At 69.6% G+C, this 41,697-nt stretch carries 33 protein-coding genes and 4 tRNA genes; 3 read left to right on the top strand and 34 right to left on the bottom strand.

Translation table 11 applies throughout. The annotated features are described in order from the left end of the window. The 29 genes from VQ03_RS22055 to VQ03_RS22195 form a co-directional block, all read right to left on the bottom strand. The coding region (locus VQ03_RS22055; protein WP_053078698.1) for an adenylate/guanylate cyclase domain-containing protein at positions 1 to 1,637 on the bottom strand (1,637 nt) is incomplete at its 3' end. Positions 1,638 to 1,945: 308 nt separating this feature from the next. After that, positions 1,946 to 4,624, bottom strand: coding sequence for a pyruvate, phosphate dikinase (gene ppdK, locus VQ03_RS22060; protein ID WP_048453061.1), 2,679 nt, complete (start codon positions 4,622 to 4,624; stop codon positions 1,946 to 1,948). 174 nt (positions 4,625 to 4,798) lie between these two features. Beyond that, positions 4,799 to 5,500: an ABC transporter ATP-binding protein gene (locus VQ03_RS22065; protein WP_048453062.1), complete on the bottom strand. Its 702-nt coding sequence runs from the start codon at positions 5,498 to 5,500 to the stop codon at positions 4,799 to 4,801. A gap of 111 nt (positions 5,501 to 5,611) precedes the next feature. After that, positions 5,612 to 6,922 (bottom strand): lipoprotein-releasing ABC transporter permease subunit, encoded by a 1,311-nt coding sequence (locus VQ03_RS22070; RefSeq protein WP_048453063.1) that lies wholly within the window; start codon positions 6,920 to 6,922, stop codon positions 5,612 to 5,614. 4 nt (positions 6,923 to 6,926) lie between these two features. Then, positions 6,927 to 8,261: a proline--tRNA ligase gene (gene proS / locus VQ03_RS22075; RefSeq protein ID WP_048453064.1), complete on the bottom strand. Its 1,335-nt coding sequence runs from the start codon at positions 8,259 to 8,261 to the stop codon at positions 6,927 to 6,929. Between the two features lie 461 nt (positions 8,262 to 8,722). After that, entirely contained in the window at positions 8,723 to 9,061 is a 339-nt protein-coding gene (locus VQ03_RS22080) for a DUF1467 family protein (RefSeq protein WP_245292166.1), read from the bottom strand. Continuing rightward, a complete protein-coding gene (mce, locus tag VQ03_RS22085; protein WP_048453065.1) occupies positions 9,058 to 9,462 on the bottom strand; it encodes a methylmalonyl-CoA epimerase in 405 nt (134 codons plus the stop codon). The genes VQ03_RS22080 and mce overlap by 4 nt, the downstream gene beginning before the upstream one ends. Before the next feature lie 342 nt (positions 9,463 to 9,804). Further along, a complete protein-coding gene (locus VQ03_RS22090; protein WP_048453066.1) occupies positions 9,805 to 11,478 on the bottom strand; it encodes a ribonuclease J in 1,674 nt (557 codons plus the stop codon). 225 nt (positions 11,479 to 11,703) lie between these two features. Beyond that, positions 11,704 to 12,504, bottom strand: a complete 801-nt coding sequence (locus tag VQ03_RS22095) for a biotin--[acetyl-CoA-carboxylase] ligase (RefSeq protein ID WP_048453067.1) — start codon at positions 12,502 to 12,504, stop codon at positions 11,704 to 11,706. A 4-nt stretch (positions 12,505 to 12,508) separates the two neighbouring features. Continuing rightward, positions 12,509 to 13,954 carry an NADH-quinone oxidoreductase subunit NuoN gene (nuoN, locus tag VQ03_RS22100; RefSeq protein WP_048453068.1) on the bottom strand — a complete coding sequence of 482 codons (1,446 nt, stop codon included), beginning with the start codon at positions 13,952 to 13,954 and terminating at the stop codon, positions 12,509 to 12,511. A 10-nt stretch (positions 13,955 to 13,964) separates the two neighbouring features. Continuing rightward, on the bottom strand, positions 13,965 to 15,485 hold the full coding sequence (locus VQ03_RS22105; protein ID WP_048453069.1) for an NADH-quinone oxidoreductase subunit M: 1,521 nt from the start codon (positions 15,483 to 15,485) through the stop codon (positions 13,965 to 13,967). 22 nt (positions 15,486 to 15,507) lie between these two features. Next, positions 15,508 to 17,652: an NADH-quinone oxidoreductase subunit L gene (nuoL, locus tag VQ03_RS22110; protein ID WP_048453070.1), complete on the bottom strand. Its 2,145-nt coding sequence runs from the start codon at positions 17,650 to 17,652 to the stop codon at positions 15,508 to 15,510. A gap of 82 nt (positions 17,653 to 17,734) precedes the next feature. Next, on the bottom strand, positions 17,735 to 18,040 hold the full coding sequence (gene nuoK, locus VQ03_RS22115; protein WP_048425446.1) for an NADH-quinone oxidoreductase subunit NuoK: 306 nt from the start codon (positions 18,038 to 18,040) through the stop codon (positions 17,735 to 17,737). 125 nt (positions 18,041 to 18,165) lie between these two features. Next, positions 18,166 to 18,786: an NADH-quinone oxidoreductase subunit J gene (locus VQ03_RS22120; protein ID WP_048453071.1), complete on the bottom strand. Its 621-nt coding sequence runs from the start codon at positions 18,784 to 18,786 to the stop codon at positions 18,166 to 18,168. A gap of 189 nt (positions 18,787 to 18,975) precedes the next feature. Beyond that, entirely contained in the window at positions 18,976 to 19,464 is a 489-nt protein-coding gene (nuoI, locus tag VQ03_RS22125; RefSeq protein WP_048447551.1) for an NADH-quinone oxidoreductase subunit NuoI, read from the bottom strand. Between the two features lie 22 nt (positions 19,465 to 19,486). Continuing rightward, positions 19,487 to 20,509, bottom strand: coding sequence for an NADH-quinone oxidoreductase subunit NuoH (gene nuoH, locus VQ03_RS22130; protein WP_048453072.1), 1,023 nt, complete (start codon positions 20,507 to 20,509; stop codon positions 19,487 to 19,489). Positions 20,510 to 20,522: 13 nt separating this feature from the next. Beyond that, a complete protein-coding gene (nuoG, locus tag VQ03_RS22135) occupies positions 20,523 to 22,604 on the bottom strand; it encodes an NADH-quinone oxidoreductase subunit NuoG (RefSeq protein ID WP_048453073.1) in 2,082 nt (693 codons plus the stop codon). A 9-nt stretch (positions 22,605 to 22,613) separates the two neighbouring features. Next, a complete protein-coding gene (locus VQ03_RS22140; RefSeq protein WP_048453074.1) occupies positions 22,614 to 22,823 on the bottom strand; it encodes a hypothetical protein in 210 nt (69 codons plus the stop codon). Positions 22,824 to 22,828: 5 nt separating this feature from the next. Continuing rightward, positions 22,829 to 24,130, bottom strand: coding sequence for an NADH-quinone oxidoreductase subunit NuoF (gene nuoF, locus VQ03_RS22145; protein WP_048453075.1), 1,302 nt, complete (start codon positions 24,128 to 24,130; stop codon positions 22,829 to 22,831). Between the two features lie 50 nt (positions 24,131 to 24,180). After that, complete coding sequence (nuoE, locus tag VQ03_RS22150; RefSeq protein WP_048453076.1) at positions 24,181 to 25,290, bottom strand: NADH-quinone oxidoreductase subunit NuoE; 1,110 nt, start codon at positions 25,288 to 25,290, stop codon at positions 24,181 to 24,183. Between the two features lie 38 nt (positions 25,291 to 25,328). Further along, a complete protein-coding gene (locus tag VQ03_RS22155; protein WP_048453077.1) occupies positions 25,329 to 26,519 on the bottom strand; it encodes an NADH-quinone oxidoreductase subunit D in 1,191 nt (396 codons plus the stop codon). A 6-nt stretch (positions 26,520 to 26,525) separates the two neighbouring features. Then, complete coding sequence (locus tag VQ03_RS22160) at positions 26,526 to 27,188, bottom strand: NADH-quinone oxidoreductase subunit C (RefSeq protein ID WP_048453078.1); 663 nt, start codon at positions 27,186 to 27,188, stop codon at positions 26,526 to 26,528. A gap of 12 nt (positions 27,189 to 27,200) precedes the next feature. Continuing rightward, the gene (locus VQ03_RS22165) at positions 27,201 to 27,782 is read right to left on the bottom strand and encodes a NuoB/complex I 20 kDa subunit family protein (protein ID WP_048453079.1); all 582 of its coding nucleotides are present in this window, start codon (positions 27,780 to 27,782) and stop codon (positions 27,201 to 27,203) included. A gap of 62 nt (positions 27,783 to 27,844) precedes the next feature. Then, the gene (locus VQ03_RS22170; protein WP_048453080.1) at positions 27,845 to 28,210 is read right to left on the bottom strand and encodes an NADH-quinone oxidoreductase subunit A; all 366 of its coding nucleotides are present in this window, start codon (positions 28,208 to 28,210) and stop codon (positions 27,845 to 27,847) included. 316 nt (positions 28,211 to 28,526) lie between these two features. Then, the gene (locus VQ03_RS22175) at positions 28,527 to 29,081 is read right to left on the bottom strand and encodes a CAP domain-containing protein (RefSeq protein ID WP_083468152.1); all 555 of its coding nucleotides are present in this window, start codon (positions 29,079 to 29,081) and stop codon (positions 28,527 to 28,529) included. Positions 29,082 to 29,171: 90 nt separating this feature from the next. After that, on the bottom strand, positions 29,172 to 30,833 hold the full coding sequence (locus VQ03_RS22180; RefSeq protein WP_245292167.1) for a methyl-accepting chemotaxis protein: 1,662 nt from the start codon (positions 30,831 to 30,833) through the stop codon (positions 29,172 to 29,174). 157 nt (positions 30,834 to 30,990) lie between these two features. Then, a tRNA-Asp gene (locus VQ03_RS22185) sits at positions 30,991 to 31,067 on the bottom strand. A gap of 58 nt (positions 31,068 to 31,125) precedes the next feature. Continuing rightward, a tRNA-Asp gene (locus tag VQ03_RS22190) sits at positions 31,126 to 31,202 on the bottom strand. Between the two features lie 44 nt (positions 31,203 to 31,246). Then, a tRNA-Asp gene (locus VQ03_RS22195) sits at positions 31,247 to 31,323 on the bottom strand. Positions 31,324 to 31,558: 235 nt separating this feature from the next. Between VQ03_RS22195 and VQ03_RS22200 the strand changes: the two genes are divergently transcribed. After that, a tRNA-Val gene (locus VQ03_RS22200) sits at positions 31,559 to 31,634 on the top strand. 279 nt (positions 31,635 to 31,913) lie between these two features. Here the strand turns inward: VQ03_RS22200 and tpiA are convergent. Next, on the bottom strand, positions 31,914 to 32,675 hold the full coding sequence (tpiA, locus tag VQ03_RS22205; protein ID WP_048453081.1) for a triose-phosphate isomerase: 762 nt from the start codon (positions 32,673 to 32,675) through the stop codon (positions 31,914 to 31,916). Positions 32,676 to 32,838: 163 nt separating this feature from the next. On the opposite strand from tpiA, the gene VQ03_RS22210 reads away from it, so the two are divergent. Then, a complete protein-coding gene (locus VQ03_RS22210) occupies positions 32,839 to 34,743 on the top strand; it encodes a peptidylprolyl isomerase (protein ID WP_048453082.1) in 1,905 nt (634 codons plus the stop codon). A gap of 4 nt (positions 34,744 to 34,747) precedes the next feature. Next, on the top strand, positions 34,748 to 36,262 hold the full coding sequence (trpE, locus tag VQ03_RS22215) for an anthranilate synthase component I (RefSeq protein WP_048453083.1): 1,515 nt from the start codon (positions 34,748 to 34,750) through the stop codon (positions 36,260 to 36,262). 232 nt (positions 36,263 to 36,494) lie between these two features. Here the strand turns inward: trpE and VQ03_RS22220 are convergent, their stop codons facing one another. From VQ03_RS22220 to VQ03_RS22235, 4 genes are all read right to left on the bottom strand, one after another. Beyond that, the gene (locus tag VQ03_RS22220) at positions 36,495 to 36,698 is read right to left on the bottom strand and encodes a hypothetical protein (protein WP_048453084.1); all 204 of its coding nucleotides are present in this window, start codon (positions 36,696 to 36,698) and stop codon (positions 36,495 to 36,497) included. A gap of 196 nt (positions 36,699 to 36,894) precedes the next feature. After that, on the bottom strand, positions 36,895 to 37,383 hold the full coding sequence (locus tag VQ03_RS22225; RefSeq protein WP_048453085.1) for a GNAT family N-acetyltransferase: 489 nt from the start codon (positions 37,381 to 37,383) through the stop codon (positions 36,895 to 36,897). A 94-nt stretch (positions 37,384 to 37,477) separates the two neighbouring features. After that, positions 37,478 to 40,579, bottom strand: a complete 3,102-nt coding sequence (locus tag VQ03_RS22230; RefSeq protein WP_048453086.1) for an efflux RND transporter permease subunit — start codon at positions 40,577 to 40,579, stop codon at positions 37,478 to 37,480. Positions 40,580 to 40,621: 42 nt separating this feature from the next. Beyond that, positions 40,622 to 41,697: efflux RND transporter periplasmic adaptor subunit (locus tag VQ03_RS22235; protein ID WP_048453087.1), on the bottom strand; the 1,076-nt coding region annotated here is incomplete at its 5' end.

The following is a 41,697-nucleotide window of genomic DNA, read 5'->3' on the forward strand; positions in this document are numbered from 1 at the left end:
ACCCGAAGCCCGTCGAGGCCGATGCCGGCGCGCAGAGCGGCCTCGGCCGAGGCGACGAGCTGCATGTCGGCGGCCTTGGCGAGGGATTCGAGCCGGCTCGCCAGGTTCACCGCCGGGCCGATCACCGACATCCCCCGGCTCGCGCCGTAACCGAGACGGCCGAGCACGAGGGGGCCGGCATGCAGGCCCATCGCCATCCGGAGCGCTGCCGGCAGCTCGGCGGCGAGCTGGCGGTTGAGCTCGGACACCGCGCCGTCGACGCGGGCCGCGGCGATGAAGGCCGCCCGGCAGGCGGGGCCGATCCCGTCCGGATGGGTGAACAGGGCGAGCAGCCCGTCGCCCGCATAGCCGCCGATCCAGCCCCCCGCCGCCTCGATCTCGCGGCCGGCGGCCTCGAAGAAGCGGTTGAGGATGAAGACCACGTCGAAAGGCAGCTTGCGCTCGGAGAGCGGCGTGAAGCCGCGGATGTCGATGAACAGGATCGCGACCTCGCGCTCGATCCCGGCGACATCGGTGTTGGTGAGGTGCTTGTCCGCCGTTTCCGAGCGGCGTGGGTCGAGGATGCGCATCACGGCCACGTCGCCGCCGGGACGCGCCTGGCAGGCGAGGCGCACATTGCCCGGCGCGCCGATCGCCCGCAGGGCCGCCGCCTCCTGGAGCCCGGCCGCCGACAGGCTCTCCTCGCCGGCGACCACCAGCACCCGGCAGGTCGAGCAGCGCCCGCGCCCGCCGCAGACCGAGACGTGCGGCACCCGGTTCGCCCGGCTGATCTCGAGGAGCGTCGGCCCTTCCAGGCTCTTCACCGTCGGCCCGCCGACATAGGTGACGCTGAAGCGCCGGGCCCGCAGGGTCGCGGCCGCCCGCATCAGCACCACCCCGAGCGCCAGGGCGACGGCGGCGTAGATGATCCCCGTGACGGTGTCGCCCCAGGCCGCGACCGTCGTATCGACGGGCGGCACCTGCCAGCGCGCGTCGAGGTCGGGCGCGTCGAAGCGGCGCGCCAGCACCCTGTCCCGCTCCATGAGGCGGCCCTGCGTGACGATGCCGGCGAGCGCCGCGGCCGGCAGGCCGAAGGCCGGTACGGCGAGCAGCGGCGCCATTCGCCGGTAGAGCGGCGACAGGCGCAGCCAGGCATGCAGGCCGAGGCAGCCATGCAGCCAGACCACCAGCAGCAGGGCGGTCTGGTAGCCCATCCCGTCGGGCCAGATGCGGGCGATCACGTAGGCGTAGGTGGTCCGCGTGCCGTCCACCAGGTTGGTGATCCGCGTCCCCAGGACATGCGGCACCAGCAGGAACGGGATCGCGAAGCCGAGCAGCGTCTGCATCGCCTCCCAGGGCGGCATCCGGAGCGTCCGGCGCTCGGCGAGCCGCACCAGCGAGAAGGCGATGTGGGCGAGGAGCGCGAGGCCGAGGATCAGGCTGCCGGGGAGCGAGCGCGTGACCGCGACCCGCCAGCGGGCCACCTCCATCATCGTGTCGAGACCGACGAGGCCGAGCGCGTGGTTGGCGAAATGCGTGGCCGCGAAGGCGAAGAGGACCAGCCCCGAGACCAGGCGCAGGCGCTGTGCGACCGAGCCGCGCCACAGGCGGGCGCCGGCTTCCGGATCGGGACGGCCGGCGGGGGGCGGCTCGCGCATGGGGTCCTTCTCTCGGCTCGGGTTTCCCCTCTCCCCGCGGGCGGAGAAAGGCTTGAGCACCCTTGTCGGGTACTCAAGGAGCCCGAAGGGCGAGGGCGAGGGATGTTTCCGGAGAAGCCTCGTTCGGCACCGCCCCCTCACCGTCGGCTACCGCCTCGCCGTATACCCTGGACGGGGACACGGCCCTCTGCCCGCGAGAAGTCGGGCGTGCCCGGCTTCGTCTGTCGCTTGCAGATCCCGGGCGAGCCCGGGATCTGTCGAGGACGATGCACTCGGCCCGGGATGCGAACCTGCGGGCCTCGTGCCGATCACGCCTCGCCGCGGCCCTTCACCTTGAGCGCCGCCTGCGCCGCCGCCAGCCGCGCGATCGGCACGCGGAAGGGCGAGCAGGAGACGTAGTCGAGGCCGGTCTCCTGGCAGAAGGCGATCGAGGCCGGGTCGCCGCCATGCTCGCCGCAGATGCCGAGCTTCAGCTTGTCCCGCACCGCCCGGCCGCGCTCGGCGGCGAGGCGCACGAGTTCACCCACACCCTCCTGGTCGATCGACACAAACGGGTCGGAGGCCAGGATGCCGCGCTGGGTGTACGGGCCGAGGAAGCGCCCCGCATCGTCGCGGCTGATGCCGAGCGTGGTCTGGGTCAGGTCGTTGGTGCCGAAGGAGAAGAACTCCGCCGTCTGGGCGATGTCGCCGGCCCGCAAAGCCGCGCGCGGCAGCTCGATCATCGTGCCGACCTGGTACTCGACCGCGGTGCCGGTCTCGGAGGCCACGGCCTTGGCCATGGCGTCGATGCGGGCCTTCACCAGGTCGAACTCGGTGCGGGTGAAGACCAGCGGCACCATCACCTCGGCGATGATCGGCGTGCCGGTCTGCTTGGCGGCCTCGACGGCGGCCTCGAAGATGGCGCGGGCCTGCATCTCGGCGATCTCGGGGTAGAGGATCGCCAGCCGGCAGCCGCGGAAGCCGAGCATCGGGTTGAACTCGTGCAGCTCGTTCATCCGGCGCCGCACCTTGTCCTCCTGGACGCCGGTGGCGGCGGCGACCTCGCCGATCTCCTTGTCGGAATGCGGCAGGAACTCGTGCAGCGGCGGGTCGAGCAGGCGGATCGTCACCGGCAGGCCCGACATGATGGTGAACAGCTCGACGAAGTCCTGGCGCTGATACGGCAGGAGCTTGGCGAGCGCGGCGCGCCGCCCGTCCTCGTCATCCGCCAGGATCATCTCGCGCATCGCCACGATGCGCTCCTCCTGGAAGAACATGTGCTCGGTGCGGCACAGGCCGATACCCTCGGCGCCGTACTTGCGGGCGGTGCGGGCGTCGAGCGGGGTCTCGGCGTTGGTGCGGACCTTCATGGTGCGGACCTTGTCCGCCCATTCCATCAGCGCTGCGAAGTCGCCCGACAGCTCGGGCTCGATCATCTCGACCGCGCCCTGCATCACCTGGCCGTTCGAGCCGTCGATGGTGATGCGGTCGCCGGCCTTCAGCGTCACGCCGCCGACCGACAGGGTGCGGGCGGCGTAGTCGACGCGAATCGAGCCGGCGCCGGAGACGCAGGGCTTGCCCATGCCGCGGGCGACCACCGCCGCGTGCGAGGTCATGCCGCCGCGGGTCGTCAGGATTCCTTCCGCGGCATGCATGCCGTGGATGTCCTCCGGCGAGGTCTCGACGCGGACCAGGATGACCTTGCGCTCGGCCTTCTTGGCGGCCTCGGCCTCCTCGGAATTGAACACGATCTCGCCCGAGGCGGCGCCCGGCGAGGCCGGCAGGCCGGTGGCGATGACCTTGCGCTCGGCCTTCGGGTCGATGGTCGGGTGGAGCAGCTGGTCGAGGGAGGCGGGCTCGACGCGGCCGACCGCCTCCTCGTGGGTGATGAGACCTTCCGCCGCCAGCTCCACGGCGATGCGGAGCGCGGCCTTCGCCGTGCGCTTGCCGTTGCGGGTCTGCAGCATCCAGAGCTTCCCGGTCTCGACCGTGAACTCCATGTCCTGCATGTCGCGGTAATGGTTCTCGAGCAGGCCGTAGATCCGCACGAGTTCGGCATAGGCCTCCGGCATCGCCCGCTCCATCGACGGCTTGTCGGAGCCGGATTCGATGCGGGCGGCCTCGGTGATGTCCTGCGGCGTGCGGATGCCCGCCACCACGTCCTCACCCTGCGCGTTGATCAGGAACTCGCCGTAGAGCGCCTTCTCGCCGGTGGAGGGGTTGCGGGTGAAGGCGACGCCGGTGGCCGAGGTCTCGCCCATGTTGCCGAAGACCATGGCCTGGACGTTGACCGCGGTGCCCCAGCTCGCCGGGATGTTGTGCAACTCGCGGTACTTGTTGGCGCGCGGGTTCATCCACGAGCCGAACACCGCGCCGATCGCGCCCCAGAGCTGGGCCTGCGGGTCCTGCGGGAAGTCCTGGCCGAGCTCGCGCTTCACCAGCGCCTTGTACTCGCCGATCAGGTGCTTCCAGTCGGCCGCTCCGAGCTCGGTGTCGAGGCTCAGGCCCTTCTCGTCCTTGTAGCGCTCCAGCACCTCCTCGAAGGAATGGTGCTCCACGCCGAGCACCACGTTCGAGTACATGGTGATGAAGCGGCGGTAGCTGTCATAGGCGAAGCGCTCGTCGCCGGCGCCGCGGGCCAGGGCCTCGACGGTGGTGTCGTTGAGGCCGAGATTCAGCACCGTGTCCATCATGCCGGGCATCGAGGCCCGGGCGCCGGAGCGTACCGACACGAGCAGCGGCGACTCGGCATCCCCGAAGCGACGACCCGTCAGCTTGCCGACGGCTTCCAGGGCGGCCGCGACCTCGCCCTCCAGCTCCGGCGGGTATTGCCGGCCATGGTCGTAGTAATAGGTGCAGACCTCGGTGGTGATGGTGAAGCCCGGCGGCACCGGGAGACCGAGATTCGACATCTCGGCCAGGTTCGCGCCCTTGCCTCCGAGCAGGTCGCGCATCGCCGACTTGCCCTCGGCCTTGCCGTCGCCGAAGGTGTAGACCCACTTCGCCATGTCACTTGTCCGTTCGTAGCGGCTGCCGCCTGACGTTCCCGCCGGGTTGGACCATTCGCGACCCCAACGCAAGCTGAACGGCATCCCCGTCCAGAAGTCTTGATGCGGGAATGTAGGCTGCGGCAGCTCCCTCGCCCCGGCCCGGGTGCCCGTGGTGGGGCCGGCGACGGCCGGTCAGGCGAGCTGGACGATGAGCCCGTTCTGGATCGTCACCCGCCGGTCCATCCGGGCGGCCAGTTCCAGGTTGTGGGTGGCGATCAGCGCCGCGACGCCCGAGGCGCGCACCAGCGAGACCAGGATCGCGAAGACGTGGCCTGCCGTCTGCGGGTCGAGGTTGCCGGTCGGCTCGTCGGCGAGCAGCAGCCGCGGGCCGTTGGCGAGCGCCCGGGCGATCGCGACGCGCTGCTGCTCGCCGCCGGACAGCTCCGCCGGGCGGTGGCTCAAGCGCTCCTTGAGGCCGAGGAACGACAACAGCTCGCCGGCCCGGGAGCGGGCCTCCTTGGCCGACAGGCCGCGGATGAGCTGCGGCAGAACCACGTTCTCGAGGGCCGAGAATTCCGGCAGCAGGTGGTGCGACTGGTAGACGAAGCCCATCTCCTCGCGCCGCATCCGGGTGCGGGCGGCATCGTCCATCCGGGCGCTCGGCTGGCCGCCGATATAGACCTCGCCGCCGTCGGGCCGCTCCAGCAGGCCGGCGACGTGGAGCAGGGTCGACTTGCCGGTGCCGGACGGCGCCACGAGGGCCACGATCTCGCCGGGCCAGATCGCCAGATCCGCTCCGCGCAGGATCTCGAGATGACCGGTGCCTTGCGCGTAGCGCCGCTCGACCTGGGCGAGGAAGAGCGCCGGGACCGGCTGCTGCGGGGTGTCGTCCATCGGCGTCAGGCGCCCTTCGCGGTGGGGCGCGGGGCGGAGGTCAGGGGATAGACGGGTCGCAGCATCCGTAGCGTACTCGGGAACAGGATCGGGGGGCGGGGGCCCGACGGATCAGCCGTAGCGCAGGGCCTGCACCGGGTCGAGCCGGGCCGCGCGCCAGGACGGGTAGAGGGTGGCCAGCAGCGACAGCACCATCGACATCGCCACCACGGCGACGACCTCGCCGGCATTGGTCTCCGACGGGATCTCCGACAGGAACCGCACCGTCGGGTCCCAGGCCCCCGGGAAGAGCGTGCGCTGGATCACCGTGAGGTTGGCCGAGAAGACCAGGCCGAGGACGAAGCCCGCGAGCGTGCCGAGGATGCCGATCGAGGCGCCGGTGATCAGGAACACCCGCATGATCGCGCCCCGCGTCGCCCCCATGGTGCGCAGGATCGCGATGTCGCTCGACTTGTCCTTCACCAGCATGATCAGCCCGGAGACGATGTTGAGCGCCGCCACCAGCACGATCAGCGTGAGGATGATGAACATCACGTTGCGCTCCACCTCGAGGGCGGAGAAGAAGGTGCGGTTGCGCTGGCGCCAGTCGGTGATCAGCACCGGGCGCTCGGCGGCCAGTTCCAGCTCGCCCCTCGCCTCGCCGACCGAATCGGCGTTGTCGAGGAAGACCTCGATCACCGAGACGTCGCCGTCCCGGTTGAAGAAGGCCTGAGCTTCGGAGAGCGGCATGTACACGAAGGTGCCGTCGAACTCGGACATGCCGACCTCGAACACCGCCGCGACGGTGTAGCCCTTGATCCGCGGCGCGGTGCCGAACGGCGTCGTCGCGCCCTTCGGGGTCGCCAGCGTGATCGTGTCGCCGGCCTGGAGGCCGAGGGATTCGGCCAGCCGCTTGCCGATGGCGACGCCGCCGCCGGTGTCGAAGTTCTCCAGCGTGCCGCCCCGGATGGTGCCCGCGACCGACGGGATCTTCTTCAGATCCTCGGCCCGCACGCCGCGCACCAGCACGCCCGAGCCGCCGAACTGCGACGAGGCGAAGGCCTGGCCTTCGACCATGGGCAGGGCGAGGTGGACGCCCGCCACCTTGCCGAGCCGGTCGGACAGGTCGGCGAAGTCGGTCAGCGGCCGGTCGATCGGCGCGACGAAGATGTGGCCGTTGATGCCGACGATCTTGCTCAAGAGCTCCTTGCGGAAGCCGTTCATCACCGAGAGCACGATGATGAGGGTGGCCACGCCCAGCATGATCCCGAGGAACGAGAACAGGGCGATGACCGAGACGAAGCCTTCTTTCCGCCGGGTGCGCAGGTAGCGCCCGGCGATCGTCCACTCGAAGGGCGCGAACGGCAGGGTGCCGCCCCCGCCGCGCGGCCTGAGCAATGCGCCGACCTTGGGCAGGCGGTCGCGGAGCGCGGCGAGGGCCATCGGCTCAGGCCGTCCGGTTCTGGCGCAGATAGGCCGGCACGGCGTCGGGCGCCACGGTCTCGCGGGCGCCGGTGGCGCGGCGCTTCACCTCGACCTTGCCCTCGGCGAGCCCCTTCGGACCGACGATGACCTGCCAGGGCAGGCCGATCAGGTCGGCGGTGGCGAACTTGCCGCCCGGACGCTCGTCGCGGTCGTCGTAGAGCACGGTCAGGCCGGCGGCCTCCAGCTCGCCCTGGAGCTTGGCGCAGGCCGCGTCGGTGCCCGCATCCCCGACCTTGAGGTTGAGGAGCGCGACGTCGAACGGCGCCACCGCATCCGGCCACACGATGCCGGCCTCGTCGTGGCCCGCCTCGATGATCGCCGCCACCAGCCGGCTCGGGCCGATGCCGTAGGAACCCATATGGACCGGGCGCTCCTGCCCGTCCGGCCCGGTGACCTTGGCGCCCATCGGCTCCGAGTACTTGGTGCCGAAATAGAAGATGTGGCCGACCTCGATGCCGCGGGCGGCCATCTGCTCAGGTTGCGGCACCTCGGCGAAGGCGGCGGCGTCGTGCATCTCCGAGGTGGCAGCGTAGCGCGAGGTCCAGTGGTCGACGGTCGCCTGGAGGCCGGCGACGTCGTCGAAGTCGGTCGTCGCGTCGGGAGTCGCGAAGTCGAGATAGGCGCGGTCGCAGAAGACCTCGCTCTCGCCGGTCTGGGCCAGGATGATGAATTCGTGGGACAGGTCGCCGCCGATCGGCCCGGTCTCGGCCCGCATCGGGATCGCCTTCAGCCCGAGCCGCGCGAAGGTGCGCAGGTACGCCACGAACATCTTGTTGTAGGAGTGCCGCGCGCTCGCCTGGTCGAGGTCGAACGAGTAGGCGTCCTTCATCAGGAACTCGCGCGAGCGCATCGTGCCGAAGCGCGGCCGCACCTCGTCGCGGAACTTCCACTGGATGTGGTAGAGGTTCTTCGGCAGGTCCTTGTAGGACCGCACCGCCGAGCGGAAGATCGCGGTGATCATCTCCTCGTTGGTCGGCCCGAACAGCATGTCGCGCTCGTGCCGGTCCTTGATGCGCAGCATCTCCTTGCCATACGCGTCGTAGCGGCCGGATTCGCGCCAGAGATCCGCCGACTGGATCGTCGGCATCAAGAGCTCGATGGCGCCCGAGCGGTCCTGCTCGGCCCGGATGATGTCGGCCACCCGGTTGAGCACCCGCAGGCCCAGCGGCAGCCAGGCATAGATGCCGGCGGCTTCCTGGCGGATCATGCCGGCGCGCAGCATCAGCCGGTGCGAGACGATCTCCGCTTCCTTGGGCGTCTCGCGCAGGATGGGCAGGAAGTAGCGGCTGAGACGCATGTCGGACCTTGGCGTGGCAGGCGGGTGGTGATCGTCGGGGAGCCCCCGGGGACCGCCCTTTTGCACGCTTCCGGCCCCGTTCGCAAAACATGAAACGCAGGCCGAGGGCCGGCATGGCCCCTATCCTGCGCGCCCCATGCGGGGCGGAGGAGGAAAATGCGCCGGCCATGCAAAAAAACGCATCAATCTGCTCGGAGGCAGGTGACAATGCGAATTCTTCTTCCTATAAGCGTCCTCGCGATGATGCGCAGGCAGGCCGAACGGCGCCGCGCAAGGTCCGAGTCTCGGGAGGAAAAGCCAGCCTCAACGCCCAAACGGGTGAACAACAGATCATAGGCTGGCGAAAACATTCAGAAAGCTATCAAGCAAGGCTTCCGAGCCTTGCTTTTTTATTTTGGACCTTCGCGTCGACGGCAAATACCGCTTCAGGGAGGATCGCGACCTTTCGCGGTCGCGAACCGTTACAATCCGGCGAGTGGGAAAGCCGCGACGGCGGCGATGAACACCACGTCCGATACCAGCGTGGTCCAAACCGCCTTGCGGCGCATCTGCGGCCGGTGCGGCGCGCCGAGATCCTGCCCCGGCACGATCACCTCGGTGCCGTCGGGCGCGGCCCGGAACGGCAGCACCGCGAAGAGCAGCGTCCACCACACCACGAAATAGAGCGCCCCCGCCCCGAAGCCGCTGAGGCGAAAGCCCCAGACCGCCAGCGCCAGGACCGGCAGCATCAGGAGGATGCAGACCCCGAGCGTTCGGGGGATCGAGGCGGTGGCGCGGTCGAGGAGGGCGTCCACGCTCACGCCTGCTCCAGCTCCACCAGAGTGCCGAGGAAGTCCTTCGGGTGCAGGAACAGCACCGGCTTGCCGTGGGCGCCGATCCGGGGCTCGCCCGTGCCGAGGATGCGCGCTCCTTGAGCCTTCAGCTTGTCGCGCGCCGCCAGGATGTCCTCGACCTCGTAGCAGACATGGTGGATGCCGCCGCCCGGATTGCGCTCCAGGAAGGCGTTGATCGGCGAATCCGCGCCCAAGGGCTCGAGCAACTCGATCTTGCTGTTGGGAAGCTCGACGAAGATCACCGTCACGCCATGCTCCGGCTGCGGCAGCGGCGCCGACAGGGTCGCCCCGAGGGTATCGCGATACACCTTCGCCGAGGCCTCGAGATCCTTCACCGCGATGGCGACGTGGTTGAGCCTGCCGATCATGGGGTGTTCCTCCGGTGGTCCGTGGGGTGATTGTTGGTTTTAGGGCGTGGGTCGGGGTGGCGCTACGGCAGCAGCCGGTCCGCGTGATCGCCACATTACTCCAAGGCTCGCGCCCGAACCCTCCCCCCTCTGCGGAGGAGGGCGGCCCGCGGAGCGGGCCGGGAGAGGGGAACCACGCTTCCGGATGAATCGGAACCGTCCTGAAGGGTGCCAAGCCCTACAGCGTCGCGCTGCTCCTCTCCCGCCCGGCGCACGAGAGCTTCGCACTCGCAGCCGGGCACCCTCCCCCGCAGAGGGGGAAGGTTAGGCGCTATACCCGGAAACGAGAGCGAGGGGGGCTCCTCACACCTCCACCACCATCACGTGGCAGGCCGGCTTCTTGCCCCACACCTCGTTGACGGCCGAGCGGATCGCCCGGTCGACGGCGTTCTCCACCGCCTCCGAATCCCGCCGCTTGACCCGCGACAGGCCGTCGAGCGTCCGCTCGACGGCGTCGCCGACGACGTCGATGATGACCTCGCCCTTGCGGCCGTAGCTCGGCAGGCCCATCAGGTCGATCGACGGCTCGCCCTTGAGCTCGCCGTTGCGGTCGAGGGCGATCGCCACCGAGACGATGCCCGTGAAGGCGAGCTTGCGCCGCTCGGGGATCGCCCGGTCGTTCGAATCGACCAGGACGTTGCCGTCCTTGTAGATCCGCCCGCTCTTGACGTGGGTGACGATCTCCGGCTCGCCCGGGGCGAGGCGGATCAGGGTGCCGTTGCGGGCCTTGACCACCTGCTCGACGCCCTGCTTCCGGGCGAAGGTGGCGTGCTCGGCCAGATGCAGCGCCTCGCCGTGGACCGGCACAGCGATGCGCGGCTTGGTCCAGCGATACATCGCCGCCATCTCGTCGCGGCGCGGGTGGCCGGAGACGTGGACCAGCTCGGTACGGTCGGTGATGACCTGGATGCCGGCCTCGATCAGGTCGTTGATGATCGCGCCGACCGCCCGCTCGTTGCCGGGAATCGCCCGCGAGGAGAAGATCACCCGGTCGCCGGGAGAGAGCGCGATCTCCGGATGCTCGTCGCGGGAGACCCGGGCCATCGCCGCCCGCGGCTCGCCTTGCGAGCCGGTGAGCAGAGCCACCACCTTCTCGCGCGGCAGGTAGCCGTAGGCCTCGGCGCCGCGGATCTCGGGCAGGCCGTCGAGGTAGCCGCATTCGCGGGCGACGTCGATCACCCGGTCCATGGCACGGCCGACCGCCACCACGTCGCGGCCGCAGGCCTGGGCGGCGAGGCACACGGCGCGCATGCGGGCGACGTTCGACGCGAAGGTCGTCACCGCGACACGGTGGGGCGAGTTGCGGATCAGCTCGGCGAGGTGATCGGCCACCTCCGACTCGCTCGGAGAGCGGCCCTCGCGGGTGACGTTGGTCGAATCGCAGACCAGGGCCAGGACGCCCTCCTCGCCGAGACGGGTGAAGGTCTCCTCCGAGGTGGTGTTGCCCGCCACCGGCGCGTCGTCGAGCTTCCAGTCGCCGGTATGGAGGACCAGGCCGAGCGGCGTGCGGATGGCGAGCGCGTTCGCCTCCGGGATCGAGTGGGCCACCGGCACGTACTCGATCGAGAACGGCCCCAGCTCGAGCCGGCCGTCGGCCGGGACTTCGCGCATGTCGACCTTGGGCGCGCCCGGCTCGCCGAGGCGGCGGGCCTCGATCAGGTTCTTGGTGAAGCGGGTGGCGTAGATCGGCACCTTCAGCTTCGGCCAGAGCTCGCCGATGGCGCCGATATGGTCCTCGTGGCCGTGGGTGATCAGGATGCCGAGCAGGTTCTCGCGCTGCTCCTCCGCGAAGCTGAGGTCCGGATACATCAAATCGACGCCCGGCATGTGCTCCTCGCTGGCGAAGCCCATGCCGAGGTCGACCATGATCCACTTGCGGTGCTTCGGCGGCCCGAAGCCGTAGAGCGCGGCATTCATGCCGATCTCGCCCACCCCACCGAGGGGCACGAAGATCAGCTCATCTCCCTTGTTCGACATCCTGGTCCATCACTGCACGAACCGCCGTCGCGGTCCCACTCAAGGAACGGCCTCGCTGCCGTCACGGTCACGGCGCCGTCATGTCGTGTGTGCGACCGGAAACGGCCGCGCGGCGGCGGCGCCGGAAGGCGCCCCGCCGGAAGAACCCATGCTCCCGAGGATGCGTCGTCGCCGTTCCGGCGCCGCTCCGCTCCCCGTCGGGCCGCTGACGCGGTCCGTCGATCATCAGGCCGCGGTCGCGGCCGTTCCGAAATGCACCTCACCGGCGGAGATGGCGACACGCTCCCCATCCGCGAGGCGCACGACCAGCCGGCCCCCTTCGTCGATCGTCTCGAAGGTCCCGGTCATCGCGCGGGCACCGGTCTGGACGCTCACCGGACCGCCGAGCCCCACCGCTGCGGCGAGCCAGGCGTCGCGGATGCGCAGGAAGCCTCTTCCCTCGTCCCAAAGCCGCTCGGCCTCGACCCAGGCGCCGGTGAGCAGGCGAAACAGCCCCGGCGCGTCGACGGCATGGCCCGCCTCCGCCAACGAGGTCGCCGCATAGGGCAGCCCGTCCGGCGCGCCCGCGACGTTGACGCCGATTCCCACGGTCACGAAGGCGCCGCGGCCCGGGAGGGTCTCCATCTCGAGGAGGATGCCGACGAGCTTGGCGCCACCGAGAAGAACGTCGTTCGGCCATTTGAGCCGGAAATCCGGGGCAACTCCGGTGGTTCCCGGGCCGCAGGCACGGCGCAGCGCCCGTTCCACCGCGATACCGGCGACGAAGCCCAGTGTCGCGACCCGGTCCGGGGCAAGGCCTGGCGGGACCGGCCAGAGCAGGCTCGCGGCGTGGTTGCCCGCGATCCAGCCCCAGCCCTTGCCGCGCCGGCCGCGGCCACCGGTCTGCTCGCGGGTGACGACCCAGAGCGGACCCGCCTCGCCGGCGCGCGCGCGTTCGAGGGCCTGCGTGCTCGTCGAGCCGAGGCTGTCATGGACCTCGATACGGTATCCCGCGGCAATGGCCGCGGGGTCGAGCACGAAGGTCATGCGCCTAGAACAGCGACTTCGCGGCGGTCCCGGCGAGGCCGACCAGCGGGGCCGGAACGAGCCAGAACAGCAGCACCACCACGCTCGACAGGCCGAGCACGATGCGCAGGCCGGGGCCCATCGGCTCATAGGCCTCGGCCGGCTCATCGAAGTACATCACCTTGACGAGGCGCAGGTAGTAATAGGCGCCGATCACGCTGGTCACCACGCCGATCACCGCCAGGGTCACGAGGTTCGCCTTGATGGCCGCAGCGAAGACGTAGAACTTGGCGAAGAACCCGGCGAGGGGCGGGATGCCGGCGAGCGAGAACATCATCATGGCCAGCAGGAACGCCACCCAAGGGTGGGTGCGCGACAGGCCCGACAGGTCGTCGATGGTCTCGTACATCTTCCGGCCGCGGCGCAGCGACAGGATCACCGCGAAGGCGCCGAGCGTCATGGCGAGGTAGATCGCCATGTAGATCACCACGCCGCGCACCCCCTCCTGCGTGCCGGCGGCGAGCCCGATGAGCGCGTAGCCGACATTGGCGATGGAGGAATAGGCCATCAGGCGCTTGAGGCTGCGCTGGCCGATCGCCGCGAAGGAGCCGAGCGCCATCGAGGCGATCGACACGAACACGATGATCTGCTGCCATTCCGGCGTGATGACCGGGAAGGCGCCGATGAAGACGCGCACGGCCATCGCCATCGCGGCCATCTTGGGAGCCGAGGCGAAGAAGGCGGTGACCGGGGTGGGTGCGCCCTCGTAGACGTCCGGCGTCCACATGTGGAACGGCACGGCGGCGAGCTTGAACGAGACGCCGGCGGCGACGAACACCACGCCCAGCACCATGCCGAGGCCCGAACCCTCGCGGAGCGCGGTGGCGATGTGCGGGAACGAGACGGTGCCGGTGAAGCCGTAGACCAGCGAGGCGCCGTAGAGCAGCATGCCGGACGAGAGAGCGCCGAGCACGAAGTACTTCAGGCCGGCCTCGGTCGAGCGCAGGTTGTCACGGTGGAACGAGGCGATGACGTAGGCCGCCAGGCTCTGCAGCTCGAGGCCCATATAGAGCGCGATCAGATCGTTGGCCGAGGCCATGATCATCATGCCGATCGTCGAGAGGACGATCAGGATCGGGTACTCGAACCGGGCGATGCGCTCGCGCTCGAAATGCTCCTTGGCGAGGAGGATCGCCGCGGCCGACCCGATCAGGGTCAGCGCCTTCATGATCCGGGCGAACCCGTCGACGATGAAGGAGCCGTTGAAGGTGGTGACCTTCGTGCCGAAGGGCTGGCTGACCACCGCGAACAGCGCGAGGATCAGCAGGATCAGGGCACCGACGCTGACGCCCTCGGTGGAGCGCTCGCCCTTGAAGGCGCCGTAGAGGATGAGCACCAGGACGCCGACCGAGAGGATCAGCTCCGGCAAGGCGGGCCCGATGGCGGGCATGACGATCTGAGCGGCGTTCATCGCGAAGAACTCAGTGCGGGACCGGCAGGGCCGCCGCAGCGGTCTGGGTCGTGGAGAGGGCGGCGCGCAATCCTTGCATCAGCGCGTCGGTCGAGGGCGCGAAGACGTCGAGGATCGGGCCGGGATGGACGCCGTAATAGATCGTCAGCGCCACCAGCGGGGCGAGGATCAGCATCTCGCGACGGTCGAGGTCGGTGATCCCCTGCAGGCTCGGCTTCTCGAGCTTGCCGTAGACCACCCGGGCGAACAGCCACAGGGCGTAGGCCGCCGACAGGATGATGCCGAAGACCGAGAAGAACGACACCATCGGGTTGGCCCGGAAGGCGCCCATCATCGCCAGGAACTCGCCGACGAAGCCCGAGGTGCCCGGCAGGCCGACATTGGCCATGGTGAACACCATCATGGCGACCGCGTAGAGCGGCATCCGCTTCACCAGGCCGCCATAGGCCGAGATTTCGCGGGTGTGCATCCGGTCGTAGATCACGCCGACGCAGAGGAAGAGCGCGCCCGACACGATGCCGTGAGAGATCATCAGGAACAGAGCGCCCTGGATGCCCTGCTCGTTCAACGTGAACAGGCCGAGGGTCACGAAGCCCATATGCGCCACGGAGGAATAGGCGATCAGCTTCTTGATGTCGGTCTGCACCAGAGCGACCAGCGAGGTATAGATGATCGCCACCACCGACAGCGTATAGACCATCGGGGCGAAGTAGTGGGAGGCGTCCGGGAACATCGGCAGCGAGACGCGGATGAAGCCGTAGCCGCCCATCTTGAGCAGGATGCCGGCCAGGATGACCGAGCCGGCGGTCGGCGCCTCGACGTGGGCGTCGGGGAGCCAGGTATGGACCGGCCACATCGGCATCTTCACCGCGAAGGAAGCGAAGAAGGCGAGCCAGAGCCAGATCTGCATGTTCGCCGGGAAGCGGGTCTGCAGCAGGGTCGGGATGTCGGTCGTGCCGGCCTGCCAGTACATCGCCATGATGGCGAGCAGCATCAGCACCGAGCCGAGCAGGGTGTAAAGGAAGAACTTGAACGACGCGTAGATCCGGCGCTTGCCACCCCAGATGCCGATGATCAGGAACATCGGGATCAGGCCGGCCTCGAAGAACAGGTAGAAGAGCACCAGGTCGAGGGCGCAGAACACGCCGATCATCGTGGTCTCGAGGACCAGGAACGCGACGAAATACTCCTTCACCCTGTGCTCGATCGAGAGCCAGGAGGCGCCGATGCAGAACGGCATCAGGAAGGTGGTGAGCAGCACCAGCGGCATCGAGAAGCCGTCGACGCCGAGCTTGAACCGGATCGTGTCGGTCAGCCAGGCATGGGACTCGACGAGCTGGAACTGCGCGGTCGTGGCGTCGTAGCGGCCCCAGGCGACCAGGGACAGCAGGAAGGTGGCGAGCGTGGTGATCAGCGCCGCCCAGCGGGCGTTGCGCCGCACCGCCTGCTCGTCGCCGCCCAGCGTCAGGATGAAGGCGGCGCCGACGAGCGGCAGGATGAGGAGGCCGGAGAGGATCCCGAGGCCGAGCATGATTCTCTGTTCTCCGGTCAGGTCAGTGGGTGGCCGCGGAGACGCCGGTGATCAGGTACCAGCTCACCAGGGCCGCGACGCCGACCAGCATCACGAAGGCGTAATGGTAGACGTAGCCGGTCTGGAGACGGACCACGCCGCGGGTGATGTCGACGACGCGGGCGGCGATGCCGTTCGGGCCCATCCCGTCGATGATGCGGCCGTCGCCGACCTTCCACAGGAACTCGCCGAAGCCCTTGGCCGGGCGGACGAAGACCCGGTCGTAGATCTCGTCGAAGTACCACTTGTTGAGCAGGAAGCGGTACAGCAGCGACTGGCTCTGGGCGAGCTGGTTCGGCAGCTCCGGCCGGCGGATATACATCCAGTAGGCGAGCACGAAGCCGAGGACCAGCATCACGAAGGGCGAGTGCTGCACCCAGGCCGGCGCGTTGTGGATGTCGTGCATGATGTGGTTGTCGGGGCCGTGCGCGAGCGCACCCTTCCAGAACTCGTCCATGCCCTCGCCGATGAAGCGGTTCTTGAACACCAGGCCGGCGAAGATCGCGCCGAGCGCCAGGACCGCGAGCGGGATCGTCATCACCCGCGGGCTCTCGTGCGGGGTGTGGGCGTGGTGGTCGTGGTGCTCGATCGCCGAATGCGAGGCGGGCTCGACGTCGTGACCCTTATCGTCGTGCGCGACCCCCTCGTGGTGGCCGGGAGCACCGTCGGCGATGGCCGAGGAGGGATGGGCCGAGGAGGGACGGGCCGAGGCGTGGGCGACCGCGTGGTGGGCGTCGGCGTGAAGGTCGTCATGACCGTGCGCGTGGGCGTTCTGCCAGCGGGCCGGCCCCTCGAACGTCATGAAGAACAGGCGCCAGGAGTAGAACGAGGTGAAGAAGGCCGCGATGACGGTCGCCAGGAAGGCCAGCACGTGGCCCGGCCGGGTCGACATGTAGGCCGCCTCGATGATCGCGTCCTTCGAGTAGAAGCCCGCTGTGAAGGGGAAGCCGATGAGCGCCAGCGTCCCGATCGCCATCATGGCGGTGGTGAAGGGAATGTAGCGCCGCAGAGCGCCCATGTTCCGCATGTCCTGCTCGTGGTGCATCGCGTGGATGACCGAGCCGGCCCCGAGGAACAGCAGCGCCTTGAAGAAGGCATGGGTGAAGAGGTGGAACACGCCCGCCGCATAGGCGCCGACGCCGAGCGCGACGAACATGTAGCCGAGCTGCGAGCAGGTCGAGTAGGCGATGACGCGCTTGATGTCGTTCTGGACGAGGCCGACCGTGGCGGCGAAGAAGGCCGTGATGCCGCCGATCACCGTGACGACGATCAGCGCGTTCGGCGCCGCGTCGAACAGGGGCGACAGGCGGGCGACCATGAACACGCCGGCGGTCACCATGGTGGCGGCATGGATCAGCGCCGAGACCGGGGTCGGGCCCTCCATCGCGTCCGGCAGCCAGGTGTGCAGCAGGAACTGCGCCGACTTGCCCATGGCACCCATGAACAGCAGCAGGCAGCAGATGGTCAGCGCGTTCCAGTCGTAGCCGAGCAGGTGGAACGTCGCGTCCTTGAGCTCGGGGACCTTGGCGAAGATGGCGTCGTAGCTGACCGCGCCGAACAGCACGAAGCAGAGGAAGATGCCGAGGGAGAAGCCGAAATCGCCGACACGGTTGACGATGAACGCCTTCATAGCGGCGGCGTTGGCCGAGGGCTTCTCGTACCAGAAGCCGATCAGAAGGTACGAGGCGAGGCCGACGCCCTCCCAGCCGAAGAACATCTGGACGAGGTTGTCCGACGTCACCAGCATCAGCATGGCGAAGGTGAAGAGCGACAGGTAGGCGAAGAACCGCGGCCGGTGCGGGTCCTCGTGCATGTAGCCCATCGAGTAGAGGTGGACGAGCGCCGAGACGCTGTTGACCACCACCAGCATGACCGCCGTGAGCGTGTCGGCCCGGAACGCCCAGTCGACCGTCAGGCCGCCGGCGGTGAACCACGTCGCGACGTGGTGCGTGGTGGCCCCGTGGCCGTGCCCTCCGGTCACCTCGAAGAAGGCGATCCACGACAGGAGCGCCACGAAGATGAGGATGCCGGTGGTGACCACCTCGCTGGCCCGCGGGCCGATGCGGCGCCCGAACAGACCGGCGATGAGGAAGCCGATCAGGGGCAGGAAGACGATCGCGTGGTACATGCTAAGGTCCGGCCTCGCGTGGCTCTTGCCGCTGCGGCACTGGTTTTCGGGAAAGGGCGTGAGGGCTCGTTTAAGAGCCGCGTCAGCCCTTCATCATGTTGACGTCCTCGACGGCGATCGAGCCGCGGTTGCGGAAGAACACCACCAGGATGGCGAGGCCGATCGCGGCCTCGGCGGCAGCGACGGTCAGCACGAACAGGGCGAAGACCTGGCCGACGATGTCGCCGAGATGGGTCGAGAACGCCACCAGGTTGATGTTCACCGCGAGCAGGATCAGCTCGACGGACATCAAGATGACGATGATGTTCTTGCGGTTGATGAAGATGCCGAGCACCCCGAGGGTGAACAGGATCGCGGCGACCGTCAGGTAATGGCTCAAACCGATCATCGTGCCTCTCGGCCGCGCGCGGCCGCCTTCGTGTCGCGGGGCGCTCAGGGCCCCGCCGCTCTTGCCATCAGCCTCGCGAGGCCTGGATCAGCCCCGCATGAACTCGCTTCAGACCGCGACGGCCCTCACACCTCGACACCCTGGCCGGTCGGCACGTGGCGGACCTCGACGGCGTCGGCCTGGGTGCGGGCGTTCTGGATCGCGATGTCCTGGCGCTTGACGCCGGGCCGGTCGCGCAGGGTCAGCACGATCGCGCCGATCATCGCGACCAGCAGGATCAGCCCTGCGACCTGGAAGAAGAAAAAGTAGTTGGTGTAGAGAACGAGGCCCAGGGCCTGCGTGTTGGTGACCGTCTCGCTGCCCGGCGACACCGCGAGCGGGCCGTGGACCAGGCCGGGATCGATCGCCCAGGAGCCGACGACGAGGAGCAGCTCGATCAGGAACACCGCGCCGATCAGGCCGCCGACCGGCAGGTAGTCCTGGAAGCCCTGGCGCAGCTCGGCGAAATCGACGTCGAGCATCATCACCACGAACAGGAACAGCACCGCGACGGCGCCGACATAGACCACGACGAGGAGCATGGCCAGGAACTCCGCCCCCATCAGCACGAACAGCCCGGAGGCGTTCACGAAGGCGAGGATGAGGAAGAGCACCGAGGTCACGGGGTTGCGCGAGGCGATCACCATGAAGCCGGAGGCGACGGTGATCGCGGCGAACAGATAGAAGAAGGCGGCGGCTGCGGTCATGCGCTGAATTCATGCCGCCTGGCGGCGGCCTCCTGCCCGACCCCCGGAGCGTGCCGGCGGCTCGTCTATAGAACCCGCTCCCGCGGCGCACAACCGGGGGAGCGGCGAATGTGGCGTCTGGGTGGGCAGGATCACTGCCCTCCCCTTACCCGTCTCGAGGGAGGGCATGCCGCCCTCCCGTGCCTGCGATCAGCGATAAGGCGCGTCGGCCGCGATGTTGCGGGCGATCTCGCGCTCCCAGCGGTCGCCGTTCGCCAGCAGCTTGGCCTTGTCGTAGAGAAGCTCCTCGCGGGTCTCCACCGAGAACTCGAAGTTCGGCCCCTCGACGATGGCGTCCACCGGGCAGGCCTCCTGGCACATGCCGCAATAGATGCACTTCACCATGTCGATGTCGTAGCGGGTGGTGCGCCGCGTGCCGTCGTTGCGGCGCGGACCCGCCTCGATGGTGATGGCCTGGGCCGGGCACACCGCCTCGCAGAGCTTGCAGGCGATGCAGCGCTCTTCCCCGTTGGGGTAGCGCCGCAAGGCGTGCTCGCCGCGGAAGCGCGGGCCGCGATGGCCCATCTCGAACGGGTAGTTGATCGTCGCCTTGGGCTTGAAGAAGTAGCGCATCGCCAGGGCGAACCCGGTGACGAACTCCTTCAACAGCAGGCCGCGGGCGACCTGGTCGAGCTTCATGGCTCGTTCTCCGACGGTTGGTTCACGAGACCGGCGCGAGGCCGGTCAGCTTTAGGACGAAGGCGACGACGAAGACCATGATCAGCGAGAGCGGAAGGAACACCTTCCAGCCCAGCCGCATGAGCTGGTCGTAGCGGTAGCGCGGCACCATGGCCTTCACCATGGCGATCATGAAGAACAGGAAGCTGGCCTTCAGGGCGAACCAGATCAGGCCGGGCACCCAGGTGAAGGGCGCGAACGGGATCGGGGAGAGCCAGCCGCCGAGGAACAGGATCGTGCCAAGCGCGCACATCGTGACGATGGCGACGTACTCGCCGAGCATGAACAGCAGGTACGGGGTGGAGGAATATTCCACCATGTAGCCGGCGACCAGCTCCGACTCGGCCTCCGGCAGGTCGAAGGGCGGGCGGTTCGTCTCGGCGAGCGCCGAGATGAAGAACACCACGAACATCGGGAAGAGCCAGAGCCAGTACCAGCCGAGGATGCCGAGCGAGGTGTCCTGCGCCCGCACGATCTGCGATAGGTTCAGCGAGCCGGCGCACATCAGCACCGTGACGATCACGAAGCCGAGCGACACCTCGTAGGACACCATCTGGGCCGCCGAGCGGAGCGCGCCGAGGAAGGCGTATTTGGAGTTCGAGGCCCAGCCGCCCATGATGACGCCGTAGACGCCGAGCGACGAGATCGCGAAGATGTAGATGATGCCGACATTGATGTCGGCGATCGGCCAGCCCTCGGCGAGCGGGATCACCGCCCAGGCGGCGAGCGCCAGGGTGGCGAAGATCATCGGCGCCAGGAGGAACAGGCTCTTGTTGGCGCCCGCCGGGATAACCGGCTCCTTCAGCACGAACTTCAGGAGGTCCGCGAAGGATTGGAACAGGCCCCACGGCCCGACCACGTTCGGGCCGCGGCGCAGCTGCACCGCCGCCCAGATCTTGCGGTCGGCGAGCAGGGCGTAGGCGATGAAGACCAGCAGCGCCACCAGCAGCGCCACGCTCTTCAGGGCCACGAGGAGGACGGTGCCCAGCACCTCCCAGACGGTCATCGGTCGGCGCTCCTCATTCGGCCGCTTCGAGGGCCCGCCCGCGGGCGAGACCCGAGCACTCGGCGAGCACCCGCGAGGCGCGGGCGATCGGGTTGGTCAGATAGAAATCCGCGACGGCCGCGCGGAACGGCTCGCGGCCGGGCTCGCCCGACAGGCCCGCGAGGTTCGCCAGTGCAGCCGCAGCGTCGGACGCCGCCACCTGGTCGATGCCGGCGAAGTGGGGATGCGCGGTGTAGAGCGCCTTGCGGAGCGCGTTGAGCGAGTCGAACGGAAGGCGGGTGCCCAGCACGTCCGACAGGGCGCGCAGGATCGCCCAATCCTCGCGGGCATCCCCCGGCGGGAAGGCGGCCCGGTTGGCGAGCTGCACCCGGCCTTCGAGGTTGACGTAGGTCGCCGACTTCTCGGTATAGGCGGCGCCCGGCAGGATCACGTCGGCGCGGTGGGCGCCCTTGTCGCCGTGGGTGCCCTGGTAGACCACGAAGGCGCCGGGACCGACCTCGACCTCGTCGGCGCCGAGGTTGAACAGCACGTCGAGGGCGCCGGCCTTCGTCATCTCGGCGAAGGTCAGGCCGCCCTCCCCCGGCACGAAGCCGAGATCGAGGGCGCCGACGCGGGAAGCCGCGTTGTGCAGCACGCCGAGGCCGTTCCAGCCCTCGGCCTTGGGCCCGAGCCCCTGGACCAGCTTGGCGACCGCGGCGAGGAGCGCCGCGCCGTCCGGCCGCGCGAGCGCGGCCTGGCCGACGATGACGAGCGGCCGCTCGGCGTTCTTCAGCGCCTCGGCGAAGCTGTGACGGCCGGAGGCGACCTCGGCCAGCGTCTCGGGGCCGGCGCCGAGATAGGTGTGGGGATAGGTGAGGTCCGCATCCTCGCCGATCACGCCGATCTGGATCGGCGACAGCCGCCACCGCTTGCGGATGCGAGCATTGAGGAGCGAGGCCTCGGTACGCGGGTTGGCGCCGACGACCAGGATCGCGTCCGCCTGCTCGATGCCAGCGATGCCCGGCCCGAAGGTGTAGGCGGCCCGGCCCCAGGCCGGATCGATCGCGGCCCCGTCCTGGCGGCAATCCAGGTTCTGCACCTTGAGCGACGCCATCAAGGTCTTGAGGGCGAAGATCTCCTCGACCCCGGCAAGGTCACCGACGATCGCGCCGACGCGCTTCGGATCGGCTCCCTTCAGCTTCGCCGCGATCGCCCCGAAGGCCTCGGCCCAGGAGGCCGGGCGCAGGCGGCCGTTCTCGCGCAGGTACGGCCGGTCGAGGCGCTGGAGGCGCAGGCCGTCCACGACGTGGCGGGTCTTGTCGGAGATCCACTCCTCGTTGATCGCCTCGTTCACCCGCGGCTCGATCTGCATCACCTCGCGGCCGCGGGTGTCGACGCGGATCGCCGAGCCGACCGCATCCATCACGTCGACGGATTCGGTCTTGTTCAGCTCCCAGGGGCGGACGTTGTAGGATTGCGGCTTGTGGACGAGCGCGCCGACCGGGCAGAGGTCGGCGACGTTGCCCTGCAGCTCCGACTCCATGGCGCGTTCGAGGTAGGAGGTGATCTCCATGTCCTCGCCGCGGCCGATGGCGCCGAGATCCGGCACGCCGGCGACTTCCGCCAGGAAGCGGACGCAGCGGGTGCAGTGGATGCAGCGGTTCATCGCGGTCCGCACCAGCGGGCCGATATATTTCTCCTCGACGGCGCGCTTGTTCTCGCCGTAGCGGGTCGAATCGACGCCGTAGGCCATCGCCTGGTCCTGCAGGTCGCAATGGCCGCCCTGGTCGCAGATCGGGCAATCGAGCGGGTGGTTGATGAGGAGGAACTCCATCACCCCCTCTCTAGCCTTCTTGGTCAGGGCCGACTTGGTCGACACCGCCGGCGGCTCGCCGTTCGGGCCCGGGCGGCAATCGCGCACGGCCCAGGCGCAGGAGGCGACGGGCTTCGGCGCGCCCTTCAGCTCGACCAGGCACATGCGGCAATTGCCGGCGATCGACAGCCGCTCGTGGAAGCAGAAGCGCGGGATCTCGGCGCCCGCGACCTCGCAGGCCTGGAGCAGGGTGTAGTCCGGCGGGACATCGACTTCGATGCCGTCGACGAGGATCTTGGTCATCGGTTCAGCTCAATGTGTCGCGTCGGCGAGATCGAGCCGGCGCTCGATGCGCTCGACGCGAAGCTCAAGGCGGTCGATCCGGCGATGGACGCCGGCCAGGTTCTCTTCGACGCCGGGAACCCGCCGCTTCAGGTCGTTCACGTCATCGATGAGGCGATCGACCTTCTCGTCGATGCGCCTCAGATAGACCAGAACCAGGTTGTCGGGTTCGCCGGTCATGGCAGTTACTCCGCCGCCATCGGCACAGGGGTCGGGTGCGGGTTGGCGGTGTAGCGGTCGATGCGCTTCTCGATCTCGGGACGGAAGTGCCGGATCAGGCCCTGGATCGGCCAGGCCGCGGCGTCGCCGAGCGCGCAAATCGTGTGACCCTCGATCTGCTTCGTCACGTCGAGCAGCATGTCGATCTCGCGCTTCTGCGCCCGTCCTTCCGCCATGCGCAGCATCACGCGCCACATCCAGCCGGTGCCCTCGCGGCACGGGGTGCACTGGCCGCAGGACTCGTGCTTGTAGAAGTACGCGATCCGGGCGATCGTCGCGACCATGTCGGTCGACTTGTCGAACACCATCACGGCGGCGGTGCCGAGACCCGACTTCAGGTTCTTCAGCGTGTCGAAGTCCATCGGCGCGTCGATGATCTCGGCAGCCGGCACCAGCGGCACCGACGAGCCACCGGGGATCGAGCACAGCAGGTTGTCCCAGCCGCCGCGCATGCCGCCGCAATGGCGGTCGATCAGCTCGCGGAAGGTGATGCCGAGCTCTTCCTCGACGTTGCACGGCTTGTTGACGTGGCCCGAGATGCAGAACAGCTTGGTGCCGGTGTTGCCGGGCCGGCCGAGGCCCGCGAACCAGGCGCCGCCGCGGCGCAGGATGGTGCCCGCCACCGCGATCGACTCGACGTTGTTCACCGTCGTCGGGCAGCCGTAGAGGCCCATATTGGCCGGGAACGGCGGCTTGAGCCGCGGCATCCCCTTCTTGCCCTCGAGGCTCTCGATCAGCGCCGTCTCCTCGCCGCAGATATAGGCGCCGGCGCCGTGATGGACGTAGATGTCGAAGGGGTAGTCGTGGACGTTGCTTTGGCCCACGAGACGCGCCTCGTAGGCCTCGTCGACGGCGCGCTGCAGCGCGTGCTTCTCGGCGACGTACTCGCCGCGGATGTAGATGTAGCAGGCATGCGCGCCCATGGCGAAGCAGGCCAGCATGCAGCCCTCGATCAGCAGATGCGGATCGTGCCGCATGATCTCCCGGTCCTTGCAGGTGCCGGGCTCGGATTCGTCGGCGTTCACCACAAGGTAGTGCGGCCGGCCGTCCGACTTCTTCGGCATGAAGGACCACTTCAGGCCGGTGGGGAAGCCGGCGCCGCCGCGGCCGCGCAGGCCCGATGTCTTCATCTCCTCGATGATCCAGTCCCGGCCCTGCTGCAGCAGGAACTTGGTGCCGTCCCACGCGCCGCGTTTCTTCGCGGCCTCGAGACCGGGGGAATGGAGACCGTAGAGGTTGGTGAAGATCCGATCCTGATCGGCGAGCATGGCGATCGTCCTACAGGCCTGCTGTGACGGGGAACATCATATCGGGTGCTTTACGGCTTCGCCTTCGGGCCGGGCGGGCCCTTGTCGGCCGCCTTGTCCGCGGGGGTGATGCCGACGGGCTTGGCCTGCGATCCGTCGGTCTTCGCCTTGGCGTTCGCCGGCTCGGCGCCGGCCTCCGGCGTGGTGCCCTTGGAGCCGGCGACGGGGCGGCCGTCCTCGGGCTTCGACGGGGTCTCGGTGTAGGAGCGCCCGCTCTGCGGTGCGGACTGGCCTTCCGGGCCGGTCCGCGGCACGGCGACGGTGGTGCGCTCGGGCGCCGCCTGGCCCTTCTCGGCCGCCGGGTCGACGGCGGGCTTGCCGTCCGCGGCGCGCTGCACCGGGGTGTCGGCGGCCTTGCTCTCGACCGGCCGGCCGGCATCCGGACGGGCCGCCTTGGGGTTCTCGGCGGCCGAAGCCTCGCTCCGGGCCTTCTCGCCGGTCGTGTCGGCGCCGGTCTCCTTCCGCCCCTGCTCCTCGAAGCGCTTACGCCAGGCGCCGACGCGCGAGCCGTCGAACAGCGTCTCGTCCGTGAGGGTCGTGACCGCGTCCTTGGGCTCGGAGGAGACGCGGCCGATCTGGGAGCCGGTCTTCACCGGGCGGCCGGCCGCGAGGTCGTCCATCAGCTTGCCGAGGGACTCGGGCGTGAGGTCCTCGAAATAGTCGTGGTTGATCTGCGCCATCGGGGCGTTGCAGCACGCGCCCAGGCACTCGACCTCGAGCCAGGAGAAGTTGCCGTCCGGGCTGACATGGCCGGACGGGCCGAGCCGCTCGTGCAGGTATTGCTTCAGCTCGCGGGCGCCGCAGACGTCGCAGGGCGCGGTGCCGCAGACCTGGATCCAGTAGCGGCCGACCGGCTCGAGGGCGAACATCGTGTAGAAGGTCGCGACCTCCAGCACGCGGATATGCGGCATGCCGAGCTGGTCGGCCACCGCCTCGATCGCGGCGCGAGGCAGCCAGCCGCCATTCTGCTCCTGCGCCTTCCACAGGAGCGGGATTACGGCCGAGGCCTGGCGCCCCTCCGGGTACTTGGCGATCTGCCCCTTGGCCCACTCGGCGTTCTCAGGCGTGAACGCGAAGCTCTCGGGCTGCTCGGATACGGGGGCGAGTCTGCGGTTGGCCATGTCTCAAACGTCTCCGACGGGTGCAGGCGTGAGCCCCCTCACCGGTCCACCTCACCGAACACGATGTCGAGCGTGCCGAGGATGCACGACACGTCCGCCAGCATGTGGCCGCGGCACATCCAGTCCATCGCCTGGAGATGGGCGAAGCCCGGAGCGCGGATCTTGCAGCGATACGGCTTGTTGGTCCCATCGGCGACGAGATAGACGCCGAACTCGCCCTTGGGCGCCTCGACCGCGGCGTAGACCTCGCCGGCCGGGACGTGGAATCCCTCGGTGTAGAGCTTGAAGTGGTGAATGAGCGCTTCCATCGAGCGCTTCATCTCGCGCCGCGGCGGCGGTGCCACCTTGCCGTCCTGCGTGGCGATCGGCCCCTGGCCGGCCGGCTCGCGCAGCTTGGCGATGCACTGCTTCATGATGCGCACCGACTGGCGCATCTCCTCCATGCGGATGACCTGGCGATCGTAGGTGTCGCCGTTCTTCCCCACGGGGATGTCGAATTCCATCTCGTCGTAGGCCTCGTAGGGCTGCGACTTGCGCAGGTCCCACGGGATGCCGGAGCCGCGCACCATCACGCCCGAGAAGCCCCAGGCCAGCGCTTCCTCGACCGACACGATGCCGATATCGACGTTGCGCTGCTTGAAGATGCGGTTGCCCATCACGAGGCTGTCGAGGTCGTCGACCACCTGCGGGAAGGTCTCGCAGAACGCCTCGATGTCGTCGATCAGGCTCGGCGGCAGGTCCTGGTGGACGCCACCCGGCCGGAAGTAGTTGGCGTGGAGACGAGCACCCGAGGCGCGCTCGTAGAAGATCATCAGCTTCTCGCGCTCCTCGAAGCCCCAGAGCGGGGGCGTGAGGGCGCCGACGTCCATCGCCTGCGTGGTGACGTTGAGGAGGTGCGACAGCAACCGGCCGATCTCGCAATAGAGCGTGCGGATCAGCTTGGCGCGGCGCGGCACCTCGATGCCGAGCAGGCGCTCGATGCCGAGGCAGAAGGCGTGCTCCTGGTTCATCGGCGCGACGTAGTCGAGCCGGTCGAAATAGGGCGTCGCCTGGAGGTAGGTCTTGACCTCGATCAGCTTCTCGGTGCCGCGATGGAGCAGGCCGATATGCGGGTCGACCCGCTCGACCACCTCGCCGTCCAGCTCCAGCACGAGGCGCAGCACGCCGTGCGCCGCCGGGTGCTGCGGGCCGAAATTGATCGAGAAGTTGCGGATGCTGTGCTCGCCCATGTCGGCTCAGCCTTTCGCCGGTGCCTTGTCGGCCTTCTCGTCGCCCGGGAGGACGTAGTCGGTGCCCTCCCAGGGCGACAGGAAGTCGAAGTTGCGGAATTCCTGCGTCAGTCGCACGGGCTCGTAGACCACCCGGGCCTCGTCCTGGTCGTAGCGGACCTCGACGAAGCCGGTGAGCGGGAAGTCCTTGCGGAGGGGGTGGCCCTCGAAGCCGTAATCGGTGAGCAGCCGACGCAGGTCCGGATGACCCGAGAACAGGATGCCGTAGAGGTCGTAGGTCTCGCGCTCGAACCAGTTCGCGGCCGGGAAGACCGGGATCGCCGACGGAACCGGGGTGCGCTCGTCGGTCTGCACCTTCACGCGGATGCGCCGGTTATGGCGCATCGACAGCAGGTGGTAGACGACGTCGAAGCGCTTACGCCGGGCCGGGTAATCGGCGCCGCAGATGTCGATGAAGGTCGAGAAGGCGCAAGCGGGATCGTCCCGCAGATGCGTGAGCACCCGCAGGATCTCGGATCCCTCGACGATCAGGGTCAGCTCGCCGAAGGCGATCGCCCGGTCGGTGATGGCGGCGCCGAGCGTCGCGGCGAGCGCGTCGGAGAGCGACTGGAGGGCCGCGTCGCCCTGCTCGCTCTGGGTATGGGCCCGGATGGTGATGCCGTTGCTCATGGGATCCCCGCCTCAGCGCTCGATGGTGCCGGTGCGGCGGATCTTCTTCTGCAGCAGCAGCACGCCGTAGAGCAAAGCCTCGGCGGTCGGCGGGCAGCCCGGGACGTAGATGTCCACCGGGACCACCCGATCGCAGCCGCGCACCACCGAGTAGGAATAGTGGTAGTAGCCGCCGCCATTGGCGCAGGAGCCCATCGAGATGACGTAGCGCGGCTCCGGCATCTGGTCGTAGACCTTGCGGAGCGCGGGGGCCATCTTGTTGGTGAGCGTGCCGGCGACGATCATCACGTCGGACTGGCGCGGCGAGCCGCGCGGCGCGAAGCCGAAGCGCTCGCAATCGTAGCGCGGCATCGACATCTGCATCATCTCGACGGCGCAGCAGGCCAGGCCGAAGGTCATCCACATCAGCGAGCCGGTGCGGGCCCAGGTGATGAGGTCGTCGGCGGTGGTGAGCAGGAAGCCGCGATCGGCCAGCTCGTCGCTGATCGTCAGGAAGGTCGGGTCGTTGGCGCCGATCGGCTTGCCGGTGGCCGGGTCGAGGATACCCTTCGGCTGCGGCGCGATCTCGGGGGCGCGGACGGTGGTGAGGGCCATGGTGGGGTCCGGTGCTGTCGTCTCGGGGGCGGCTCTACGCGTCGGCTTCTCGTCCCGCCGGACTAATCCCACTCGAGGGCGCCCTTGCGCCACTCGTAGACGAAGCCGACGGTGAGCACGCCGAGAAAGAGCATCATCGACCAGAAGCCGAACCAGCCGAGGTCCCCGAACGTGATCGCCCACGGGAACAGGAAGGCCACTTCGAGGTCGAAGATGATGAACAGGATGGCGACGAGGTAGAAGCGCACGTCGAACTTCATGCGCGCGTCGTCGAAGGCGTTGAACCCGCACTCGTAGGCCGAGAGCTTCTCCGGGTCCGGGCTGTTATAGGCCACCAGGAAGGGGGCCACGAGGAGCGCCGCGGCGATGAAGAGGGAGACGCCGATGAAGATCACCAGCGGCAGGTAATCCGACAGGAGGCCGTTCATCGAGCATCCTCAAGGGTTGGCGCGAGGCCTTGGGTGAGCGCAGGCCTTGGCGCGGGCCCGCGCCGCGGGCCGCCGGGGCCGTTCTCGGAACGGTTCCAAAGCCCGGAAGGTGCGCGAGGCTTAAACGAGCGGGTATGACGAAACAAGGGGCGTTCGCACCGCACAAACCGCGAACGTCAATCCGACAGATAGGGTGGCCTCCCCGGCGCACAACGCCGGGAAGCCGGGGCCGGGCGGGGAGTATCGTCGCAGGTCCCTCCCCTTCGGGGTATTCCCGCGGGCTCGGCCGTGTTGTTGCGGTGCGGCGTCGGACAACCTAGCCGTCCGACAGGATCAGCGCCCAGAACCGCTTGAAGCGGCTGCCGGGTGCGTCGACCCGGGCGATGCCGACGCGCTTGACCTGCGGCATCAGCATGTTCCGATTGTGCTCGGGCGAGACCTGCCAGCGCTTCAGCACCTCGTCGAAGGTACTCGAGCCGGCGCTGAGATTCTCGGCGGCGTAGCGGCCACCGAAGCCGGCGCGCTTGAGGCGCGCGTCGAAGGTGCCGCCGACCTCGTGCGAGAGGAGGCCGGCCCGGGCATTGGCCTCGGCCTGGTAGGAGGCGGCGCGGATCAGGGAGGAATCGATCGCCACCGGCCCGAGCCCGTGGCTCGCCCGGTAGCGCGAGATCGCGGCGGCCGCGGCCGCTTCGTCGAGGATCACCGGCGTGGTCGGCAGGTCGGGGGCCGGCAGCAGCGCCGTGCCGCTGCACCCGGCGAGCGCCAGCGCCCCAGCCACCAGGGCGCCGGCAAGAAGGGCTTTCGCATGGCCGCGCCACGGGGTCCGCGCCACGCGGGAGGCGAGAACCGTCGAACGGAACGGATGCGACATCGTCTTTCTCAGCCCTGGACAAGCGGCGCCTTGCGCGAAGGCGCCACCTGTGGGGCGATTGTGGAGATTTTCGGGGCGGTTTCGCCGCCCTCAGGCGGCCCGCAGCGTGGCGAGGAAGCGATTCACCTCGGCGCCGATGCTCGCCGATTGCTGCGCGACGGTGTCGGCGGCGGCGAGCACGTGCCGGGCGGCTTCCCCGGTGGCCTCGGCGTCGAGGGCCAGCCCCTCGACCGAGCCGCTCACTTCCGCCGTGCCCGAGGCGGCCTCGGCGACGCTGCGGACGATCGCCTGCGTCGCGCCGACCTGGGCCTCGACCGCGGCGGCGACCCGCGCCGAGACGCCGCTGATGGCGCGCGCCTGCGTGGCGACCTCGCTCATGGCGGCGGTCGCCTGACGGGTGGTGTCCTGGATCGCCGCGACCTGGGCCGAGATTTCCTGCGTCGCCCGGTCGGTCTGGCCGGCGAGCTGCTTGACCTCCGCCGCGACGACCGCGAAGCCGCGGCCCGCCTCGCCGGCGCGCGCCGCCTCGATCGTCGCGTTCAGCGCCAGGAGATTGGTCTGCGAGGCGACGCCCGCGATCACCGAAACCACGTTGCCGATGCGGGCGGCGGCATCGTTGAGGCTCTGCATCACCGCGGCGGTGCGGTCGGTCCCGGTCACCGCGTCCTGCGCCATGGCGGCCGCCTCGCGGACATCCGCGCCGACCGTGGCGATGGATTGGCCGAGGCCCTCGGCGGCCTCCGCGAGTCCCCCCGCTTCGCGCGAGGCCACGGCGGCCGACGTCGCGGCGGTGCCGGCGCGGTTCGCGGCCTCGGCGGCGGTGCCGGACATCGCCCGGGCCGTCGCGTCGAGATCTTGCGCCGCGGCATCGACCTGCGCCAGCACGTCCGCCACCTTGCTCTCGAAATTCCGGACCTCCTGGCTCATCTGCGCGGCCCGGCGGGCCTGCGCCTCGCTGGCATCGCGCTCCGCCGCCAGGGCCTCGCGCTCCATGAGGACGACCCGGAAGCCGTCGATGGCACGGGCGATCCCGCCGATCTCGTCGCGCCTCCTGGTGCCGGGGACCGCGAGGTCGTAGCGCCCCTGCGCGAGGGCGGCGGTGGAGCCGCTCAGGTCTTCCAGGCCTCCGACGATCGAGCGCCATCCGAGGATGCCGAAGAGGCCGACGCCGACGAGGGCCGCGCCCGCGATGACGCACAGCCACAGGGCGTGATGCCAGAACGCCGCGTCGATGTCGTCGACGTAGACGCCGGTGAAGATCGCGAGCTTCCACGGCGCGAAGCCCTGGATGTAGCTGAGCTTCGGAACATGGGCGGTGCCGCCCGGGCGGGTGAACAGGTAGCGCAGGGTGCCGGGCATGCCGGACCGGGCGATGTCGGTGATGGCCTTGACGAGGAGCATGCCGCCGGCGTCCTTCAGGCCGCTCATGTCCTTGCCGACCCATTCGGGCTTGGGCGGGATCACCAGGGCGGTGCCGGCGAAGTCGTAGACCGCGATGTAGTTGTCGCCCTCGTAGCGCATGTCGTTGGCGCGGGCGGAGAACTGCGCCATGGCGGTCTCGCGGGTGATCGCGCCGGCCTTCACCTGCCCTTCGAGCTGCGTGGCGGCGGCGAGCGCCATGTCGGAGAGGGCGCGCATCTTGGCCACCCGCTCGGCCATCAGGCTGTCGTGGTTGGCCCGCAGGGCGTAGGCCACCACGGCCCCGAAGCCGATCACCGCCACTGCCATCATGATGGCGAACTTACGGCTCACGCTCATGTTCGACCAAGACATCATCGATCCCCGACCCATAACGGGCAAGACCCTATGACGGCGATGCTTGACGTTGCCTTAGCGTCAGATCGAATCGTGGCGCGAATCGACTGAATTTCGCCCAGCGGTGTCGAAGTGTAGAAGGATCTGCGGTGAGTGGCGCGGGCGACGGGGCTCGAACCCGCGACCTCCGGCGTGACAGGCCGGCACTCTAACCAACTGAGCTACGCCCGCGCGGCGCGCTCGCATGAACCCTGCTGCCTTACGGCTGCCCTTCCTCGGGGCGAGGAAGTGGCGCGGACGACGGGGCTCGAACCCGCGACCTCCGGCGTGACAGGCCGGCACTCTAACCGACTGAGCTACGTCCGCACAGGGCGCTATGCACTACAGAAACGCCTTTCCGATGAAGGAAGTGGCGCGGACGACGGGGCTCGAACCCGCGACCTCCGGCGTGACAGGCCGGCACTCTAACCGACTGAGCTACGTCCGCCCGGCGTCTCGCAGTGCTGCGATGGCCGCGGTGTATGGGGAGGCCCCCACCCTGTCAAGCCGCCGGCTCAAGAAAGTCGGGAGGGGGTGCGGGACAGCGCCTCCTGGCCGGGGACGGCGGCCCGTCCCAGTCCCCGTCCCCGTCCCCTCTCGCGCACGCGACGCGAGACTGGAAGCCTTGCGGATGCACGAAGCCTTGCACTCGCGGCCGAGGCCCCTTAACGATGCCCGTGCCCGGGCGGTTAGCTCAGTTGGTAGAGCATCTCGTTTACACCGAGAGGGTCGGCGGTTCGAGCCCGTCACCGCCCACCAGGGATTTGCGTCACAGGTCGTCCGCCCGTTCAGGCAGGCCCTGTCGAGCCGCCCGGCGGTTCCCTTCTCCCAGGCTCCCGAAGCCGCTGTCTCGCCGCGACGCGGAGCCCCGAGCCCGTTCGGCTCGATCGGAAGGCTTCCGCGTTCCCGGATCCCGCTGCCCGGCCCCGGAGTGGCGATGGAGCGTGGGATCTCTCTGCCGAGAGCGCGGTGCTCTCCCGGCAGCGTCGGATCCCGGGTCGCTTCGAGCCGCCCCCCGGGATCTCGTCGGTGGTCGGTTCAGCGATACGCCGCCGCGATGCCCAGGAAGTCCTCGGCCTTGAGGCTCGCCCCGCCGACCAGCGCGCCGTCGACATTGGCGACACCCATCAGCTCGGCGGCGTTCGAGGGCTTCACCGAACCGCCATAGAGGATCCGCACCTTCGCGCCCTCCGCGCCGAGCCGCGCCTCGAGCTCCGTCCGGATCAGGGCGTGCACCTCGGCGACGTCGTCGACCGTCGGGGTCAACCCGGTGCCGATCGCCCAGACCGGCTCGTAGGCGATCACCGTGTCGGCGGCGTCGGCGCCGTCGGGCAGGGAGCCGGCGAGCTGGCCGCGCACGATCTCAAGCGTCCGGCCGGCCTCGCGCTCCTCGCGGGTCTCGCCGACGCAGATGATCGCCACGAGCCCGGCCCGGCGGGCGGCGAGCGCCTTGGCGCGGATGTCGGCGTCGCTCTCGTGGTGGTAGGCCCGGCGCTCGGAATGGCCGACGATGGTGTAGCGCGCGCCCAGATCCGCCAGCATCTCGGCCGAGACGTTGCCCGTATAGGCGCCGCTCGCCTCGGCATGCACGTCCTGGCCGCCGACCTGGACGGGCGAGCCCTTCAAGGCGGCAGCCATCGCCCCGACCAGGGTCGCGGGCGGGCAGACCAGCACGTCGATCCGCTCCGCCAGGCCGGGCTCGAGGCCGTCGCGGACCGCCTCGGCCACCTTCAGCGAGGCCGAGAGGCCGTTCATCTTCCAGTTTCCCGCCACCAGCGGGCGCGGCCGTTCGGTCGTCATGTGTCTCCCCCGATCGTTCGACAAGCGTCGCCGGGTAACAGGTCCGCCGCCGGGCGGCAAACCGGTGGGGCGTCGCTCTTTGCCTTGCGGCGCTTATGCGGTATCGCGGCCGGATCCGGGCATCCCCTCGCGGGCGATGCCCTGCGGGTTTTTGAGGATCGCGATGCTCCAGGGGTTCCGCGCCGCCAGCCAGAGCTGGCTCGGCAAGATCGTGGTGACGGTGGTGTTCGGCCTCCTGATCGCGGGCCTCGCCATCTTCGGCATCGGCGACATCTTCCGCGGCGGCGGCAGCAACGCGGTCGCGACCGTCGGCAGCACGCAGATCCCGGCCGAGGCCCTGCGCACCGCCTACCAGAACCAGCTCCAGCGCCTGTCGCGCCAGAGCCGCCGGCCGATCACGCCGGACCAGGCGAAGGCCCTCGGCCTCGACCGGCAGGTCCTGGCCCAGCTCATCACCGAGGCCTCCCTCGACCAGAAGACGAAGGATCTGGGCCTTCGCATCCCCGATGCCGCGGTGGTGCGGCTGATCCAGGAGGAGCCGGCCTTCAAGGGCCCGAACGGCGCCTTCGACGTGAACACCTTCCGCGATACCCTGCGCCAGGCCGGCCTGACCGAGCAGGGCTTCGTGCAGGAGCAGCGCGCCGTGGCCGCCCGCCTCCAGCTCGCCGATGCGATCACCGCCGAGCTGCCGGTGCCGCTGGCCGCCCGCGAGGCGATCCACCGCTACACCGCCGAGCGGCGTGCGGTCTCCTACTTCACCCTGCCGGATTCGGCGGCCGGGGAGATCCCGGCCCCGACCGAGGAGGAGGTCACGACCTTCTACAACGAGCGCAAGAGCGCGTTCCGGGCGCCCGAGTATCGCAGCGTCAACCTGCTCGTGCTCGATCCGGCGACCCTGGCCAAGCCCGATGCCGTGACCGACGCGGAGGCCCGCGCCCGCTACGATTCCGAGAAGAGCCGGTTCGGCACGCCCGAGAAGCGCGCGATCCAGCAGATCGTGTTCCCGAACGACGCCGACGCGGCGGCGGCGCTGGCCCGCATCCGCAGCGGCGCGGTCACCTTCGACCAGGTCGCGACCGAGCGCGGCCTCGACGCCAAGGCGCTCGACCTCGGCACCTTCGCCAAGTCCGAGCTGTTCGATCCGGCCGTCGCCGACGCCGCCTTCGCGGCCGAGCCGAACGCGGTGAGCGAGCCGGTCAAGGGCCGCTTCGGCACGGTGCTGCTGCGGGTGACGGCGGTGCAGCCCGGCGCCCGCAAGCCCTTCGAGGAGGTGGCCGGCGAGGTCCGCCAGGAGATCGCCCTCGAGAAGGCCCGGGACGGGCTCGAGAAGGTCCACGACGCGATCGAGGACCAGCGCGCCGGCGCCAAGCCGCTCGCCGACATCGCCCGCGAGCAGGGCCTGGCCCTCGTCACCGTGCCGGCCGTCGACGCGCAGGGCCGCGATCCCCAGGGCAAGGCGGTGGACGCGATCCCCGACAAGGATGCGACGCTCGCGGCGATCTTCCGCAGCGACATGGGGGCCGACAACGAGGCCCTGCGCACCCGCTCCGGCGGCTATGTCTGGTATGACGTGGCCAAGATCGATCCGGCCCACGACAAGCCGCTGGCGGAGGTCCGCGACGCCGTGGTGGCGCAGTGGAAGGCCGACGAGGTGTCGCGCCGCCTCGCCGCCAAGGCCCGCGAGGCGACCGAGCGGCTCGACAAGGGCGAGGCGATCGAGGAGGTGGCGAAGTCCCTCGGCCAGGAGGCGAAGACCGCCACCGACATCGCCCGCGGCCGCGGCCGCGACGGCCTCTCCACCGAGAGCGTCGCCCGCCTCTTCACGACGCCGGTGGGCAAGTCCGGCACCGCCGCCGGCGAGGAGACCGCCCGGGTGGTGTTCCGGGTCACCGCCGCCACGGTGCCGGCCTTCGTGCCGAGCGCGCCCGCCGCGGTCGCGGTGGAGCAGCAGTACCGCACGGCGCTCGCCGACGACATCCTCGCCGAGTACATCGCCGACGTGCAGAAGCAGGCCGGCATCTCGGTCAACGAGGGCGCGTTCCGCCGCGCCATCGGCGGCGAGTACTGATCCCGTGCTCGTCGCGCCCTCACGAGAGGCCGCCGCCGCGGCCTATGAATCGGGCCGCCCGGTCCTCCTGCGCGCCACCCTGGTGGCCGACCTCGAGACGCCGGTCGCCGCCTTCCTGAAGCTCAAGGCCGGCCGCGAGGGCGCGGCCTTCCTGCTCGAATCGGTCGAGGGCGGCGCCGTGCGCGGCCGCTACTCGATGATCGGCCTCGATCCCGACCTGATCTGGCGCTGCGCGAACGGCCGGGCCGAGCGCGCCGTGGCATCCGACCTCGCGGCCTTCCACCCTGAGGATTCAGCGCCCCTCGACAGCCTGCGGGCGCTCATCGCCGCGAGCGCGATCGACCCCGAGCCCGGCCTGCCCCCGATGGCGGCGGGCCTGTTCGGCTATCTCGGCTACGACATGGTCCGGGAGATGGAGCGGCTCGACGCGCCCCATCCCGACCCGATCGGCGTGCCGGACGCGATCCTGGTCCGCCCGACCGTGATGGTGATCTTCGACGCCGTGCGCGACGAGATCGCCCTGGTGGCGCCGATCCGGCCCATCGCCGGCCTGTCCGCCCGGACCGCCTACGAGGCCGCACTTGCGCGGCTGGAGAGCGCCGCCGACGCCCTCGAAGGCCCGCTTCCGGTCGAGGCGCGGCAGAACCCGACCGAGATCCCGGCGCCCGCGCAGGTCTCGAACATCGCGCCGGACGCCTTCCTCGGCATGGTGGCGCGGGCCAAGGAGTACATCGCCGCCGGCGACATCTTCCAGGTGGTGCTGTCGCAGCGCTTCGAGGCGCCCTTCGCCCTCCCCGCCCTGGCGCTCTACCGGGCCCTGCGCCGGGTCAATCCGGCACCGTTCCTGTGCTACCTCGATTTCGGCGCCTTCCAGATCGTGTGCTCGTCGCCGGAGATCCTGGTGCGGGTGCGCGACGGCGCGGTGACGATCCGGCCGATCGCCGGCACCCGCCGCCGCGGCGCGACGCCGGAGGAGGACCGGGCTCTCGCCGAGGAACTGCTGGCCGACCCCAAGGAGCGGTCCGAGCACCTGATGCTGCTCGATCTCGGCCGCAACGATGTCGGACGCGTCGCCGAGATCGGCAGCGTGCGGGTGACGGATTCGTTCTTCCTCGAATTCTACAGCCAGGTCATGCACATCGTGTCGAATGTCGAGGGCCGCCTCGATCCCCGGCACGACGCCCTCTCGGCCCTGGCGGCGGGATTCCCCGCCGGCACGGTCTCGGGCGCCCCGAAGGTGCGGGCGATGCAGATCATCGACGAACTGGAGCGCGAGAAGCGCGGGCCGTATGGCGGCTGCATCGGCTATTTCGGCGCCGATGGCCAGATGGATACCTGCATCGTCCTGCGCACCGCCATCGTCAAGGATGGCCGGATGCACGTCCAGGCCGGCGCCGGCATCGTGCACGATTCGGATCCGGCCTCCGAGCAGCAGGAATGCGTCAACAAGGCCAAGGCCCTGTTCCGCGCCGCGGAAGAAGCGGTGCGCTTCGCCGCGCAGGCGCGGCGGGGGCAGTAATACCCGCGCGCTGATGCATCGCCACGTCGATGCATCAGCGTTCGGCGCATCGGCGCCGGGCGCCTGCGGCGCAGACCCCTTCGGGCTTGGCCAGCGCCTTCGAGCAAGTCTGTTCGAAGGCGCTGCGGTATATCAGTTTCCTCCTGTCGAGACCCCAGCCCGGCCTCGTCCGGATCCTTCCGACCCGCGACCTCAGGATGAGGTCGTGAGCTCGGAGGTGGGTCAGGCCTTGCTACTTTCGGTTCGTGATCAGGCTGTCGACGTTCCGGTTGGCCTCCCGATTCTCCTTGTTCTGCTGCTTGATCTGGTTCTCGGTGTATTTCTGAGACATCTCATCTCGCCTGCCCTGCGGGATGGTGTTCTCGGCGGCGAAGACCGGCGTCACCGACAGCAGGCAGGCGGCGCACACAGCGGCGGACATCAGGGGCTTGATCATGGCCTCTTCCTCTCGGTCAGAGACCTGTCAACCTGTATGTCTTCAGGCCGGTTGCGTTAAAGTTCGTTCATGATGCGGGCTCCTTGAGCAGCCGACTGCTTGCCTATCGGATCGGTGCGCGTGAGAGTTGCCTCGATCTCGATCGCCGAACCACGATGCACGGCAGCGCGAGATGCCTGGGCCGCCCGGCCGCCCGTCACGCGGCGCGCAGCCGGCGCTCCATGAACACGCTGAGCGGGTCCTCGGCGTAATCCGCGAACGGACCCCGGCGCACGAAGCCTGTCCTCTCGTAGAGGGCGAGCGCGGCGTGGCTGACGATCCCGGTCTCCAGGCGCAGGACGGCGATCCGGGCGCGATCGGCTTCGGCAATCAGCGCGTCCAGTACCTGGCGGGAGAGGCCCCGTCCCCGGGCGTGCTCCTCGACCCAGATCCGCTTGATCTCGGCCCAGCCGCCATGCGCGACCAGGGCACCGGTCGCGACCGCCCGGCCCTCGGCATCGCGCGCGACGAGGAAGGTCACGTTCGCTTCGCGCAACCCCTCGAGCGACAGGTGATGGTTGCTCTCGGCGGGATAGAGCGCCGCCGAAGCGGCCTCGCCGTTGCGGAGCAGGGCGACGATCTCCGGTTGCGCTGGATCCTCCTGGCGGATGGTCGCCACCGTGGCGGGATGGGGAGGCGTGGTCATCGGCGCATCTTTGTCCTGGAAGACCGTCGGTCGGATGTCCTTGCGGCAGCGTCACGACTTGTCCCACGACGATCCGGGCGCGATCAAGCCTCCCCTATTCCGCCGCCGCCGGCCGGTGGGCCGCGTCATGCCCCGGCGGCTCGTCGACGGCGCCCACGAACCGCCCGAACAGCCGGCCCATCAGGCGCGACAGGTCGTCCATCAGCAGGAAGATCGCCGGCACGAAGAGCAGCGAGAGCAGGGTCGAGACGATCAGGCCCGAGATCACCGCGATCGCCATCGGCGAGCGGAACTCGCCGCCGATGCCGAAGGCCATCGCGCTCGGCACCATGCCGGCCGCCATGGCGATCGTCGTCATCACGATCGGCCGGGCGCGCTTGGCGCCGGCCTGGGTGATGGCGGTGACGCGGTCGACGCCGCGGGCCATCTCCTCGACGGCGAAATCGACCAGCATGATCGCGTTCTTGGTCACCACGCCCATCAGCATCAGGATGCCGATCACCACGGGCATCGAGATCGGCCGGTTGAAGATCAGGAGGCCGAGGATCGCGCCGCCGATCGAGAGCGGCAGCGAGAACAGGATGGTCAGGGGCTGGAAGAACGAGGCGAAGAGCAGGATCAGGACGCCCAGCACCATCATCAGCCCGGCGCCCATCGCCAGCGCGAAGCCCTCGAACACCTCACCCATCACCTCGGCGTCGCCGGTCTGGCGGAGTGAGATGCCGGGCGGCAGGTTGCGGGCGGTGGGGGTGTTCATCGCGAGCTTGATCTGCTCGCCGAGCGCGTCCGAGCCCTGCATGTTGGCCTCCAGCGCCACGCGCACCGCCCGGTCGTAGCGGTCGATCGCGGTCGGCCCGCGGCCGAGGCTGATATCGGCCACCGCCGAGAGCGGCACCGACGCCCCGTTCTTCGCCGGCACCTTCAGGCTCTCCAGGGCCGGGAGGTCGCCGCGCAAGGTCGTCGGCAGCTGGACCCGGATCGGGATCTGCCGGTCGGTGGCGTTGAACTTGGCGAGGTTCTGGCCGATGTCGCCGATCGTGCCGACGCGCACCGTCTCGGCGATGGTGTCGGTCGAGACGCCGAGATCGGCGGCGACGCCGGCCTTCGGGCGGATGCGCACCTCGGTCCGGTCGAGGGGCGCGGTCGACATCACGTTGACGAGGTTCGGCAGGGCCGCGACCTCGCGCTGCATCTTTTCCGCCACGTCGGTCACCTGGGCGGTGTCGCTGCCGGCGACGATCAGGGTGAAGTCGCGCTGGCCGCCCTCGCGCAGGGACCAGTAGCGCACGTCCGCCTCGTCGCGCATCAGGTCCATGATCGCCGCTTCCACGTCGGCCTGCTTGCGCACCCGGGCGTTCTTCGGCGTCAGGTTGATGGTGAAGGTGGCGAGCCGCACCTCCTTCTTGCCCGGCAGCTGGCGGCCGCCATCGACGAAGACGGACTTCACTTCCGGCAGGGTGCGGATGCGCTGGGCGATCCGGTCGGTGACCGCGATCGTGTCGTCGAGCCGCGCGCCCGGGGGCAGCTCCACCACCATCAGGGTGCGGGCGGCGTCCTCCTTCGGCAGGAAGCCGGCGGGCAGGAGGCTGGTGGACAGGATGGAGGCGGCGAAGAGCGCGAGGCCGACGACCAGGGTCACGTATTTGTGCCGCACCGACCACAGCACGACCCGGTTGTAGACCCGCATCACCGGGCCCTCGCGCTCCTCGTGGTGGCCGTGGTCGCGCAGGAAATAGGCCGCCATCATCGGGGTGATGAGGCGGGCCACCAGCAGCGACATGAACACAGCGGCCGCGATGGTGAGGCCGAACTGCTTGAAGTACTGGCCGGCGATGCCGCCCATGAACGACACGGGGGCGAAGATCGCGATCAGGGTCGCGGTGATGGCGATGACCGCCAGGCCGATCTCGTCCGCGCCCTCGATCGCGGCACGGTAGGGCGACTTGCCCATCCGCATGTGGCGGACGATGTTCTCGATCTCCACGATCGCGTCGTCGACCAGGATCCCGGTGACGAGCGTGATGGCCAGCAGGCTCACGGCGTTGAGCGAGAAGCCCATCGCGCTCATCGCCCAGAAGGTCGGGAAGACCGAGAGCGGCAAAGCCACCGCGGCGATCAGCGTCGCGCGCCAGTCGCGCAGGAACAGGAACACCACCAGCACCGCGAGGGCCGCGCCCTCCATCAGGCTGTGCATGGCGGATTCGTAGTTGCCGATGGTGTTGGTGACCGAACTATCGATCCGGTCGAAGCGCACGCCCGGATAGGCCTTGGCGAAGTCCTCGATCTTCTTCGCCACCACCTCGCCCACCGCGGCGTCGCTGGCGCCGGTGGCGCGCGAGATGGCGAAGGCGACCACCGGCTGACCGTCGAGGCGCGCGAAGGTGCGCGGCTCCTCCGCCCCGTCGCTCAAGGTGGCGAGGTCGTCGAGGCGCACCTTGCGCCCGCCCGGCAGCACGATCGAGGTCGAAGCGAGGGTGTCGAGGTTCGAGGAGGCGGCGAGCGTGCGGATCGACTGCTCCTGGCCGCCGACCTCGGCCCGGCCGCCGGCCATGTCGGCGGAGGTCAGGCGCAATTGCCGGTTCACGTCGGCGGCGGTGATGCCCAAGGCCAGCAGCCGGTCGGGCTTGAGGGTCACCCGCACCTCGCGGGCGACGCCGCCCAGGCGCTCGACGCCGCCGACGCCGCGCAGGCCCTGGATCTGGCGCGCCACCACGTCGTCGACGAACCAGGACAGGTCCTCGGGCGTCATCGCGGGCGCCGAGGCGCCGTAGACCATGATCGGCAGGCCGGCGATCTCGACCCGGGTGATGATCGGCTCGTCGATCGTCCGGGGCAGGTTCATCCGGATCTTGGCGATCGCGTCCTTGACGTCGTTGACCGCCCGGTCGGTGTTCACTTCCAGGCGGAACTCGATCGTCGTCGTCGAGGTGCCCTCGGTGATCGACGAGATGATGTGCTTGACGCCCTTCACCCCCGCCACCGCATCCTCGACCCATTTGGTGACCTGGGTCTGCAGCTCGCTCGGCGCGGCGCCGGCCTGCGTCACCGTCACCGAGACGATCGGGATGTCGATGTTGGGGAAGCGGGTGATCGGCAGGCTGCGGAAGCTCACGAGCCCGAGTAGCCCGAGCACCAGGAAGAGCACGATCGAGGGGATCGGCTTGCGGATCGCCCAGGCGGAGACGTTCAGGCGCATCGAGCGGGCCCGTTCAGGACAGGAGAGGGACGAGAGGAGGCGTCAGGGACGCCCGGCCTCGGCGGTCGCCGGCAGGGCGGGGTAGATCGGGCGCACCCGGTCGCCGTCGCGCAGGAAGCTGCCGGCCCGGGCCACCACGGCCTCGCCGGCCTTCACCCCGTCGCGGGCCTCGATGAAGCCGCCGGCCGAGAGGCCGGTGCGGATCGTGCGCAGCTCGACCCGATCGCCGGAGACCACCAGCACGGTCGGGCCCGACGGGCCGTAGACCACCGAGGCGAGCGGCACCGCGACGCCGGTGCGCCGCGCCGCCTCGACCGCGCCGCGGGCGAAGGCGCCGATGCGCAGGCACGGATCGGCCTCGAGCTTGATGCGGACCTTGCCCAGCCGCGTCGCCCGGTCGATCTCCGGATAGACCACCCGGACCTTCCCCGAGACCGCGACCGGCCCGTCCGTGGTGTCGAGGTCGAGGCTCGCCGGGGCGCCGGCGCGCAGGCGCGCGAGGCCGGTCTCCGGCACCTCGCCCTCCAGCTCGATCTCGCCGCGGGCGATCAGCCGAAAGAGCGGTTCGGCCGAAGCGGAGGCCGTGGCGCCGACCCGGGCGGTGCGGCGGCTGACGATGCCGCCCTCCGGCGCGCGGATCTCGGTGCGGGCGAGCTTCAGCTCGAGCTCGCTGCGCTGCGCCCGCGCCTGGGCGAGGTCGGCCTGCGCGATGGCCAGCCCGTTGCGGGCGGCCGACAGCCGGCCCTCCGCCCCCTTGGCGGCCGATTCCCGCTGCTCCAGCACCGCCGCGGTGGCGTTGCCGGACTTCGCCAGGCTCTGGGCGCGCTCCAGGGACAGGCTCGCCTCGACCTGCGCGGCTTCGGCCTGCACGATGGAGCTGCGTGCCTGCGCCACCGCTCCCTCCGCCCGGGCGATGGCGGCGGCGTTCTGGGCGAGCTGGGTGTCGATCATCTCGCGGGAGAGGCGCGCCAGCACCGCGCCCTTGGCGACCCGGTCGCCCTCCTCCACCAGCAATTCGGTGATGCGGCTTCCCTCGATCTCCGGCGAGACCAGGATCTCGTCCCGCGGCACCAGGGTGCCGGTGACGACGGCGCGCTCGACGATCTCGCGCTCGGCGG

The sequence above is a fragment of the Methylobacterium tarhaniae genome, from assembly GCF_001043955.1.
Taxonomy (GTDB): Bacteria; Pseudomonadota; Alphaproteobacteria; order Rhizobiales; family Beijerinckiaceae; genus Methylobacterium; species Methylobacterium tarhaniae.

Excerpts from the sequence above, each read along its gene's own strand:
- VQ03_RS22105 (WP_048453069.1), bottom strand. The coding sequence starts at position 15,485 with ATGCTCGGCCTCGGGATCCTCTCCGGCCTCCTCATCCTGCCGCTCGTC.
- VQ03_RS22065 (WP_048453062.1), bottom strand. The coding sequence starts at position 5,500 with ATGGACGACACCCCGCAGCAGCCGGTCCCGGCGCTCTTCCTCGCCCAG.
- VQ03_RS22225 (WP_048453085.1), bottom strand. The coding sequence starts at position 37,383 with ATGACCACGCCTCCCCATCCCGCCACGGTGGCGACCATCCGCCAGGAG.
- VQ03_RS22230 (WP_048453086.1), bottom strand. The coding sequence starts at position 40,579 with ATGCGCCTGAACGTCTCCGCCTGGGCGATCCGCAAGCCGATCCCCTCG.
- nuoN (WP_048453068.1), bottom strand. The coding sequence starts at position 13,954 with ATGAACGCCGCTCAGATCGTCATGCCCGCCATCGGGCCCGCCTTGCCG.
- nuoE (WP_048453076.1), bottom strand. The coding sequence starts at position 25,290 with ATGGCCAACCGCAGACTCGCCCCCGTATCCGAGCAGCCCGAGAGCTTC.
- proS (WP_048453064.1), bottom strand. The coding sequence starts at position 8,261 with ATGCGTCTCAGCCGCTACTTCCTGCCCATCCTGCGCGAGACGCCCAAG.
- VQ03_RS22175 (WP_083468152.1), bottom strand. The coding sequence starts at position 29,081 with ATGTCGCATCCGTTCCGTTCGACGGTTCTCGCCTCCCGCGTGGCGCGG.
- VQ03_RS22120 (WP_048453071.1), bottom strand. The coding sequence starts at position 18,786 with ATGACCGCAGCCGCCGCCTTCTTCTATCTGTTCGCCGCGATCACCGTC.
- VQ03_RS22070 (WP_048453063.1), bottom strand. The coding sequence starts at position 6,922 with ATGGCCCTCGCCGCGCTCCGCGACCGCCTGCCCAAGGTCGGCGCATTG.
- VQ03_RS22210 (WP_048453082.1), top strand. The coding sequence starts at position 32,839 with ATGCTCCAGGGGTTCCGCGCCGCCAGCCAGAGCTGGCTCGGCAAGATC.
- nuoL (WP_048453070.1), bottom strand. The coding sequence starts at position 17,652 with ATGTACCACGCGATCGTCTTCCTGCCCCTGATCGGCTTCCTCATCGCC.
- VQ03_RS22165 (WP_048453079.1), bottom strand. The coding sequence starts at position 27,782 with ATGGCCCTCACCACCGTCCGCGCCCCCGAGATCGCGCCGCAGCCGAAG.
- nuoH (WP_048453072.1), bottom strand. The coding sequence starts at position 20,509 with ATGACCGTCTGGGAGGTGCTGGGCACCGTCCTCCTCGTGGCCCTGAAG.
- nuoG (WP_048453073.1), bottom strand. The coding sequence starts at position 22,604 with ATGACCAAGATCCTCGTCGACGGCATCGAAGTCGATGTCCCGCCGGAC.
- ppdK (WP_048453061.1), bottom strand. The coding sequence starts at position 4,624 with ATGGCGAAGTGGGTCTACACCTTCGGCGACGGCAAGGCCGAGGGCAAG.
- nuoI (WP_048447551.1), bottom strand. The coding sequence starts at position 19,464 with ATGAAGCTCGACCAGGTCGCCCGCGGCCTGCTGTTGAAGGAGTTCGTC.
- nuoK (WP_048425446.1), bottom strand. The coding sequence starts at position 18,040 with ATGATCGGTTTGAGCCATTACCTGACGGTCGCCGCGATCCTGTTCACC.
- VQ03_RS22220 (WP_048453084.1), bottom strand. The coding sequence starts at position 36,698 with ATGATCAAGCCCCTGATGTCCGCCGCTGTGTGCGCCGCCTGCCTGCTG.
- VQ03_RS22140 (WP_048453074.1), bottom strand. The coding sequence starts at position 22,823 with ATGACCGGCGAACCCGACAACCTGGTTCTGGTCTATCTGAGGCGCATC.
- VQ03_RS22155 (WP_048453077.1), bottom strand. The coding sequence starts at position 26,519 with ATGGGCGAGCACAGCATCCGCAACTTCTCGATCAATTTCGGCCCGCAG.
- VQ03_RS22170 (WP_048453080.1), bottom strand. The coding sequence starts at position 28,210 with ATGAACGGCCTCCTGTCGGATTACCTGCCGCTGGTGATCTTCATCGGC.
- VQ03_RS22160 (WP_048453078.1), bottom strand. The coding sequence starts at position 27,188 with ATGAGCAACGGCATCACCATCCGGGCCCATACCCAGAGCGAGCAGGGC.
- nuoF (WP_048453075.1), bottom strand. The coding sequence starts at position 24,130 with ATGCTCGCCGATCAGGATCGGATCTTCACCAACCTCTACGGTCTCCAT.
- VQ03_RS22090 (WP_048453066.1), bottom strand. The coding sequence starts at position 11,478 with ATGTCGAACAAGGGAGATGAGCTGATCTTCGTGCCCCTCGGTGGGGTG.
- mce (WP_048453065.1), bottom strand. The coding sequence starts at position 9,462 with ATGATCGGCAGGCTCAACCACGTCGCCATCGCGGTGAAGGATCTCGAG.
- tpiA (WP_048453081.1), bottom strand. The coding sequence starts at position 32,675 with ATGACGACCGAACGGCCGCGCCCGCTGGTGGCGGGAAACTGGAAGATG.
- VQ03_RS22095 (WP_048453067.1), bottom strand. The coding sequence starts at position 12,504 with ATGACCTTCGTGCTCGACCCCGCGGCCATTGCCGCGGGATACCGTATC.